The organism is Escherichia sp. KTE31, from assembly GCF_000407925.1.
Taxonomy (GTDB): domain Bacteria; phylum Pseudomonadota; class Gammaproteobacteria; order Enterobacterales; family Enterobacteriaceae; genus Escherichia; species Escherichia ruysiae.
Window position 1 is genome coordinate 742,623 of sequence record NZ_KE136723.1, and the last position, 55,910, is coordinate 798,532.

Sequence of the window (55,910 nt, forward strand, 5' to 3'; positions counted from 1 at the left end):
TTGGAAAATACCAGCACCTGTTCACCAAATTCAGCCATGTACTGATGCCGTGTCTTATCTTCATCATCAACAACGATAAAAATTTTCCCGGTATAGCCAGCACGACGCAACGTCCGGTAAGTCAGAACTTTGTCCGGTCGCCCGTGAGTCAGAATAAAGGCGCAAAAATCATCACGCATATTCCTCCTCCCCGCTATGCATGATCGCCACCATGCGCTGCGTCATTCGGACAAATCCATTTTCAATAGCCTGCTGATAATCAATGATCACCAGCGCCGACTCCTCGAAAAGGCACTGAATTTCAGCGGGGGCATGAGCGTAATAGTCCGCAATTCTGCTGAAATTAAACACCGTGTGACGTTCTGCCGCACACAGGAGGAATTTCTCAATATCAGGATCAAGGGACGCCGAACGTATCCGGCTGATCAGCTCCTGAGTTTTCGTATCGTCGTACAGTTCACTGATATCCGGTTTACCGCCCGACGGCTCATAAACAGGCGTATCAATTTTCGTCGTATACGGCTCCTCCTTATTTCCTGTACCGGGCAAAACATCCGTCAACAGTTCATCAATTTCTGTCGGGCCGAAGCCTGTCAGGGAGACATCAAAATCAGCATTGATTAGGTCCGACAGCTCCATCCGCAATAGATCTTCATCCCAGCCAGCATTCATCGGTAGGCGATTATCTGCCAGGCGGTACGCCTTTTTCTGCTCATCCGTCAGGCCAGACAGAACAATGACCGGAACAGAATCCATTTTGAGCATTTCAGCCGCCATAACACGACCGTGACCCGCAATAATTTCGCCCTTTTCGTCAATCAGCACCGGATTAGTCCAGCCGAATTGCTTAATACTTTCTACCAGTTGTGCCACCTGCTCAGTACTGTGCGTCCTGGCGTTGTGCGCATACGGTGACAATTCTTGTAATGGGCGATAGACTATCTTTAATTTCTCGCTCATACAGCCTTGCTTTATGAATAAAACGCACCCCAGCAGCCAGTGCTACTGGGGGCGGAGGTGTTGCTGGTAAAGTTAGGTATTGGATCAATGAGTGAGTCAATATAATATTAAACTCACAATTATAAATCAGCCATATATTAGGAGCGCCAAAAAAAACCTGAAAACAATATAATAACAGGATAAATTTCAAGGCGACCAAGAATCATAGCTATGCACATTAAATATTTTGCAATGTCATTAAGCACTCCGAATGACGATGCAGTAGCCCCAAAACCTAATCCCATATTATTAATACATGCAGCCACTGTTGCAAATGATGTAAGAAAATCATATCCCATACCATTTAACACCAGTATAAAAAACACCGTGAAGAGAGTATAAAGAAAAAAGAAACTCCATACAGACCTCATTACACGATCTGTAACTATCTTCCCTCCTACATTTACACTCAACAACGCTCTGGGATGAGAAAGCTGATTTATCTCGTGTTTGCTTTGTTTGAAAAGTATAAGAAATCGAAGTGACTTAATTCCACCACAAGTTGAACCTATACATCCCCCAAAGAAACTTGACAACAGCAAAAACACTATCGTGTGCGTGGGCCAGTTTGCATAATCCTGCGTAGCTAAACCATTATCAGTGAGCATGGAGCTGGCAAGAAAAAACGAATGAATAAAACTTCCATGCAAGTCATACATACCTATATGCCAGACCTGGAAAGAGGTAACAATGATCACCCCTAAGGCTATTAACAGAAAGAAACGAAGTTCAATATCTCTGATTAAAGGTTTTATCGTTTTCCTGCTAATAACAATATACCAAAGAGTGAAGTTGAAAGCCGATAGCAGGGAAAAAGAACCAGCCACCAGCTCAACCAAATAGTTATTAAAATATCCGATACTCTCGCTATGAGTTGAGAAACCACCAAGCGAAACTGTGGAAATCCCGTGACAAATAGCATCAAACAAAGGCATTCCTGCAAGTCTATAACAGACAATACAAGCAATACCTAATAAAGAATAAGTTATCCACAGTGTCCGTGACGTATCGGCCAGGCGGGGAGTGAGTTTGTCATCCTTAAATGGCCCCGGCATTTCTGACTGATAAAGCTTTGCACCACCAATACCCAATAATGGCAATACAGCAACCGCCAGAACAATAACTCCTAAACCACCTATAAAATTTAACTGTGACCGATAGTACAAATATGCCCGAGGTAATGAACTAACATCATCAATTACAGTTGCTCCTGTTGTTGTTATTCCAGAAACCCCTTCAAACAGAGCATCAATGAACGTTAAATTAAGTTCTGAGTCAATCCATAAAGGGAATGCACTAATAACAGAAAACAAAATCCAAAACATTACAATTATAATAAACCCATCACGGGTACGTAATTGAATGCCAGATTTCTTAGTTGTATACCACGCTCCGCCACCAATGCAAAAAAATATAACGAAAGTTATAAAGAAAACGAACAGGCTTTTTTCTTTATAAAACAATGCTACAACCATTGGTGGCAACATTGAAAGACTATAGAGCCAAACCAGGAACCCACACATATGAGTAACAACTCTTACATGAGATGTATTCATATCTAAATATTCTTTCAATTATAACCACCTTGCTGCAATATTATGATTATACTGTATAAAATTTAACCCCTCTTAGATCTTACTTCACTGTTCCTTATGAAACAATCATCAAAATGAATCATATTGTAGTTAAGATTTTACTTTAAACACTGTTCGGTTATGTATTGCTGAGCACCTTCAAGTTGGGCCTGCATCATTACCAGTCGTTCCCGGAGGGTGAAATAATCCCGTTCAGCGGTGTCTGCCAGTCGGGGGGAGGCTGCATTATCCACGCCGGAGGCGGTGGTGGCTTCACGCACTGACTGACAGACTGCTTTGATGTGCAACCGACGACGACCAGCGGCAACATCATCACGCAGAGCATCATTTTCAGCTTTCGCATCAGCTAACTCCTTCGTGTATTTTGCATCGAGCGCAGCAACATCACGCTGACGCATCTGCATGTCAGTAATTGCCGCGTTCGCCAGCTTCAGTTCTCTGGCATTTTTGTCGCGCTGGGCTTTGTAGGTAATGGCGTTATCACGGTAATGATTAACAGCCCATGACAGGCAGACGATGATGCAGATAACCAGAGCGGAGATAATCGCGGTTACTCTGTTCATTGCTGACCCCACAAACAGATTTCACGCTCAATCTCACGACGAGTCATGAGACCTTTCCATTGCTTACCGCCAGCATATGTCCAGCGACGTAGCTGATCACATGCGCCTTTGATATCGCCCTGGTTTATTTTGCGAAGAAGCGTCGATGTTCTGAAATTGCCAGCACCCACGTTGTAAACGAATGAGTAAAGAGCGCCGCGCGTTGTTTCCGGTATATCGACTTTGATGTACGGGTTAATTTGTCTGGCGACAGTGGCAAGGTCTTTATTCAAGAGTGCTTTGCATTCTGCTTTGGTATACGTTTTACCGAGCATGATGTCTTTTCCTGTATGCCCGTGACATACAGTCCATACACCAACAATATCTTTGTATGGTATGTAGCTGACACCTTCCAGACCATCGTTACCACTTGGGCCAGTGATTAACACTGATGCTATAGCAATTGCTCCGCCACCAATAGCAGCAGCAACGACTTTTCGTAATGATGGAGGCATTATTCACCTCTCGCAGCCTTGCGCTTATCTTCTTTAATCTTGAAATAAAGGTTTGTCAGGTACGTCAGCAGGCCAAATACCAGACTACCCAGCACACCGATTGCAGCCCACTGTGACGGAGTTACTCTATCGAGCAACTGTAAAAACCAGTAGCCAGCACTGCCTGCGGAGGTGCCATAGGCGACACCTGTTGTTAACTTATCCATGGATTTCATAACCCCCACCTCGCAGATGCGGGCGCTGTGTAATGGAAACAAAAAATGGCCACCAGCGGCCCGTAAAAAACACCCCGTCAAAAGCACCGGCATCCGCAGATGCCCTTTGCGTGGCGTTATTTGATGCGCGCCAGATGTGGCGCAAAGAAATGAAATAAGACTTATCGAAAATTAAGGTTAATTTGATGATTTAAACCACTTCTGAAGCTTAGTAGTATGAACATGTCCCCAGAAGGGGCCAATACTTATTATTCTTCATGGACTTTGTCCCGCGGTCTTAATCCGACGACCGCGCTACTTTTCACCCTCTCGCAAATTGCTATCTAAAGGACGTTGTCCCACGAGTATTCCTGTATGCTCGTGTCTTTTTTTGTCCTGAGAAAGGAATAAAAAAGCCGCCAGATATGGCGGTTGGTCAATGCAAGGGATGAATTATTTAATTGTTATTAAACCGAGGCGTCGGGTGCCTCCCGAAGTATTCCGTGCTGTATGGATACTGTGGTTTCCCGCTAAACCGACTCTTTAAACCACCCTCGCACTGAGGAGCGCCTCTGTGGTGTTTTTATAACACCAAAATGATGCATCACCGACCCTGCCAGGAAATACAAAATCTCCACCGATAATGCACCATTCTGCTGCCGTAAAAAATTAACACTGAGGCTACACCCGGCCTCAAATCATAGCCAGAGAACAGAATGCTTTTTCAAAACAACCTGCTCCCACGTAATAAAAAAATACGCCAGTGCCGTAATACAATAAGGCTTGTTTTAAATGCTGGAGCGGGTAGCGGGAATCGAACCCGCATCATCAGCTTGGAAGGCTGAGGTAATAGCCATTATACGATACCCGCATATGGTGCCGACTACCGGAATCGAACTGGTGACCTACTGATTACAAGTCAGTTGCTCTACCTACTGAACTAAGTCGGCATTGGTTCTTCAGGGGAGCGATATCACCGAGCAAAGAAGAGTTCCCCCTCAGAACCGTTTTCGATGATACGATTTAATATTCCAATCGCAACAACACTTTGCGTCAAGCTATGTAAATTTATTTATGTATTTTTATTTTATGTGAACATTTCACCTTCACTTAAAATATACGCGACAATATATAAACAAATTTATTTTGAACGCAATTATTAAATGTCGTTTCTTATATCACACCACAAAAACAACAAAACCCGCTTGATGGCGGGTTTTATTAAAGTTTAATTGCGCTTGATTCGCCTCGCGATACAGCTTTGCGAAGCGTAGCAAAATTGAAGCAGTTTACGCGTAAAAAATCAAGCCGTTTTTTGAGCGAGTGATTCTCGCATGGGAATGTATAGCGCATACTCAGCAACGGCCAACCAATTAGCAATTCGCTTTTCGCATGTGCTAAAACACCACTCTGGGTGTGCATCATTTAGCAATTCAGCCATTTTGCGTTTGGTCATCCCCCGCCCCTCATACCGTTGCCGAAGGACGCTAATCAATCCTGGATGCTCTGCCAGCACCTCACTTATGACCCGATCAATACATAACGCCTCTGCATCAGTACAATGCGCCAGCCAGCTCTTTTGCTTACCGTTAATCATATCCCGCAAAAAAGCCTCAAGTTCAGACTTGTTCAGACCTGCTTTTTTCATCCTCCGGAGCGCCTCGTTAATTGCCGTTTTTGTCAGCTTTTTAGAGGCCAACAACTGATTGAACATATTTCCTGACCTGCCACCGCCAATATACGACCAGCGCCCCCACATACGCAGTTTGCCCTGAATCCAGACACTTTCCAGCGTTGCGAGACGAAGGTGTTCTCCGCTTTTTCCTGTATTCGTTGGGTAAATCACAAATATCCCTCCTTTCTCCAGATTTCTTGTGTGCGAAAAACACCTTCTGCATGCATCAGGCGTAATTCTTCTTTGGTGTAATCGCTGGTTTTTACCCGCCCGTCGATTAGATCGTGGCATGAGCTACAGGCAATCGCCGCCTGCATATCGTGTGGTTTTGTCGCTGTTCCGCACGTTCCCGCCAGTCGGTAATGCGCCAGCACAGACGTTTCCGGATCGTGATTGCAGTAGCCAGGAATTCTGACGGTGCACATCTGCCCCCGCGCCGCTTTACGTAAATCCACCATTACGCAAACTCCAGCAGCTGCGCGGCCACATTTTCGACTTGTTCCGGAGAGGAAAATTTACGGAACAGAATCCAGTTCCACAGCACATTCAGAACAGATTTATAAACCTGCTGAAACTCGGTTTCGTCCATATTCGCAAAAGCGATGGATTTCGCCCGACGCCCATGGCTACCGTCCGGATAAAAATGTTCGGTGTAAAATCCAGCCTGAATGGTTACCCACTCGCGAAAAGCCTCAAACGACTTTAGCAATGCCGTATCCCGGGTTCTGCGTGTCGCAACTGTATTCAGATATTGCTCTGCGGCATCACTCAGGGCTGGCGTGTGTTCCCGACCAACTGATTCGCACAGGTAATCAACGAAACCAGACAGCAGTTCTCGTTCGCGAGGCGTGATCGCCCCACCGACCGGAGTCCAGTAATCGAATCCCAGTTGCAGGAGTTTGAAAAAACGCTTGTGGAATACGTAGTTACGCACACGCTTAAAGTCTGCGTGTATCCACTCACCTATTTTGATTTGATGCAGAAAATCGCAACTCTCCGGCGTCGCCGGGAGAAGTAAACCAGAAGAGGTTTGTTTGACCAGTTGTATATGCGCCATTTCTCAATCTCTCGATGGCGCAGTGCAACAGATGCCAGTTGTTCAGGCTGACGTATAAAGTATAAATAAACTGGTTCCAGTGTAAAGCCCCCACATTGATGGAATAAAAACCAAACAACAGATTGCTGGGATAAAAACAACGCTTATTATTAAAAGCGGTTAAACAAATTAAATTTTAATGTTATGCAAATCTGCCAGATCACCATAATATCTCATTTGAAAACCGCTGAAATAACAACCCTATCAGGATTAATCATATTAAGGTGAGTAAATATGGAAAACAACAAATCTGCACATTACGTTCCTTTTTTATCTGTAATACTTTTTGTTTTATGCTGTGCGTGGGCATTATTTTTATAAAAATATTCACAGATAAAATATACCCGCCAAAGCAGGTTAAGTGCGGGTGCGTTGAGGATGCCTGACACATCAGAGGTGGCGAGGGATTTATCCCCCGCCAGGTCTCTTACTCCTCAGGTTCGTAAGCTGTGAAGACAGCGACCTCCGTCTGGCCGGTTCGGATTCGTACCTCACAGAGGTCTTTCCTCGTTACCAGTGCCGTCACTATGACGGTTAAACAGATGACGATCAGGGCGATTAACATCGCCTTTTGCTGCTTCATAGCCTGCTTCTCCTTGACCTTTCGGTCCGTAAGAGGCTAATCTCTATGTGTCGCATAGATATGGCCTCAGATTAATGTTAAACGTCTTGCAGGACGCGTAATGTTAACTGGGGCTTTTCTCTATCTACCTTTGGTGTTCATGCCCGAGGCAGATAGCCTCAAGCACCCACAGCAATTCTAACTATCCAATACATCACTGCCAACACTTTAAACTCTTACCCTTTAAAACAAGAACAAAATTCAACCAATCAGCATTGGGCGTATACTCATATCCTAGAGAAAACAACTCTTTCTGTACTATTTATATCCATATGATTTATAAGCATTTGCCACTTGCCATAGCCGCACAATGACAGTTTGCCATTTGATGTCAATAGATAAAAATGATCGTTTTCAATGAGTTACATACTTGCAAGGCGTTGCACATCAGGCCCGATTACGTCAGTATCAAAAGATTACAGATGGTGCATTACTGCCACCTCGCCTTAATGTTCCAGAACTCTCCAACTTGAGGAATTTTCAATGACATCCTTTCAATTATCTTTGATTTCTCGTGAAATTGACGGCGAAATAATACATTTACGTGCCAAAGATGGTTACATAAACGCCACATCAATGTGTAGAACTGCGGGCAAACTGCTCTCTGATTACACTAGACTCAAAACTACTCAAGAGTTTTTTGACGAATTATCACGCGATATGGGAATTCCCATATCGGAGTTAATTCAATCATTTAAAGGTGGAAGACCTGAAAACCAAGGGACATGGGTGCATCCTGACATCGCTATTAATCTAGCGCAGTGGCTATCGCCCAAATTTGCAGTCCAGGTTTCAAGATGGGTTCGTGAATGGATGTCAGGGGAAAGAACTACAGCAGAAATGCCTGTACATTTAAAACGGTACATGGTTAATCGTAGTAGAATTCCTCACACGCACTTTTCTATTCTTAATGAACTGACATTCAACTTGGTTGCACCTCTTGAACAAGCAGGGTACACACTCCCAGAAAAAATGGTTCCTGACATTTCACAAGGAAGAGTATTTTCACAATGGTTAAGAGATAATAGAAACATAGAACCCAAAACATTCCCTACCTATGACCATGAATATCCCGATGGTCGCGTATACCCTGCAAGGCTGTACCCAAATGAATATTTAGCAGATTTCAAAGAACATTTTAACAATATTTGGTTGCCGCAATATGCCCCGAAATACTTCGCTGACCGGGACAAAAAGGCTCTCGCCTTGATTGAAAAAATTATGCTACCTAACCTCGATGGCAATGAACAGTTCTAAATGATTAGCCAGCCCCATAAGGGCTGGTTATTTAGTATTATCAACCCCAGCGGCAAATCGAATACACCACCAGCGCCACCGCCATCGCAATTCCTACCGTTGTGAATGCTTCAGACCAGGTCATCGTAAAACATCCTCCACGCTTATAAGTCCGCTTCGCTCCAGGTAGTCCATCACTTTATCCGGCAATTTGCAGCCGGTTTCGCTTTCTTCAGTTGACTAACCAATTGTTTAACCAGCATTGTCAATTCGCGAACTTGTTTCCCGGGCTCCCCTTTGCCCTGAAGCAGGGCAGCGCGGCAAGCGTTCCATCCCTCAGCATATGTTTCAGTTACACCATCGAGATGGCATGTAAGCAAATCCATTTCTTCCGGCACTACGGGCGCTGGAAAAACGGCATAGGATGGCGTCCATTTTGGCGCTTTATCTCCAGCCGAACGCTGATACCAGTCATCCGGTTTGTATTCATAAAAATCACCAACTGGCTCTGCTTCCAGAGATGCCAGAGCAATTTTGAATAATTCGCCCTCTACCCGTGCCATCCCTGAATTGGGGTGGCATTTCTCAATCGCTATTTTTAATTTAGCTTCTTCGATTAATTGCTTTTTGGTTAATTCAGTCATTTTTCATTACCGCCCTTTCGGGCCGCCTCCTAATATTTTGAGGGTGCAGCCCCCCCCTCCGGTTAAGGATTAAATTTTATTTACAGTGCTAAATTTAATTATTCAGATTTGGATTATGATTTCTCTTTCAGTTCACGCAGTTCCCTGATTGTTAATTTGGCTCACAACAGCACATCCTGAAAATTACCCTGATAGAACGCCAGTACACGCTGTATGACTTCGCTCTTCCGGCACTCGCGACAGATTATATTCAGACGCCTGTCATAGCGGCGTATTTCTCCGTCTGGTAATGACCAGATAAGGTCCGGATCAACTACAGCAGGTTTCTTCACCTTTGCCCTCGATAGTTTTTTGCGGGCGTTTTGCCAGTCCTTACGAGCCTGTTCAGAGGGAAATAGCCCGTAGCCGGAGTTATATACATCGCCACTGGCAACCAGCTCTCTGGCGAGAACGCTCATTAAATATCTTGTCGCACCTGTCTTAGCTTCAAGTTGTCGTAACGTCTCGCGCCCATTCTGGCGCACGAGTTCAACAACCTGCCCCTTAATTTTTTCCCGCTCTTCTTGTGTAAATACTTTTGCCATAAGCGCCTCCGGCAATCACTTTTCCGATACAACACAGCGGGAAGAATCAGTAATCTGGCGAACAATATCCCGGTGCTTGTTCAACTCCCGCAGCGCGGCGCAGACACGCTCCCACTTCTGGACATGGCTTTTCGCCCGACGCAGTTCACGATTTGCTATATGCAGCGATGGTAAAATCAGGTTATCCGCTTGCGTTTCAGTAAACGATGGCAACGACTGCACAATGTCCGCCACAGTTTCTGTTTTAATATCTTCCTGTGTTGCAGCTTCCAGTACTGGTAACGCAACACCGGCTGGCTGAGGAAAGGCTTTACCATCAGTTTCCGCTACCGATGCAGCTTTCGGCTCTGCTGGTAAATTATCGCCCGGCATGCAGTAACGAAATTTACCGTTCTGATTAACGCGAATCAGACGACCTTTACTGATTGCCATTGCCAGCGTTGAAGCCACTTTGCGTGATGTGATGCCGAAAAACGTAGCCAGTTCTTCCGCCGTTTGTGGGCCACGTTGTTCAATCGTCGCAGTTAAATCGCACTCCGAAATTTTTGCGACTGTTGCCGTGGTGGTTTCTTCCGGCAGTTCTGCCTGCTCTGGCTGTTCCTGCTGAACGTTGTTATCAGCCACGCGCCAGGTGTATACGCTTTTATCAACGAAGCCAGCCTTTTTCAGTTCCCACAGCTCGTTCAGCACTTCTTCACGACTGATATCAAGTCGCGCAGCCAGTTCTACCGACGTAGCTTTCCCCATTGCTTTCAGTGCGTCAAAAACAGTCTCCATTAAATTTTTCTCCCGGTAAAAATTACTTCGCAATTCCTGGCTGGACGACATTCGGACGCCAGCTCTCCCAGTTAAAATTCACCCATCGCCCGCCGTTCATGGTCATGCGATCCATAATCCGCTCGCCGAGCAATGTTTTCATGGCCCCATAGTTCAGGTTTGTCAGCATCCCCACGCTGCGCATCGACGCTGTCCGGCGATCAACAATCTGGTGCAGTACCACCTGCTCGTTTTTCGTCTCGCGCTGAATGCCAATTTCATCAAGAACCAGCAGATCCACTTCGCACAGTTCCCGCAAAAATTTTTCGCCTGATTTCCCGTCGTCATAGCTGGCGTGTAGAGCACTCATGACATCAGCCACGGTAACCACAATCACTGTCTGGCCATCTTTCAGCAGGCGATTCCCGATTGCCGCCGCCAGATGGTTTTTTCCGGTACCAGGTTTTCCGCTGAACGCAAAATTTGTACACCCGGTCATCAGTTCATCAGCGATAGATTTCGCCTGGCTCAACGCGTATCGCTGGCCGTCGTTCTGCACCAGGTAATTCGCAAACGAGCATTTGCGGTGCAACGGCTGGATGCCGGAGCGATTCAGGATTTTTTCCACCCGCAACTGACGATTCTGACGGTTGATCTCCTCACAACGTTTCTGGCCTTCTGCAAGTTGCCACTCGCGCCACTCAGCCACCGTCCTGAATGGGGCGGTTACATGTGGCGGGGCCAGTCTGCGGATACGTTCAAGAATGCCGCCTGCCGCAATATTTTTCATGGTCAGTTACCCCCTGAAGCCTGGCGGGATCGCACTATCCGGTAACGAGACGGTGTTAACCTGTCGGAGTAACGTCTCAGGTCGAACACCTTTTGGCGCGAACAAGCCCTGGTATTCATTGGCGATGCTGTGTCGAATCACCTGCTCAGGTGAAAAACCCTGCTGGCGGAATTTTTCCAGCTCCCGTATCGCCCCGTTAGCGCCCTGCTCCGTTCGAATCGGTTTACGCAATGCCTGGCGAAATTCAACCCACTCACGCCAAAGCGAGACAGAAATCCAGTTCGGCAAAGCAATATCCAGAGGGTCAAACTTTTTAACACCTCGATTCCCCCGGGGGGGATTTAGGGGGGGATCTGTTTTTAGATCTTTATCTGTATCTTTATTAGTTGCCTTTGTGTTGACATCGTGTTCAAACACCACTTCAACATCTGTTTGAACACCTGTTAAATTTCTCTCTTGTTTTGTTTGAACATCTGCTTCCTTTCTGCTTCTTCTGGCCTGAACCGATGCTTTTCCTGCGGCTGATTTTTTGGTTAATTTTTCCCTGACTGATGCCAGATCTTCCTCAATCCGAAGATGCACCCATTCCTCGCCGTTATCACAAAAAAACTCCCGCAAGGATGGTTCAACATCAGCCCATCGCTCGTTAGTCAGGCGGGCAATTTTTGCCAGCCTGTTTTTGGGTATTGGCTTTCCTGTTTGCCAGTAATTGAACATCAGCAACAAATACGCACCGTGCTCCTCTGCTGACAAATGCATGGTGTCAGCCAGGTAATCAGCTATGTACAGTTGCATGTATGGTAATGCGGCCATAATTGCCCCGTATGATGCTGCCCGGTTGCTTAGAATAAGCACAAACAGCATGGAAACTTTTGCTTAATGAACAATGACAGAATCGTCGGAAGACCCGCCGCCGCTGAAATGTGCTTTCCGGTAAACGGCTTGGACTGCATCATCATGCGCATCAATTGCCGTACTTAACGCTTCCTGCGCCGCCAGTAATGCACGGCGTTCCAGGGTATCGAAGATGCAGAGTCGGTGACGCAGCTCGCGCGGAAGGATTGCCAGAATTGCTGGGATCAGCTTCTGAATTTTTTCTCTTTGCGTTTTCGTTTCACCTTTCAACCAACGGTGATAGATATTCTGCTGATTGTTCCAGTCCTTGCCTGGAACCAGGGGCAATTCGCCGTCCCCCTGGCGCAGATATTCTTCAGTAATTGCATTGGCTACCCATGCCTGCCCTTTTTCGGCTGCCAGGGCTAACAACACTGATTCGATGTGCTCATGCTTGATTTTCATGAATCAACTCCCATCAGCTTTTTCGTAGTAGTTTTATTTTTGCCAATAGTTAAAATTGCATCGGCAGAAAATAATCCGTTTGATGCATGAGCGATTTTTTCAGCGTAATTTGTTTCGCCGGTATATTCTGTGCGAGGCAGTTTTCCGTTATCCATCCATTTGTAGATTGCTCTTTGGCTGACACCACAAACGTCGGCCACAACAGAAACGCGAACAGTTTTGATTACATCTTCAAGTGTTTTCTGGTTCATATCACCCTCACAATGTGAACTTTGAGTACATGCTATAACAGAACTGACAGTACATTCAAGAGCGAATATCATTGAACTTATGGTTCATGAAGATAAAGCGCGTAAAGAGTTCGCCAGTAGGCTTGCGCTAGCCTGTGAAAACGCTGGTTATGAACAACATGGAAGGCAGGCAGAAATTGCCCGTCGAATGAAATTAACACCAAAAGCGGTTAGCAAATGGTTTAATGGCGAAACAATTCCTCGCCGAGAGAAATTAAGGGAATTAGCAACACTCATTGGAACAACACCAACCTATCTTTTGGGAGAGGATACAGAAGAAAGTGGACAGGTACGTTTCTATCAGGAGTTAAATCCAAGACAAAAAATCATCATTGACCTTCTGGACGAGCTCCCTGACAGTGAGACAGATGAACTTTTAAAAACTCTTGAGGAGAAAAAACAGAAGTACAATGCAATTTACGAAGAGTTAGCACGAAAGAAAAAACAAAAAGCCTCTTAAACCAGCATAAATCCGGTAGCGTCTCCCTCCGGGTTTGTGCTTCACTTTATCCCATCTCATTTTTTTACACACAAAATGTACTTAAAGTACTTTACAACAATGAACACAAAGTACATTATATACCTACCAACCCCCCCCCGCCCCACAGAACGCAGGGCAATACTTCGAGTTACCAGGCAGTGGTCAGGGGTTAAGTAGCCAGCCCGAGGCGTATGAACATGACGGCGGGATTCAAATTTTGCAGTGCAGCAGTTAGTTCCGCCACCCGGCGTTAAGGGGAGAGATAAGATGGTGTATTACGAAGTAGTTCAGTTTTTGATGGATTGTTGCGATATCACTTACAGCCAGGCTGTACAGGCTCTACGCAGCAACGACTGGGATCTCTGGCAGGCAGAAGCCTCTATCCGCAACAACAAAATGTGAGGTGCGAAAAATGCAAAAAATCGACCTCGGCAATAACGAATCCCTGGTGTGCGGCGTGTTCCTCAACCAGGATGGAACGTTCACCGCCATGACTTATACCAAAAGCAAAACATTTAAAACAGAAACAGGCGCACGTCGCTGGCTTGCCAGAAATACTTGCTAATCCATTATTTGGATTAATTCAATATTCTCGCTGTAGGGGTATAGCAGAAACCACCAAAGCCCGGAGGTGGTGAAATAAAACCGGGCACAACACGAAGGCGCATTTCCGATATCCATAAAGAGTCGGTCTTGTCTGTTAAATTTAAATGGTGGGAGTGCGCCTCCGGTTGTGAATAACAACACTGCTGTGTGTAGTCTTGGCGGCATCAGTTTTTTCTTGAAGTTCGACTGATGTCCGCCCTTTTTAAAGTGAATTTTGTGATGCGGTGAATGCGGCTAAGCGCACGCGGCACAGTTAAAAGTCATGTTAGTCCTTATTGGTTTGGGTGGGAAAACCGACTGTAATTGTTAACTGGTTGCAGTCACCTGGAGGCACCAGGCACCGCATCAACAAAGTTCATTTGTAAAAATGGAGATAATTATGATTGCACATCACTTCGGAACTGATGAAATACCACGTCAGTGTGTGACTCCTGGTGATTATGTTCTTCATGAAGGCCGGACATATATCGCCTCGGCAAACAATATTAAAAAGCGAAAACTTTATATTCGTAACCTGACTACAAAAACATGCATTTCTGACTGCATGATTAAAGTCTTCCTCGGTCGTGATGGTTTACCTGTAAAGGCGGAGTCATGGTGATGACTAAGAAAATAAAATGTGCTTACCACCTTTGCAATAAAGGAATTGAAGAAAGCAAAAGCATTAAAAGACCACTTCATTTCATGCGTGGAGTTATCCCAACGACGGAAATGAAAAAATATTGTAGTGAAAATTGTGCCGAAAAAGACCAGATGGCACACGAACTTTAATTAACTGACTATGCGAAACTGAATTTATGCCAGCAATGGCAGGGATTCGCTCAACCTTAATTAAGGAGAAAAAATGATTACCAATTATGAAGTCACTGTTGTAACTACCGATGACATTGTTCACGAGGTTAATCTGGAAGGAAAGCGTATTGGCTACGTCATTAAAACAGAAAATAAAGAAACCCCATTCACTGTGGTTGATATTGACGGCCCATCAGGCAACGTAAAAACACTTGATGAAGGTGTCACAAAAATGAGTCTGGTTCACATCGGAAAGAATCTGCCCGCAGAAAAAAAAGCCGGATTTCTGGCAACTCTGATTGCAATGAAATTAAAAGGTGAAATCTGAAAAAAGAAAGCCTGCACAACGTGCAGGCCTGAGTGAAGAACCTGGGACATTTATTCATCACTCGCAGTAATTTTAATCTGAGTTGAGGTTAAAAAACAATGAGCACAAAACCACTCTTCCTTTTACGGAAAGCGAAAAAATCATCCGGTGAACCTGACGTCGTCCTGTGGGCAAGCGACGATTTTGAATCAACCTGTGCCACTCTGGACTACCTGATCGTTAAGTCAGGTAAAAAACTGAGCAACTATTTTAAAGCTGTTGCCACAAATTTTCCTGTCGTTAATGACCTTCCCCCTGAAGGTGAGATCGATTTTACCTGGAGTGAACGCTATCAACTCAGCAAAGACTCCATGACCTGGGAACTAAAACCGGGAGCAGCGCCAGACGACGTTCACCATCAGGAGGATGCACCGGAAACCGAAGAACCGACGGGAGGCCAGGAAGAAAACGCGCAGGCAGACGCCCACGAGGATTGCCAGGATTGCGAAGTCTCTGTAGCCACTTTGCGGTTCACACAGCGTCTTCTGCACATTTTTACGTATGCAGCCGGGGATCGAAAATACCTGCATCATGCCACCCGTGAACAACGCAAACACATTACTGCTCTTGAGATGGATCAGGAAAACAGCTATGTCCAGAATCTGCTGTTGGCCATACGCAGCATGGCAGAACCGACAACTCTGGATAATGCCGCCCTGCTCCGCCTGACTGATGCAATTAAGGCAGTGTTCTCTATCACGAAAAAACATCAGCCCTATGAATTTAAGAATTTCATTTCAGCCTGGCTGGATACCGAACACATTGATCGCGGTCTTCTGACAAAAGAATGGCGAAAAGGGAATCGTGTTTCACGCATCACTCGCACGGCTTCCGGTGCTAATGCTGGCTGCGGGAACCTCACCGATCGCGGCGAAGGTTTCGTCCACGATCTGACGTCACTGGCGCGCGATGTAGCCACTGGCGTACTGGCCCGTTCAATGGACGTGGACATCTATAACCTTCATCCGGCACACGCTAAACGCATTGAGGAAATTATCGCTGAAAATAAACCACCCTTTTCTGTTTTCCGCGACAAATTCATCACCATGCCTGGCGGGCTGGATTATTCCCGCGCCATCGTGGTTGCGTCCGTGAAAGAAGCACCAATTGGGATCGAGGTCATCCCCGCACACGTCACTGAATATCTGAACAAAGTACTGACTGAAACTGATCATGCCAACCCTGATCCGGAAATCGTGGATATTGCCTGCGGTCGCTCCTCGGCCCCGATGCCGCAGCGAGTAACAGAAGAAGGAAAACAGGATGATGAAGAAAAACCGCAACCATCTGGAACAACGGCAGATGAACAGGGAGAGGCTGAAACAATGGAACCGGACGCAACTGAACATCATCAGGACACGCAGCCACTGGATGCTCAGTCACAGGTAAATTCTGTTGAAGCGAAATATCAGGAACTGCGGGCAGAACTCCATGAAGCCCGGAAAAACATTCCATCAAAAAATCCTGTCGATGCCGATAAATTGCTTGCTGCATCACGTGGTGAATTTGTTGACGGAATTAGCGACCCGAACGATCCGAAATGGGTTAAGGGGATCCAGACTCGCGATTCTGTGTACCAGAACCAGCCAGAAACGGAAAAAATCAGCCCGGATATGAAACAACCTGAGCCAGTAGTGCAACAGGAACCGGAAATAGCCTGCAATGCCTGCGGTCAGACTGGCGGGGATAACTGCCCTGACTGTGGTGCGGTGATGGGCGACGCAACATACCAGGAAACATTCGATGAAGAGAATCAGGTTGAAGCTAAGGAAAATGATCCGGAGAAAATGGAAGGCGCTGAACATCCGCACAATGAGAATGCTGGCAGCGATCCGCATCGCGATTGCAGTGATGAAACTGGCGAAGTCGCAGATCCCGTAATCGTAGAAGACATAGAGCCAGGTATTTATTACGGAATTTCGAATGAGAATTACCACGCGGGTCCCGGTGTCAGTAAGTCTCAGCTCGATGACATTGCTGATACTCCGGCACTGTATTTGTGGCGTAAAAATGCCCCCGTGGACACCACAAAGACAAAAACGCTCGATTTAGGAACCGCTTTCCACTGCCGGGTACTTGAACCGGAAGAATTCAGTAACCGCTTTATCGTAGCACCTGAATTTAACCGCCGTACAAACGCCGGAAAAGAAGAGGAGAAAGCGTTTCTGATGGAATGCGCAAACACAGGAAAAACGGTTATCACTGCGGAAGAAGGCCGGAAAATTGAACTCATGTATCAAAGCGTTATGGCTTTGCCGCTGGGGCAATGGCTTGTTGAAAGCGCCGGACACGCTGAATCATCAATTTACTGGGAAGATCCTGAAACAGGAATTTTGTGTCGGTGCCGTCCGGACAAAATTATCCCTGAATTTCACTGGATCATGGACGTGAAAACTACGGCGGATATTCAACGATTCAAAACGGCTTATTACGACTACCGCTATCACGTTCAGGATGCATTCTACAGTGACGGTTATGAAGCACAGTTTGGAGTGCAGCCAACTTTCGTTTTTCTGGTTGCCAGCACAACTATTGAATGCGGACGTTATCCGGTTGAAATTTTCATGATGGGCGAAGAAGCAAAACTGGCAGGTCAGCTGGAATATCACCGCAATCTGCGAACCCTGGCTGACTGCCTCAATACCGATGAATGGCCAGCTATTAAGACGTTATCACTGCCCCGCTGGGCTAAGGAATATGCAAATGACTAAGCAACCACCTATCGCAAAAGCCGATCTGCAAAAAACTCAGGGAAACCGTGCACCAGCAGCAATTAAAAATAACGACGTGATTAGTTTTATTAACCAGCCATCAATGAAAGAGCAACTGGCAGCAGCTCTTCCACGCCATATGACGGCTGAACGTATGATCCGTATCGCCACCACAGAAATTCGTAAAGTTCCGGCGTTAGGAAACTGTGACACTATGAGTTTTGTCAGTGCAATCGTACAGTGTTCACAGCTCGGACTTGAGCCAGGTAGCGCCCTCGGTCATGCATATTTACTGCCTTTTGGTAATAAAAACGAAAAGAGCGGTAAAAAAAACGTTCAGCTAATCATTGGCTATCGCGGCATGATTGATCTGGCTCGCCGTTCAGGTCAAATCGCCAGCCTGTCAGCCCGTGTTGTCCGTGAAGGTGACGAATTTAATTTCGAATTTGGCCTTGATGAAAAGTTAATACACCGCCCAGGAGAAAACGAAGATGCCCCGGTTACCCACGTCTATGCTGTCGCAAGACTGAAAGACGGAGGTACTCAGTTTGAAGTTATGACGCGCAGACAGATTGAGCTGGTGCGCAGCCAGAGTAAAGCTGGTAATAACGGGCCGTGGGTAACTCACTGGGAAGAAATGGCAAAGAAAACAGCTATTCGTCGCCTGTTCAAATATCTGCCCGTATCAATTGAGATCCAGCGTGCAGTATCAATGGATGAAAAGGAACCACTGACAATCGATCCTGCAGATTCCTCTGTATTAACCGGGGAATACAGTGTAATCGATAATTCAGAGGAATAATTCAGTCTGGCGGTGTAATGCACCGCCAACTTGAAATATTTTTTATGAGAAAAATTATGAGATATGACAATGTTAAACCATGTCCATTTTGTGGTTGTCCATCAGTAACGGTGAAAGCCATTTCAGGATATTACCGAGCGAAGTGTAACGGATGCGAATCCCGAACCGGTTATGGTGGAAGTGAAAAAGAAGCACTCGAAAGATGGAATAAACGAACCACTGGAAATAATAATGGAGGTGTTCATGTATAAAATTACCGCCACTATTGAAAAGGAAGGTGGCACTCCTACTAACTGGACAAGATATTCAAAATCTAAACTAACGAAATCAGAATGCGAAAAAATGCTCTCAGGTAAAAAAGAAGCAGCCGTTTCCAGAGAGCAGAAAGTAAAACTGATAAATTTTAATTGCGAGAGACTTCAGTCCTCGTGAATTGCATTGTATTCAAATTAAAACTTCATAGCTGATTATTAATAATCAACATCGGGCGTCAATTTCAGTCTAACATTGGCGCCTGCCAGAGGTGATGCGATGGCACAAGTAATCTTTAATGAAGAGTGGATGGTTGAATACGGCCTGATGCTTCGCACTGGTCTGGGGGCCAGACAAATTGAAGCATACCGCCAGAACTGTTGGGTGGAAGGCTTCCACTTCAAACGAGTATCTCCTTTAGGGAAGCCAGACAGTAAGCGAGGGATTATCTGGTACAACTATCCAAAGATAAATCAGTTTATCAAAGACTCATGATATGTCTAAATTACCAACAGGTGTCGAGATTAGAGGTAGATACATTCGCATCTGGTTCATGTTTCGAGGAAAACGATGTCGGGAAACATTAAAAGGCTGGGAGATTACAAATAGTAATATTAAAAAGGCCGGAAATTTAAGATCGCTGATAGTTCATGAAATAAACTCCGGTGAATTTGAGTATTTAAGACGTTTTCCCCAGTCCAGCACTGGGGCAAAAATGGTGACAACGAGAGTCATAAAAACGTTCGGAGAACTTTGTGATATCTGGACAAAAATTAAAGAGACAGAGTTAACAACAAACACAATGAAGAAAACGAAATCACAATTAAAAACACTCAGAATAATAATTTGTGAAAGTACCCCGATATCACATATTCGTTATAGCGATATCTTAAACTACCGGAATGAACTGCTGCATGGAGAAACGCTTTACCTGGATAATCCAAGATCCAACAAAAAAGGAAGAACCGTGCGCACAGTTGATAACTATATCGCCCTGCTCTGTTCGCTGTTGCGTTTTGCGTATCAGTCGGGATTTATATCAACCAAACCATTTGAAGGAGTAAAAAAATTACAGCGAAACAGAATAAAGCCTGATCCGTTATCTAAAACAGAATTCAATGCATTAATGGAAAGTGAAAAAGGACAGAGCCAGAACTTGTGGAAATTTGCCGTTTACTCAGGACTTCGTCACGGGGAACTGGCAGCTCTGGCGTGGGAGGATGTGGATCTCGAAAAGGGAATAGTGAATGTCAGAAGAAACCTGACGATACTTGATATGTTCGGTCCCCCAAAAACAAATGCCGGGATCCGGACAGTAACACTACTGCAGCCTGCTCTTGAAGCACTGAAGGAGCAATACAAACTGACCGGGCATCATCGCAAAAGCGAAATCACTTTTTATCATCGGGAGTACGGCAGAACCGAAAAGCAAAAACTGCATTTTGTTTTCATGCCCAGAGTGTGTAACGGAAAACAGAAACCTTATTACTCGGTAAGCAGTTTGGGTGCGAGATGGAATGCAGCAGTAAAACGTGCTGGTATTCGCCGCCGTAATCCGTACCATACGCGGCATACTTTTGCCTGCTGGCTGTTGACGGCAGGAGCGAACCCGGCGTTTATAGCCAGCCAGATGGGGCATGAAACTGCGCAGATGGTGTATGAAATTTACGGTATGTGGATTGATGACATGAACGACGAACAGGTAGCCATGTTGAATGCGCGGTTATCGTAGTTGCAAAGTTTGCCCCCAATTTGCCCCATTTAGTACCAGAGAACTGAAATAATGAAAGAAAATCAACAAATTACAAAGAAAGAACAATACAACCTGAACAAATTGCAAAAACGTCTGCGTCGTAACGTAGGCGAAGCTATTGCTGACTTCAATATGATTGAAGATGGCGATCGCATTATGGTTTGCCTCTCCGGGGGTAAAGACAGCTATACCATGCTGGAGATTCTGCGTAATTTGCAGCAAAGTGCGCCAATCAGTTTTTCGCTGGTTGCCGTTAACCTCGACCAGAAACAACCTGGCTTCCCGGAACATGTGCTGCCGGAGTATCTCGAAAAACTGGGCGTTGAGTACAAGATTGTTGAAGAGAACACTTACGGTATCGTGAAAGAGAAGATTCCTGAGGGCAAAACCACCTGCTCACTGTGCTCTCGTCTGCGTCGCGGTATCCTTTACCGCACCGCAACGGAACTGGGTGCGACGAAGATCGCGCTGGGTCACCATCGTGACGATATCCTGCAAACGTTGTTCCTGAATATGTTCTACGGCGGCAAGATGAAAGGTATGCCGCCGAAGCTGATGAGCGATGATGGCAAGCACATCGTTATTCGCCCGTTGGCCTACTGCCGCGAAAAAGATATTCAACGCTTTGCCGATGCGAAAGCATTCCCGATTATTCCGTGCAACCTGTGTGGTTCACAGCCTAACCTGCAACGTCAGGTGATTGCTGATATGCTGCGTGACTGGGATAAGCGTTATCCGGGGCGAATTGAGACGATGTTCAGCGCGATGCAGAATGTGGTGCCGTCTCATTTGTGCGATACCAGTCTTTTCGATTTCAAAGGCATTACCCACGGTTCCGAAGTGGTTAACGGCGGTGATCTGGCGTTCGATCGCGAAGAGATCCCACTACAGCCTGCGGGCTGGCAGCCTGAAGAAGATGAGAATCAGCTGGATGAATTACGGCTGAATGTGGTTGAAGTGAAATAACCAGGATAACGCCCGATGCGCAAACTTATCGGGCTACTCTTGCATAGGCCGGATAAGACGCAACCAGCGTCGCATCCGGCAATTCAACATTTCGTTATTTTAATAATCGCACCCGGCACGTTTTCCCTTTAACCTTCCCGCCCTGTAACTGCTTCCATGCCTTATGGGCGACACTCTGACGCACTGCGACATAGACATGCGCCGGATGCACAGCAATTTTGCCAATATCTGCGCCATCAAGGCCGATATCGCCCGTCAACGCACCTAACACATCGCCCGGTCGCATTTTGGCTTTTTTCCCGCCATCAATGCACAACGTCGCCATCTCTGCTTCCAGCGGCACAATGGAACTACTGGCTGGCGGCGTTTGCCAGTTAAGTTTTATCTGCAACATGTCAGAAATGATATTGGCGCGCTGTGCTTCTTCCGGGGCACAGAAACTGATCGCCAGTCCGCTATTTCCTGCACGCGCTGTACGCCCGATGCGATGTACATGAACTTCAGGATCCCACGCCAGTTCAAAGTTCACTACCAGCTCAAGAGATTTGATATCCAGACCGCGCGCTGCGACATCGGTCGCTACCAGCACGCGGGCGCTACCGTTAGCAAAACGTACCAGGGTCTGATCGCGGTCACGTTGCTCCAGATCGCCATGTAACGACAATGCACTTTGCCCTACTTCATTCAGCGCGTCACACACAGCCTGACAATCTTTTTTAGTATTACAAAACACCACACAAGACGAGGGTTGATGCAAACTTAATAACCGTTGTAATAACGGAATTTTAGCCTTGCTGGATGTTTCATAAAATTGTTGTTCAATAGGCGGTAAAGCATCTGTCGAATCAATTTCAATCGCCAAAGGATCGCGTTGTACACGACCGCTAATCGCAGCAATTGCGTCTGGCCAGGTCGCCGAAAACAAAAGCGTCTGACGAGAAGCAGGAGCAAAACGGATCACATCATCAATGGCATCACTAAATCCCATATCCAACATGCGGTCAGCTTCATCCATCACCAGCGTATTCAACGCATCCAGCGATACCGTGCCTTTTTGCAGGTGATCGAGCAAACGACCCGGCGTTGCCACGATAATATGCGGCGCATGTTGCAGCGAATCACGCTGCATACCGAACGGTTGACCACCGCATAAGGTCAAAATTTTGGTATTTGGCAGAAAACGCGCCAACCGACGCAATTCCCCGGCAACCTGATCCGCCAGCTCACGCGTAGGACACAGTACCAAAGCCTGGGTCTGAAACAGCGACGCATCAATTTGCTGTAACAACCCGAGGCCAAATGCCGCCGTTTTGCCGCTGCCGGTTTTCGCCTGCACGCGAACGTCTTTTCCGGCAAGGATCGCCGGAAGCGCGGCGGCCTGTACAGGCGTCATGGTTAAATAACCCAACTCATTAAGGTTAGTGAGCTGGGCGGGAGGCAAAACGTTCAGGGTAGAAAAAGCGGTCACAATCTATTCTCGTGGTCATCGACGCAAAATTAGCAGGCGCGTATCCTCGCAGATCTACGCTCACGATGCGACAATTTAATCGGTTCTTCATCTGGCGGCGGGTCGGGCATAGGTTGCGGACGAGGAATCGGATCAGGCACTGGAACAGGATCGCCAGGAATCGGTTCAGGGACAGGAATTTGCAAATAAATGAGTGTCGTCATATTTCCCTCCGGTCATTGGGTAGACTCTTAAAGGGTAGACGCTGACAAATAACAGGCAAAAAAAAGCCGACTCATCTAAGTCGGCGTCGTACGAATCAATTGTGCTATGCAGTAATTCAAAAAAGGAAGTAAGACAATATGGAGCGCAACGCCCATCGCTTGACGTTGCATTCACCTGCGAGGAAGATATTGCCCTGAATGGGTAGAGAGTTTATTGACTTCGCTCAAACTTTAAGGCGTTTTTGTATACAGTAAGTAGACAAATTTTCTTTTGTTACAACCATTTACTACGATGCAACCATAAAGCAACACCACCAATAAGAACAACTAACAGAATACAAAAAAGCGAAAAGCCGAATTGCCATCCCCCGCCAGGAATACCACCAAGGTTGACGCCAAATAACCCCGTTAAAAACGTACTGGGTAAAAAGACCATTGCCATCAAGGACATTGTATACGTGCGACGCGCTAAATTTTCCTGCATGACCTGAGCGATTTCATCCGCCATCACGCCAGTTCGGGCAATACAGGCGTCAATCTCATCCAGACCACGTCCGAGGCGGTCGGCAATATCCTGCATTCGACGGCGTTGGTCGTCATTCATCCACGGCAATCGCTCGCTGGCAAGACGAGCATAAACATCACGTTGCGGCGCCATATAGCGACGCATAACAATTAATTGTTTACGCAGTAGCGCCAGGAAACCGCGCGGAGGAATTTGTTGATCGAGTAGATTATCTTCCAGGTCGATAATTTTATCGTGCAGTTGTTCTATAAACTCACTGGAATGATCGGTCAACGCATCACACACATCCACCAACCAGCCGCCGCAATCGGTCGGACCAGTGCCCTCTTCCAGATCGCTAACCACATCATCCAACGCCAACACTTTACGTTGTCGGGTCGAGACAATTAACCGTCCGTCCATATAAACACGCATGGCCACCAGCTGGTCGGGACGTTCATCAGTACTGCCATTAATGCAGCGCAAAGTAATCAGCGTCCCTTCGCCAAGACGACTGACTCTGGGCCGTGTACTTTCTCCCGCCAGCGCATCGCGCACATTATTTGGCAGCAGTGGTGTCGTCGCCAGCCACTGGGCGCTGTCATGGTGCACATAATTGAGGTGGAGCCAGCAAGGATGCGCTTCATCTATCTCATCTGTATTTTCCAGCGGTTTAACGCCACCTTTGCCATCCAGAATCCAGGCAAATACTGCATCCGGGACATTTACGTCCGCTCCCTTAATCACTTCCACAGTGCCTCCCATCATCAACGGATTATTTTGTAGTCTAGTCTTCTGGTCATGTTACGCAAAATCTCATCACCCCATTACCCTGAAATGATTAATAAAATCCTGTCAAAATTAAATACAGAAAGCAAAATACTTTTCCTGATTCGAAAACGTGTGAAGCGTTAAATAGCGTCTATCATTATCAGAATTATCTGATCATTTGTCGTGGCATTTTTGCGATCAGGTAGCAACAAAAGATTGATAAAAATAACGGGATTTCAATGACTACGCACAACTTCAATACCCTGGACTTATTAACCAGTCCTGTCTGGATCGTTTCACCCTTCGAGGAACAATTAATTTATGCCAATAGTGCTGCGCGACTGTTGATGCAAGAACTCACTTTTAGTCAGCTACGTACCGGCCTCTATTCCATCTCCTCGCAAAACGAACTGCCTAAATACCTTACGGACCTGCATAACCAGCTTGATATTGTAGAAATCCTCACTGTCCAGCGTAATGGTGAAGATACAGCATTAAGCTGTCGGTTGACCCTCAAAGAGATTAATGACATAGAGAAAGTAATTATATTTGAAGGAATGGAAACACCCGCAACTCTGGGTTTAAAAGCCAGCCGCTCTGCGAATTATCAACGTAAAAAACAAGGGTTTTATGCGCGTTTTTTTCTGACTAACTCCGCGCCAATGTTGTTGATAGATCCCTCGCGTGATGGCCAAATCGTCGATGCCAATCTGGCCGCGCTTAATTTCTATGGCTATAACCATGAAACAATGTGTCAGAAACACACCTGGGAAATTAATATGCTTGGGCGTCGCGTTATGCCTGTCATGCATGAAATTTCACGTTTACCCGGCGGGCATAAGCCCCTCAATTTTGTCCATAAACTGGCAGATGGTTCCGTTCGACACGTACAAACTTATGCTGGACCAATTGAGATTTACGGTGACAGGTTAATGTTATGCATCGTACATGATATTACTGAGCAAAAAAGGCTCGAGGAACAGCTGGAACATGCGGCCCACCATGATGCGCTAACGGGATTACTTAACCGTCGACAGTTTTACTACATAACTGAACCAGGACAGATGCAGCACCTGGCAATCGCTCAGGACTACAGTTTGCTACTCATCGACACCGATCGTTTTAAACATATCAATGACTTATACGGTCATCAGAAAGGGGATGAAGTGTTATACGCACTTGCCCGTACACTCGAAAGCTGCGCCCGCAAAGGTGATTTGGTGTTTCGCTGGGGTGGTGAAGAGTTCGTCTTATTATTGCCCAGAACCCCTCTGGATACTGCACTTTCGTTGGCTGAAACTATCCGCTTGAGCGTGGCAAAAGTGAGCATTTCGGGCTTGCCGCGCTTCACCGTCAGTATTGGCGTGGCGCATAACGAAGGAAATGAAAGTATTGATGAACTGTTTAAACGGGTCGATGATGCGTTGTATCGGGCAAAAAATGATGGACGCAACCGCGTGCTGGCAGCATAAGCCACGGAAGCGTCCCGTGATCAACGGCTGCGTTTAGCGTGGCGCTCCCAGTTTTCCTGCTTCGCCTGCGCCGTTTTACGGAGTGCGACGTAACACGCCCCGCTGCCGCCATGATGCGGTAGCGCGGTACAATATGCCTGAACATCATCAAACTCGGTCAGCCAGCGCGCCACATAGCTGCGAACAATGTTGGCGTGCGATTTATCGTCCCGCCCCTTGCCATGAATAATCAGCACGTTACGCAAACCATCCGCCAATGCCTGTTGAATAAAACTGAACACTATTTTGCGGCACTCTTCCACCGGCTGACGTAGAAGATTCAGGCTGGCCTGCTGCGGATATTTACCGCTGCGTAACTTATCCAGCACCCCATGTTGCAGCCCTTCCCGCCGAAACTCCAGCGGCTGGCTTAGCGGGATGATGTCGAGAAATCCAGTGGTAAGGAAATTATCAAGTTGCAGCGTGTCGATACGCTGCGGCGCACGTTGGTTACGCGTTGGATGCCAGTGGACATCTGTAGCGCGCTTCAGTGGCTGGACATCTTCCATGGCGTCAAGAAACAGCGATTTGTCGTCAAGGTTCATGTAACCTCCTATGCACCTTCACACATCTGATATTTGCTGCATCGTTCACTTCGCAGATTGAAACAATACTTTGCTCCATACCTGCTGGTGTCTGCACAGGCGGGGCATTTTATACTAGCCTGGTGACAGTATCGAACAGTTTAGGCCGGGTTTAATTCAGCACAGGCATCCGATCAGGGTGATTTATTCATAGCAGGAACTAACAAAAATGCGATGAAGAGCAGAACGCAGATTAGCGATGCATGATTATGCAATCACGAGACGAATGATTTAACTTATATTTTCGTGAAATCTGTCACTGAAGAAAATTGGCAACGGATGGGCAAAACCGTTATAACACTGTCACCGGTCACGAGGAACCCAGGCCGGATTTAAGACGCGGATGCACTGCTGTGTGTACTGTAGAGTCTGGCGGATGTCGACAGGCTCTATTTTTTTATTCATTTTTTAGCTCTGTAAATAACTACATTCTCGCCGGGATTGGGTGATGAATGGCGAGTTCAGTGGTGCCAGGCGGCTATCACGCTGCTGAATCAAATAACAGGTCGCCTTCGGTAAAATTTCGCTGACTGGAATTATTCCAGCCTCGATCCAGGTGATGGAACACCCCCATTTATTCAGGCAGAAAAATCAAAAAATCGCTTTATGCGACCAGATCGCGACAAACCAGACGCGAAACCAGGTACTTACTCTTTGTTAGTCTTAATCTTTTTGGTGGTATGGCTGCTAATGTTGCTGGCGTGGTATCTTATCGGTCAGCCTATTGGTTCGGGGATTTACCCACGTTTGTCTTAAGAGAGAACGGATGCTGAGATTACTTGAAGAAAAAATTGCCACGCCACTGGGACCTCTGTGGGTAATTTGCGATGAACAATTTCGTCTGCGGGCGGTTGAATGGGAAGAGTACAGCGAACGCATGGTGCAGCTGCTGGACATCCATTATCGCAAAGAAGGTTATGAGCGCATTTCTGCCACCAACCCAGGGGGCTTAAGCGACAAACTTCGTGACTATTTTGCCGGGAATCTTAGCATTATTGATACCCTTCCTACCGCCACAGGAGGCACGCCATTTCAGCGCGAAGTCTGGAAAACACTGCGCACTATCCCCTGCGGGCAGGTAATGCATTACGGTCAACTTGCTGAACATCTGGGTCGACCAGGCGCAGCGCGTGCCGTTGGCGCAGCAAATGGCTCTAATCCGATCAGCATTGTCGTCCCTTGCCACCGGGTTATTGGACGAAACGGCACGATGACAGGATATGCAGGCGGAGTGCAGCGAAAAGAGTGGTTATTGCGCCATGAAGGCTATCTGCTGCTATAAACCTTAAACAATTTGTGCCGATTTGTTCACAGTTTTATGTAAAGTTACCCTTAACAATTTAAAGGTTTTCAACGGGATAGACATAAATTTACATCTATTATCGGAATTCTCCGCTGTTAAGGTTTGCTTAGACTTACTTGCTCCCTAAAAAGATGTTAAAATTGACAAATATCAATTACGGCTTGAGCAGACCTATGATCCCGGAAAAGCGAATTATACGGCGCATTCAGTCTGGCGGTTGTGCTATCCATTGCCAGGATTGCAGCATCAGTCAGCTTTGCATCCCGTTCACACTCAACGAACATGAGCTTGATCAGCTTGATAATATCATCGAGCGAAAGAAGCCTATTCAGAAAGGCCAGACGCTGTTTAAGGCTGGTGATGAACTTAAATCGCTTTATGCCATCCGCTCCGGTACGATTAAAAGTTATACCATCACAGAGCAAGGCGACGAGCAAATCACTGGCTTCCATTTAGCAGGCGATCTGGTAGGTTTTGACGCTATTGGTAGCGGTCATCACCCGAGTTTCGCCCAGGCGCTGGAAACCTCAATGGTATGTGAAATCCCGTTCGAAACCCTGGACGATCTGTCTGGTAAAATGCCGAATCTGCGTCAGCAGATGATGCGTCTGATGAGCGGTGAAATCAAAGGCGATCAGGACATGATCCTGCTGTTGTCGAAGAAAAATGCAGAAGAACGCCTGGCTGCTTTTATCTACAACCTGTCCCGTCGTTTTGCCCAACGCGGCTTCTCCCCTCGTGAATTCCGCCTGACGATGACTCGTGGCGATATCGGTAACTATCTTGGCCTGACGGTAGAAACCATCAGTCGTCTGCTGGGTCGTTTCCAGAAAAGCGGCATGTTGGCAGTCAAAGGTAAATACATCACCATCGAAAATAACGATGCGCTGGCCTTGCTTGCTGGTCATACGCGTAACGTTGCCTGATTTTTCCGCATAATCAACTATCCTTCTGTCATATCATTAAATTTTTCTGATTTATTGATCTGGCAGAAGGTTCATCACTGTTTCATTCACCAGATATGGGTTAATCTTTTAATTACAAACTGCGTTGACAGTTGTTGTAAGGAGACCCTGTATGGCTATGTATCAGAACATGCTCGTTGTTATCGACCCTAACCAGGACGATCAACCGGCATTACGGCGAGCTGTTTATTTACATCAACGGATTGGTGGCAAAATTAAAGCCTTTTTGCCGATTTATGACTTCTCATACGAAATGACTACCCTGCTCTCTCCCGACGAGCGTACCGCTATGCGTCAGGGGGTTATCAGCCAGCGTACTGCCTGGATCCATGAGCAGGCAAAGTATTATCTCAACGCTGGCGTCCCGATTGAAATTAAAGTGGTATGGCATAACCGTCCTTTCGAAGCCATCATTCAGGAAGTGGTTAGCAGTGGGCACGATCTGGTGCTAAAAATGGCGCACCAACATGACCGTCTGGAAGCGGTTATTTTCACCCCTACCGACTGGCACCTGTTACGCAAATGCCCAAGCCCGGTGTGGATGGTGAAAGACCAGCCGTGGCCGGAAGGTGGTAAGGCGCTGGTGGCGGTGAATCTCGCCAGTGAAGAGCCGTATCATAATGCGCTCAATGAAAAACTGGTGAAAGAAACGATCGAGCTGGCGGAACAGGTAAATCACACCGAAGTCCATCTGGTTGGCGCCTACCCCGTAACACCTATCAATATTGCCATTGAACTGCCGGAATTTGATCCAAGCGTTTATAACGATGCCATTCGTGGACAACATTTGCTGGCGATGAAAGCCCTGCGGCAGAAATTCGGCATTAATGAAAACATGACGCACGTTGAAAAAGGTTTGCCTGAAGAAGTGATTCCAGATCTGGCCGAACATTTGCAGGCAGGGATTGTCGTTCTTGGCACTGTGGGACGCACCGGTATCTCTGCGGCATTCCTTGGTAATACGGCAGAACAGGTGATTGATCATCTCCGCTGCGATTTGCTGGTGATTAAACCTGACCAGTACCAGACGCCTGTCGAACTGGATGACGAAGAAGACGATTAATTGTTTATCAATTACTTGCAAGGCCCGATATCTCGGGCCTTTCTTTTATTTACTTCTCATCACCACCGAGGAAATAAATTCCCAGCGGGATTGCCAGCAATACAGTAAAGACCAGACTATAAACAAGAATCATCGATGACTGAATCACATACATTGATGTCGTCCAGTCAGAAAGCGGAATATTATATTGTTCGATAACACCGCCGATAGTCGCGCGAGTCACAACTGACGCCGCAATAATGAAAACCGCCAACAGACCAAAGAGAAACTTCTTCCCCTTTGCTGACTTCAGCTTCGTCATGATCATGATGTAATCCTTATGCAGATAAACTCTTTGTTACTTGTGCGTAACAATATCATGACATTTCCTCGTTGTCTGCCCCGAAAGCATGAGATTGTTGCCGTTCAAATCATCAACCCATTGATAAATTCGCTAATGTTGCTACTTCCTTCCCTGTCTATTGATGATATGAATGAATTATCGCGATAAAATACCCCCGCCAGGGGTTTCCGGCATGACATCAATTATCTGGAGGAGCCTGATAAAACAATGATCGCTGAACTGTTTACAAATAATGCGCTTAATCTGGTCATTATTTTCGGTAGCTGCGCAGCATTGATTCTGATGAGCTTTTGGTTTCGTCGTGGAAATCGTAAAAGAAAAGGATTCTTATTCCATGCGGTTCAATTTTTGATCTACACCATAATTATCAGTGCTGTCGGCAGCATCATTAATTATGTTATTGAAAATTACAAACTCAAATTTATCACCCCAGGCGTTATCGATTTTATCTGTACGTCACTGATTGCGCTTATTCTGACGGTTAAGTTATTTCTCCTGATTAATCAGTTTGAAAGGCAACAGATAAAAAAAGGTCGAGATATCACCAGCGCGCGGATTATGTCGCGCATCATCAAAATCAGCATTATCGTAGTGATTGTTCTGCTTTATGGCGAACATTTCGGCATGAGCCTTTCTGGCTTGTTGACCTTTGGTGGTATTGGTGGTCTGGCTGTCGGTATGGCCGGTAAAGATATTCTGAGTAACTTCTTTTCCGGGATTATGCTCTATTTCGATCGCCCCTTTAGTATTGGCGACTGGATCCGTTCACCGGACAGGAATATCGAAGGCACAGTAGCAGAAATTGGCTGGCGTATCACAAAAATCACCACCTTTGATAATCGCCCACTGTACGTACCAAACTCGCTTTTTTCGTCCATTAGCGTAGAAAACCCAGGGCGGATGACCAACCGGCGTATTACCACTACCATTGGTTTACGTTATGAAGATGCCGCAAAAGTTGGGGCTATTGTCGAAGCCGTACGTGAGATGCTGAAAAATCACCCTGCTATCGACCAGCGACAAACCTTACTGGTTTATTTCAACCAGTTTGCAGATTCGTCATTAAATATTATGGTCTATTGCTTTACTAAGACCACGGTCTGGGCCGAATGGCTGGCCGCCCAGCAGGATGTTTATTTGAAGATTATTGATATTGTGCAGTCACACGGCGCGGACTTTGCCTTCCCCAGCCAGACGCTGTATATGGATAATATTACACCTCCCGAACAGCTTAAATAACACTCAACAAAACCGGATGACGATAATAATATTCGACATCCGGTTTTATTTATTTCCTCAATTTACCGCAGCCAGAGCGACATTATTCTCACCCGCTTTAAACTGGGCATACTGTTCTTCAGTACCAAAGAAAACTTCTGACTCTGTGCTGTGACCAATGCCCGGCACCTTTTCGTTTCCTGAATATTGCCAAAGCGTCCAGGGATTACGCCCCTCGAGCTTCACACCAGCTTGTCCCCAATACCCCATCCACACCATATACTGGTCGAACCGACTGTCCATGAAATGGGACAAATTATTATGATTGCCATAAAATATTGGTATTTTATGGTAATTTTTATATATCAGGGCAGCAAAACGTAAAATATCATTCCGTGCATTCACCATTCCCGATTTTTTAAAACAAGCCAGTTGGGTTGTATCTTCACCTTCTGGATTCACCAGTAAAATACCGGGAGGCAACATTTTCGGGTCTTCAGGCAGCAGGCTTTTTGCTGTTTCCAGTTGCGCCTCAGGAGTGAGGCAAAAATCAAATTTAAAATAGCCTCCGCGATCAAATTTTGAATCTGCTAATTGCTTCCAGTGAGCCTTAAACGACGAGTCTGGCCCTCTCCAGCCAACCACTCTCACGTAGACAAAACGCGCAGGTGATTTCTCCTGAAACAATTTCCAGTCGATTTCGCCATCGTTAGACGAGATATCATGGCCACTGATTGGGTAAATATCCGGTGTTTTGAAGATACGGATGTCAGGTCGGTTGGGAATTGCACTCACGGGGCCATAAGGAATTTCAATAGGTGTTATATCTTTGTTCTTTGGTTCATCTGGCGCAGTAGGCGGTTCTTTAATAGAATATGCGGTCTTATCAATATTCGTAAATTCATCTGCATTCCCGGCTGATAATTGTGTTTTTTTATCCAGACGACTGACCGCAGGATCGTTAATAAAGAAGAATCCCCCCGGTCCGGCTGGGTTTTCTGTTGCTCCTATCCAGGCATCACTAAGATGTATTCCTTTCCCTTCCTCGTCCAGTTTTTCATTGATTTTTATATATTGGTCGTTCACATAGATAAACAAACTTAATGTTCGGGTAATTCCCGCGTAGTATTCCTTTTTACCATCAATTTTTACCATATACGATTTCCCGAAGCGTTCGTCGGCAACGCCATCAGCAACGCCTTTTATAAGGGTATCAAAAAATACACTGCCTTTATCTTTTTCCAGGGAATAAACTTCTGTTTTATCATCACCAGCGGCTATCGCATACGCACCTGGTTTACTATACGCGTTTGAATTCCCTGCGCCATCTGTCATGCCAAAAAGACCTGAACCAAAACAAGCATTAACTAAAGTCAAAACATGGAAATAACGCTTTGCCAGAATGTTGAGTTGAGCATTCAAAGCTGGCATTTCATACATGCCTTTTGAACCATCAATATCTGTAGCATTACTCAAAACAAATGCCGGTGCCTTATCAGAATTACCATTTTGAGTGCCAAAACGCCCATGACCTGAATAAGCAATTAACAAGCGAGCTTTCTTATCAAACATCATCCCTCTGGCAGGTAGATATTCTTTCAGAAAATAATTAATGTTATCCAGTGACGCATCCTGATCTTTCAGTAAAATAACCTCATCAAACTTTTGCCCATTAATAAGAAAATCAGCCATTCTTTGACCGTCTACTGCAGCTGCTGGAATATCTGCATGTAACAGTGGATATTTTGAAATTGAAATAATCAGCCCAATCGCGCGAGTTTTCGCTGCATCCTGATCTGGTATTTTTAACGCATCACTGATTCGGATATCCAGTTTACCAGGAGCCTCAGGTCCATAATGGATAAAAAAACGACAATACTCATCAGGAACCATTGCACCATTTTTACAAATATCATCTGCACGTGCATCTGATATTCCCTGCGATATTCCGGCAACGAATAGCCCCAGAACCGATATACATAAAGTAAGCCATCGTCTGTTCATAAGTTAAAATTCCTGCACGCCCAACGTGGTATAAAATTCAGCAATTGGACCTTTATAAATACTGGCATCAAACTTCTTACTCGATCCTAAATTAAGCTGTGCTGCGTCGGTGAACTGCCAGATCGCCCATTTTGTCTGGTTGATTGAGCGCGGGGTTTCACTGGCCTGAGCCTGATTAGAGTAATCAGCCAGCCACAGTTTGTGATCTGCAACCTGGGCAAAACTATTTTCCCCACCACCGGCATCTTTCCACCAGGCTCGCGCAGTGTAGATAACCGGTTTACGCCCTAAATCGGCTTCGACCTGTGCGGTAAACGCCTTGATCATCGTTATAATTTCAGCAGGTTTACGCTTTTGCCAACGATCCTTACCCGTTGATGAGTCCACATCCCACTCCACATCCACCGCCGGTGGCATATCCGTTGCGCGTAATCCCCCGTTAGCTTTAATAATTTTAACAAACGTCATCGCCTGCTTACGTCCCCATGTTTCAGCGTCGTCTGCCGGAGTGCCGCTGGAAAGAAAATGATATGCTCCACGGTGTAATTTTACTCCCCGTTCCGTAGCCCCGGCCCGTTGCCAGAAACCGGCAAATTCGGGATCGACATAACGCGTTCCTTGACTGGACTTCATATACAGAAACACAGATTTATTTTTTGCCAACAGTTCGATTGGAAAATCCTTATCGTTATGATGGCTGATATCCACTCCAAATAAAGAACTTGGTCGAGGTTGATTTAATACCGAGTCATAAGAGACATCAGTCGGAAATTTAAAGTATTTTTTTACTGCGAACGTGTCATATTCCATTTTACGGGAAAGATCTGATCCCAGGATTTTTACAAATAACTGCTGTCGTGAGAGATCATTAGTTAAGTTTTCCAGTCCCAGTGATGCGGCATCGGGAAGCGGCTCTGCGGCCAGACTAAAAGAAGAATAATAAGAGAAAAATAGCGAGATAACTAACGGAATAGCGGAGGCTTTTTTCATTTTACCACCCCATGTTTAGCTGTGTGTTTATTTTCATATGAAGATGTTTTACAAGTGATGAAATACACTTCACGTTATAAAAAAAAGTAAAGCACAGCTTATATTTGGAGTATGTAATACAGCAGATAAATAAAATTTATGATTAGAGTTTGTACTTAATATAGTCTGAAAATTTCACAGTCTCATCTTGAGAGTAATCTTTTATAGGGTGAATTTAAAAAAGAGAGGAATTTTATCGGGGTTGTAAAATCTGGCGCAATTTTTGCGCCAGATGACATCATAATCAATGTTTTACAATATACATAGTCCGGCTATAAGCCACATCTTCCGGGTTATTAATGGGATAACCTTTCAGCCACGGTTTGATTAACCGTCCATTTGTATATTGATAAATTGGCGCAATCGGTGCTTGCTCCATGAGGATTTTCTCTGCCGTGTTGTAATCGGCGTTGCGTGCTTTAACGGTGTTTTCAGTCGATGCCTGAGCCAGCACTTTGTCGTATGCCGGATTGTTAAAGCGGGAAATATTTCCTGAGTGTGTTGACGTTAACAGCGTCAGGAAGGTTGATGGTTCATTATAATCCCCAACCCACGAGGCGCGGATAACATCAAAATTGCCGGTATTACGGCTATCGATATAGGTTTTCCATTCCTGATTTTGCAGTTTGACATCTACGCCAAGATTCTTTTTCCACATCGACGCCACAGCGATAGCAATTTTCTGGTGATTTTCCGACGTGTTATATAATAGTGTAAGTTTCAACGGTTTCTGTGGGCCATACCCGGCGGCGCTCAACAATGTTTTCGCCTGAGCATTCAGTTCTTCCTGACTCATTTGTTCAAACGGCGAAGGTTCTGGCGTAAATCCGGCAGTAACATCTGGCGTGAAATGCCATGCTGGTTTTTCACCCGTGCCCAGCACTTTTTCCGTCATCAGACGGCGATCAATCGTCATACTTAATGCCAGACGCACCCGTTGATCTGCCGTCGGGTCTTTTTGCGTGTTAAACGCATAATAATACGTCCCCAACTGTGGCGGCGTGTAAACCTGCCCTGGAATATCCTTCAACAGCTTTTGATACATATTTTTCGGGAAGGATTCAGTGATATCAATATCACCTGCGAGATAGCGTTTAGTGGCAGCAGATTCCTGGTTAATCGGCAAGAAAGTGACTTTTTGCAGCACCGTTTTGGCGTTATCCCAATAATGAGTATTCGGCACAACGACCAGCTTTTCATTAACCACGCGCTCTTTAAGTACATAAGCGCCATTGCCGATCAGATTCCCTGGTTTCGTCCACTCTTTACCACTTTCAACGTTGGCTTTTTGCACCGGGAAGAAAGCAAAGTTAGCCGTTAAATTCACAAACCAGGGCAATGGTTTATCAAGCTGAATTTTCAGGGTATGAGCATCAACAGCGGTGACGCCTAGTTGGTCAGGCGTAGCCTTACCATCAATAATCGCCTGAGCGTTATTGATCCCTGCCAGCGCGGCAAACCAGGCAAACGGAGACAACGTTTTCGGGTTCACCAGACGCTGCCAGCTATAGACAAAATCCTGCGCCGTTACCGGCGTACCATCGGCCCATTTGGCGTTCTCGCGCAGGGTAAAAGTCCAGATACGATTGTCATTACTTTTCCACTGCGTGGCGACACCAGGCACAATCTCCCCTTTCTCGTTTTGATTCACCAGACCTTCAAACAAATCGCGAATGACCTGAATCTCTGGCAAACCCACGGCTTTCGCGGGATCTAACGAAGCTGGCTCATCTTTAATGTGGCGTACCAGCTCTTGCTTCTCTGCCAGTACTGTGCCGCCCGGAACTTCTGCAGCATACGACAGGGAAATGCTGCTGACTAACAGCGCACAACAAGTAACTGAAACAGAGTGCTGCATAAGATACCCTCAAAATGATGTTAAGATTGATGCGTAATTATTTGTTTCTCCTTGAAGAAATGCAAATAACTTCCGGCAAAAAAGTGATAAAGGATCGATAACATATCGTTGTCGAAAAGGATTTGATAATCCGCAAAATTTGCACAACACTGCCTGTAATACTTCTTATATTCGAGACGATTATGACCGTGACCCGCCCGCGCGCCGAACGGGGCGCTTTTCCGCCAGGAACCGAACATTACGGACGTTCTTTATTAGGTGCGCCGTTGATCTGGTTTCCGGCTTCTGCCGCCAGCAGCGAAAGTGGTTTAATCCTGGCTGGCACCCACGGCGACGAAAATTCTTCCGTCGTCACCCTCTCCTGCGCATTACGCACGTTAACACCGTCTCTGCGCCGCCATCATGTCGTGCTCTGTGTGAATCCTGACGGTTGCCAGCTTGGTCTGCGGGCTAATGCCAATGGTGTGGATCTAAACAGAAACTTTCCGGCGGCGAACTGGAAGGAAGGTGAAACGGTGTACCGCTGGAACAGTGCCGCCGAAGAGCGCGACGTGGTCTTGCTGACCGGCGATAAACCCGGCTCCGAACCTGAAACCCAGGCGTTGTGCCAGCTCATTCATCGTATCCACCCCGCCTGGATTGTCTCTTTTCACGATCCTCTGGCTTGTATTGAAGATCCCCGACATAGTGAATTAGGTGAGTGGCTGGCTCAGGCATTTGAATTGCCGCTGGTGACCAGCGTCGGATACGAAACCCCCGGCTCCTTCGGCAGTTGGTGTGCAGACCTGAACCTGCACTGTATTACCGCTGAGTTCCCGCCCATCTCCTCCGATGAAGCCAGTGAAAAGTATCTCTTTGCAATGGCGAATTTACTGCGCTGGCATCCTAAAGATGCAATTCGCCGGTCGTAAACTGTAGCGCCGGCTCCACATCCACCGCCAGCCAGGTCGGTCCATCAAGATCGGCAAAACTGACCTGTGGCACCAATGGTAAAGCGGCGCTAATGGCGCGCGAGGTGCACAACATGCAGCCCAACATCAGTCTGAACCCCTGGGCGCGCGCTTCGGTCGCCAATGCCAGGGCTTCGGTCAGCCCCCCCGTTTTATCGAGTTTGATATTAACCATCTCATAGCGCCCTTTCAGCGCCTTCAGATTGCTACGGGTATGACAACTTTCATCAGCGCAAATGGGTAACGGATGAATAAAATTCTCCAGCGCCGCATCGTCCTGTGCGGGAAGCGGTTGTTCCAGCATCGCAACGTCTAAATCAGCCAGCAACTGACATCGCGCTGCCAATCCCTCTGCGCGCCAGGATTCATTCGCATCAACAATCAACGTTGCATCGGGTACAGCCGAGCGAATTGCCACCATCCGCTCGCTAATAAGATGGTTATCCAGTTTCACTTTCAGCAATTTCGCCCCTGCTTGCCATAGTGCCACAGCACTGCTGGCCATTTGATCAGGCGTACCGATGACAACCGTCTGTGCAGTGGTAATGGTGTCGGGAAGCGTTATACCGATACATTCAGCCAGAGTCTGCTGCTGTTTACGTGCACTGAGATCCCACAATGCGCAATCCAGCGCATTACGCGCCGCGCCCGCAGGCAGAATTTTTTGTAATTCTTCACGTGTCAGCCCTTTTTCCAGTTGCGGCACAACACTCATAATTTGCGCCATTACTGAAGCGTCACTTTCACCATAGCGCGGATAGGGAGTGCATTCCCCGGCACCTTTAACGCCATCTTCTTCCAGTTCAACAACTACCACACGCGCTTCACTGCGGCTGCCACGAGCAATTACAAATGGGGTATGTAACGGCCAGGCTTCCTCAAATACCTTTACGGTTCTCATCTTTACTCCTTGTTGCCGCGATGGACTGCGGATTAAGCGCAAATAGCGATTGCTGTGTTATTGACAGTTAGCATAAACTAGGTGTGACGTTAACTATATGTAAACAGGAAAGATAATCATGTCACAAATCGTTCATTTCCAGGGCAACCCGGTTACAGTCGCCAATTCCATCCCGCAAGTGGGTAGCAAAGCGCAGACTTTTACTCTCGTGGCAAAAGATCTGTCTGACGTCACCCTCGGTCAGTTTGCGGGTAAACGCAAAGTGCTGAACATTTTCCCGAGTATTGATACCGGTGTTTGCGCCGCATCAGTACGTAAGTTTAACCAACTGGCGACAGAAATCGACAACACCGTTGTACTGTGTATTTCCGCCGATCTGCCGTTCGCCCAGTCTCGTTTCTGCGGTGCAGAAGGTCTGAACAACGTCATCACCCTTTCCACTTTCCGTAATAGCGAATTTCTGCAAGCTTACGGCGTTGAGATCGCTGAAGGCCCACTGAAAGGTCTGGCTGCGCGCGCAGTTGTCGTAATTGATGAAAATGACAATGTGATTTTCAGCCAGCTGGTGAATGAAATCACCACTGAGCCGGATTACGAAGCAGCTCTGGCGGTACTGAAGGCGTAATTTATTATGCCTGATGGTATTGTGCCATCAGGCATTTTACGTGTTTACTCTTCGCTCTTCTTCTGGCTCAGGCCGTATTCACGCAATTTGTTGGCAATCGCGGTATGTGAAACGCCCAGACGTTTTGCCAGTTTGCGCGTGCTGGGATAATTGCGATAAAGCTGGGTTAACACCGAACGCTCAAATCGACTGGTGATTTCATCCAGCGAACCTTCCATCGCATCTTCACCCACGGCAACGGTTGTCGCGTCATAATCTGGCAGCAAAATGTCTTGTGGACGCAGTTCGTAGCCGTCCAGTTGCGTGAGTGCACGATAGATAGCATTTTTCAACTGCCTCACGTTACCCGGCCAGCCATAACGCGTCAGCACAGTATTCAGATCGGCAGCCAATTTCGGCCGGGGTACTCCCTGCTCGTCAGCAAAGCGGGCGACGAACAATTCGGTTAACGGCATGATATCCTGCGGACAGTCGCGCAGCGGTGGCAGATTTAGCGTCAACACGTTCAGACGATAATAGAGATCTTCCCGAAATACGCCTTTTTGCACCAGCTCAACCAGATTCTTTTGCGTCGCGCAAATCACCCGCACATCGACATGCACTTCGTGATCTTCGCCAACCCGACGGAAAGTGCCGTCATTAAGGAAACGCAGCAATTTAGCCTGCATCCGTGGAGACATCTCACCAATCTCATCCAGCAGCACCGAGCCGCCGTTCGCCTGCTCAAAGAACCCTTTCTTCCCTTCCGGGGCATGTCCAAACAGTTCGCTCTCAACGGCATCTTCCGGTATAGACGCGCAGTTCAGCGCCAGATAAGGTTTACCGGCGCGAGGGCTGGCCTGATGACAGGCATAAGCAAAGAGATCTTTACCTGTACCAGTGTCACCCGTGATCAGCAGTGGCGCGCTTAACATCGCCAGTTTCTGCGCCTGCTCGACAACGTGTTTCATTTTCGGGCTAACGGCGACAATCTGACTAAAGGCGCTGACATCCTGCGCAGCCACATTTTGCAACTGACGCCCCATACGAATCGTTGAGCGCAGCATCACTACCGCACCGGTCAGGACGTGTTGGTCGTGTTCATCCTGCAAATAAACCGGTGTTATCTCCATCAAGAAATTTTGCCCGTTAATCACCACATGTTCGTTATGCGAATCCTGCGGGTCACTCTCCAGCCAGCGTAAAAAATTAAATCCGTTAATCAATTGCGCAGCGGTATGATTGCGTAAACGATCAAGTTTTTGACCAAATAGCTGACAGCTCGCCGGATTCGCCATATCCACTTTGCTTTTCATATCGACAGAAAGCACGGGTTCAGGCAACGCCTCAAGCAATGCGCTCAACGCCAGATGTTCGCGCTCGGAAGGCATCCATGACACAGTGCGCACATCGGTAACACCTGCAATACGGCGAATTTCCGCCATCAGGCTGCTGAAACTGTCAAAATCCAGTTCGGCAAAATTGAGGTAAATCCGCCCGATTGGGTCAATCTCAATACCGCGTAAATCGATGCCTCTTAGAACCAGTAGATCGAGTAATTCGCGGGTCAGACCGAGTCGGTCTTCACAAAAGACTTCCAGACGCATGGGAACCTTCACCTGAGAAAAGAACAATTAATATGATGATATGACACTATTCGAGTGGCAGGAAGATTTCTGTCAACAAAGATTGACACAAAGACGGATTATCGGGCACTTCGGCGTAAAGATATCCGATCAGCACCCGATATTGCGTTATTATTCGCTGGTCGTTTTGCCTTTTTGCAGCGTCTCCTTTACCTGACCGATAAGCTGGCGACGAAAATCCCCCAGGCGAGGTTTGTCATCGTCGATCCACGGCAACGGACGGCAAAGTTCCATAGCTTTTATTCCCAGTCGCGCGGTCAGGAGTCCGGCGCCAATCCCTTGGGCAGCACGTGTCGACAAACGAGCGGCGAGATCTTGTGACATCCAGTCCATCCCCACTTCGCGCACCAGTTCGCTGGCACCGGCAAAAGCGATATTCAGCAATACCAGTTTGAACAGGCGCAAACGGCTGTAATAACCCAATTCAATGCCATAGAGCGTGGCGATACGATTAATCAACCGCAGATTGCGCCAGGCAATAAATGCCATATCCACCAGCGCCAGCGGGCTGACGGCAATCATCAGGGTAGATTCTGCCGCCGAACGGCTGATTTCTCTACGCGCCTGCGCATCCAGCACTGGCTGAACCAGATGTGCGTACAGACTGACGACTTCACGATCGTTCTGCGTTTCATGGATTGAGGCATACCAGCGTTGCAGCGCCGGATGCGACTGATCGATGCCGGCCTGCTGCGCCAGTTTCTCGCAAAATGCGCGCCCCTTACCCGTGCCGTGACTATGCAACAAATCGCGCGCTTCATCGCGTTCGTGCGCACGCTGGCGCAAGCGCCATAAGCGCCGCCACTCTGTTACCACAGAGCCAACGCCAGCCCCGATAATCAATGCACCAGCCGCACAACCGCCCAGCGCCACCCAGTCCTGAGTTTGCCAGGCATTCATCGTCCACTGCACACCCTGACCAACAACGCTCACACCAAACAGCGCCAGCCCGCCTATGACCATTTTGCGCCACAAACTGCGCTTCGGACGCAGCGCCGCATCCATTACCGCTTCGACTTGCCCCTCTTCTTCCGGCGCTTCGTCGAGCGTCGCCGGGGCAAAATTTTGCGCCTGATTTTCATCAAAGGTCTGCTGCGCCTTAAATTTAGGGTTCTGATCGACCTCCAGCGGACCGTCGAAATCAATACGTGGTTTTAACGGTTCGGTCATCGCAATTTATCTCCTATTAAAAATTCCAGCGCGGCATCAAGGCGAATATGCGGCAGTGGTTTATCGACATCCATCACCTGCGGGCGAAACGCTTCAAACTGGAAGCCTTGTTTATCCCAGAACGCCTGACTGGGCAAACGCGCGGGAACTTCACCAGGGTAAACGGTGAGCGGTGCGCCATCGCTGAGTCGATTACCGCGCAGCGCCGGGATTTTCTCGCCGTTGACGTCGATGATGCCGCTGGTGGTCGCCTGAACGGAAGCCAGCCCCAGGCAGTCCATGCTGATCCCTTCAAATGCCGCATTTTGCCAGGCATCCTGAATTAGTTGTTGCAGTAATGAAACCATATTGGCGTGCTGATCGATGGTCACATGATCCGCTTTCGTCGCGGCAAACAGCAATTTGTCGATAACCGGCGAGAACAAGCGCCGGAAAAGCGTACGTTGCCCGTAGTGGAAACTTTGCATCAACTGCGTCAGCGCCAGACGCATGTCATTAAACGCCTGCGGCCCACTGTTCAGCGGTTGCAGGCAATCCACCAGCACAATCTGGCGGTCAAAACGCAAAAAGTGGTTTTTATAGAACCCCTTCACCACTTTCTCGCAGTAATAATTAAACCTCTCGCGCAGCATTCCGGCGTTGGTATGCTTATCGGCCTGTGCCAGTTTAGACTCGCCCCAGGCATCGACATCCGGCCACGGGAAGAATTGCAGCGCGGGCGCGCCTGCCATATCCCCCGGCAGAACAAAGCGGCCTGGCTGGATAAAGTGCAGCCCCTGCTGTTTGCAGTGGTGAAGATAATCGGTCCACGCGGCGGCGATATCAGCAAGACGGTTTTCGTCGGCAGGCGCTAACGGATCAAGCCCTTCGCACATCATCCGCCATTTTGCCGACCACTCGCCGCGCTGACCATTAAGCAGGCTCGTCATCTGCCGTGACCAGCTTAAATAGTCCTGCGCCAGCATTGGCAGATCGAGTAGCCACTCGCCGGGATAATCCACAATCTCCAGATACAGCGTGGAGGTGTCTTTGAAGTGACGCAGTAGCGAATCGTTCGATTTATAACGCAATGCCAGGCGGATTTCACTGACGCCACGCGTTGGCGTCGGCCAGGCGGGAGGGTCGCCGTACAGCTGCGCTACCCCTTCGTCGTAAGTAAAACGCGGAATGCCAAAATCGCGCTGTGGAATACGCTTCACACCCAGCAGGCGCTCTTCACGCACCGCGCTTAACAGCGGCAAGCGTGCTCCTGCATGAATATTGAGCAACTGATTGACCATCGCGGTGATAAACGCCGTTTTGCCGCTGCGGCTAAGTCCGGTTACCGCCAGTCGCAGGTGCCTGTCGACGCCACGATTCACCAGCGCGTTAAGTTCATTTTTGAGTCGCTTCATTGCTGTCCTGTGCCAGAAAGCTGTAGAAAGGATGAGATGCTGGAGATAATAATGTGGGTTAATTTTGATTTATCAAATGAATAAGCGGCGTTATTTACACCGCTCAATACGTAATTTGTTAACCTTTGACCTTCGGCATCGCAATGTCTTTAAGACCACCGGCGTTCTCAACGTGGGTATATCCCATTTCGTTGAGGATCTCTTTTGCCTGCCCGGACTGGCGTCCGGCGTTGCAATACACTTTAACGGTGTCGTTTTTATCCGGAACGGCGGTGGCAATGCGCTCTTTCACTTCCTTCAGGGGAATATTGATGGCCCCCTGAACGTGCTCTTGCTGATACTGTTCTGGAATGCGAACATCGATCCAGTGTTCAGCGGCGAAAACGGGCAGTGAAAACACCAGTGTCAGAGCAAGTAAGCCTTTTTTAAACATGTAAGCGTCCTTCTATGGATGAAAATTGCCATCCATTATACGCCTGAGATTTAACAATTTTTGCGAAACTCCCCTCACCTTTTATAACGCTGTGCCAGTTTATTGGCAGCCCGACTTAACAGCGGTTCCAGCGCCACGGCCAGCAACATTTTCAGTGGTCGGCGAGCAACTGATTTTATCGCCCAGCCAGCTACACCCGCCGGGCCATAGCGCAGCGCGGTAAGAAGTACCAGCTTGCCTGCTAATTTGAAACCAGGCTTCACCTTTTGCCCGGCCTGTTGCCAGCGAGTATTCATAACTTTCCTCACAGTTGACGGAAACGGCTACGTAACGTGAAAGTATCGGAAGTGACATAACGTTCCATCTCGCGTAAACGCGTTTCACTGGCCGCCAGTTCACGGTCGACTTCATCCAGCAATTCGCTGCTGGAAGGTAGCTGCTCACCAAAGGCCATGTTGTCCGGCATTGGATCAAGCGCAAATGACAAAATGATGTAAGCAACCAGGGTAAACAGCGCCAGACCGAAGAAAATCGACAGCACCACCAGGATACGCACCAGTTTTACCGGTACATCAAAATAATTAGCAATCCCCGCGCAGACGCCGCGCACCATGCCCTGTTGTGGAATACGCCATAATTTTTTATTGAGATTAATGCCCGCCATTAGCGATCCCTCCAGTTCGGATGTTCTGCATCAAGAATGGATTCCAGCGCCTGAATACGCTCGCGCATCCGTTTTGCTTCATCAGCCAGTTGCGCTAATCGCTGCTGTTCGCTTTGCGACAATTCACCGCGACTGGAGCGGTTGCTGTAATGCAGCCATAACCAGATAGGTAAAACAAACAGCACAAAAATGGTTAACGGAATAGCCAGGAATAGCGCGCTCATAAGTACTCCTTAAAGAATGAGCGGCGGCGCGTTCAGACGCCGCCTGGGTGTTATTATTGATTATCTTGCTTCATTTTGGCTTTTAATTGTGCCAGTTGCTCGCTGATTGCATCATCGGCTTTCAGTTCGGCAAACTGATCGTCCAGCGATTTTTGTTTGCCGAAGCTGTGGCTTTCTGCTTCCGCTTCCATCTGGTCGATACGACGCTCGAAAGATTCGAAACGCGCCATCGCCTCATCCAGTTTGCCACTGTCCAGTTGACGACGCACGTCACGCGACGAGTTTGCAGCCTGATGACGCAACATCAATGCCTGCTGGCGAGCGCGAGTTTCGCTCAATTTGTTTTCCAGCTCGCCAATCTCTTTCTTCATACGCTCCAGCGTATCGTCCACCAGCGTCACTTCATGTTCCAGGCTCTTAATCAGATCGGTCAGTTTCTGTTTTTCAATTAGTGCCGCACGCGCCAGATCTTCTCTCTCTTTCAGCAGCGCCAGTTCGGCTTTTTCCTGCCACTCAACTTCACGCGCCGACGCTTGTTCAATACGGCGAGTCAGCTGTTTCTTTTCTGCCAGCGCACGCGCCGAGGTAGAACGCACTTCAACTAATGTATCTTCCATTTCCTGGATCATCAGACGCACCAGTTTCTGCGGATCTTCCGCTTTCTCTAACAGAGCGTTGATGTTGGCATTCACGATGTCGGCAAAGCGAGAAAAAATACCCATAATGTTGTCCTCTTGATTTCTTCGTTCAGGATTGTCCTGCTGAACTGTTAATACAATTTGCGTGCCAATTTTTTATCTTTTTGATTTATAAAGATCTGATTGAAGATTCAACAGCAACATGCCAGGATAAATTAGCGAATTACACTAACAAGTGGCGAATTTCATCATGGCAGAATACAAAGATAACTTACTCGGTGAGGCGAACAGCTTTCTTGAAGTGCTGGAACAGGTTTCGCATCTCGCGCCGCTGGACAAACCGGTTTTGATTATTGGCGAGCGCGGCACCGGTAAAGAGCTGATCGCCAGCCGTTTGCATTATCTCTCCTCCCGCTGGCAAGGGCCGTTTATTTCCCTTAACTGCGCGGCGTTAAATGAAAATCTGCTGGATTCCGAGTTGTTCGGGCACGAGGCGGGCGCGTTTACCGGAGCGCAAAAACGCCATCCGGGACGATTTGAACGTGCCGACGGCGGAACGCTGTTTCTTGATGAACTCGCTACGGCACCAATGATGGTGCAGGAAAAATTATTACGCGTAATTGAGTACGGTGAACTGGAACGCGTTGGCGGTAGCCAGCCATTGCAGGTCAATGTGCGGCTGGTATGTGCGACAAATGCCGATCTTCCGGCGATGGTCAATGAAGGTACTTTTCGCGCCGACCTGCTGGACCGCCTGGCTTTCGATGTAGTGCAACTGCCGCCCCTGCGCGAGCGCGAAAGCGACATTATGCTGATGGCAGAACACTTTGCCATTCAGATGTGTCGGGAAATCAAGCTGCCTCTGTTCCCGGGGTTTACCGAGCGCGCCAGAGAAACGTTACTGAGCTATCGCTGGCCGGGAAATATCCGTGAATTGAAAAACGTGGTGGAACGTTCGGTGTATCGCCACGGCAACAGCGATTATCCGCTTGATGAGATCATTATTGATCCCTTTAAACGGCGTCCGCCTGAAGACGCTATCGCCGTTTCAGAAACCACCTCTCTTCCGGCATTGCCGCTGGATTTACGTGAGTTTCAGATGCAGCAGGAAAAAGAGTTGCTGCAACTCAGTTTGCAACAGGGGAAATATAACCAGAAGCGCGCGGCTGAGTTGCTGGGGTTAACCTATCATCAGTTCCGCGCATTGCTTAAAAAGCACCAGATTTAGCGGAGTTGGGCAATGTAGCTTGCCGGATGAGGCGATCAAACCTACAAAATCAAGACGCCGTTTGCAGGCCTGATAAACGCAGCGCATCAGGCATTATTGCGTTGGCCTCCGCTTCTGCGTATTAATCCCTCAGCGCATCCTGCAAAATTTTCATGGCCGCATCGAACTGCGTATCCGGGATGGTCAGCGGATACAAGAAACGAATCACGTTACCGTAGGTGCCGCAGGTCAGCAGTAACAATCCCTGTGCCAGCGCGCGTTGCTGGATTTTCTGCGCAATCGCCGCCGACGGCTCACCCGTTTGCGGGTCGTTAAACTCTGCCGCAATCATTGACCCCAGACCGCGTACCGCAGCAATTGCCGGAACGCTTTCTTTAGCCTCAATCAGCGTTTGCGTCAGGCGCTGACCAAGTTGATTCGCACGGTCGCAAAGGGATTCTTTGTCGATAATGTTGAGCACTGCGTGCGCGGCGGCAACTGCCAGCGGGTTACCGGCATAGGTGCCGCCAAGCCCGCCCGGCGCGGGTGCGTCCATAATGTTGGCATTACCGACCACGCCCGAAAGTGGCATCCCACCCGCGAGGCTTTTCGCCATCGTCATTAAATCGGGCTTGTCAGCATAATGATCCATGGCAAACAGTTTGCCGGTACGCGCGAAACCGCTTTGCACTTCATCGGCAATCATCACGATGCCGTGCTCGTCGCACAGGCGACGAATCGCAGAAACCAACTCTTTTGGCGCCACGTTGAAACCGCCCTCGCCCTGCACCGGTTCGAAAATAATCGCCGCGACTTGTTTCGCTTCGATGTCTGATTTAAACAAGCGTTCGATGGCGTCGAGGGAATCTTGCGTCGAAACGCTATGCAAATCTGACGGATACGGCACGTGATAAACCGAACCGGGGAACGGGCCAAAGCCAATTTTGTACGGTGCGACTTTTCCGGTTAACGCCATGGTCATATACGTGCGACCGTGGAAGCCGCCGCTAAACGCAATCACGCCAGGGCGTCCGGTATGGGCGCGAGCAATTTTCACCGCGTTTTCCACCGCTTCCGCGCCGGTAGTGAAGAACGCGGTTTTGGCCTGCCCGCTCACCGGGGCAAGGGCGTTGATTTTCTCCGCCAGGGTGACGTAGCTTTCATACGGCACAATCTGATACGCCGTGTGGGTAAACTGTTGCAGTTGCTGCTCCACCGCCGCGACCAGATCAGGGTGGCGATGCCCGGTATTCAGCACCGCAATGCCTGCGGCAAAATCGATGTACTCGTTGCCCTCAACATCCTTCAGCGTGGCATTTTCAGCCGACTGGGCGAAGAAGTTACACATCACGCCAACCCCGCGCGGGGTGGCAGAAAGACGACGCTGATGGAATTCATTGTTGCTCATGTTTCACACCTTTTGACTCTTCACTGTTAATCGGAAATTAAACGCCCAGACGATCGCGCAGGCTGTAATAGGCTGCGCCCATCGCGGTAAACGGCACGCGCAGCGTGCGCCCGCCGGGGAACGGGTAATGCGGCAGATTGGCGAACGCGTCGAAACGCTCGGCATCTCCGCGAAGCAGTTCAGCAATTAAACGCCCGGCGAGATGGGTACAGGTCACGCCGTGGCCGCTGTAGCCCTGCATGTAGTAAATGTTTTTATCGAGGCGGCCAAACTGTGGCATACGCGACAGGGTCAGCAGGAAGTTGCCCGTCCAGCGGTAATCAATTTTCACTCCCTGCAACTGCGGGAAGGTTTTCAGCAGTTTCGGCACCACAAGACGCTCGACATCATCCGGGTCGCGCGCACCGTACACCACGCCGCCGCCGTACAACAGGCGGTTATCGGCGGTAAGACGGTAGTAATCAAGCAGATAGTTACAGTCTTCGACACAGTAGTTTTTCGGGATCAGCGAACGGGCTAAATCATCGGAAAGCCGCTCGGTGGTAATTACCTGCGTGCCGCACGGCATACTGCGCTTCGCCAGTTCCGGCTCCACTTTATCGCCCAGATACGCATTCCCGGCGACAATCACATACTTCGCCGTCACCTGGCCTTTAGCAGTGCGCACAACGGCTGGCGTGGTGTGCTGGATCTGCGTCACCGCAGAAAGCTCATACACGCGTCCGCCGTTCAGACGAATTGCGTCCGCTTCGCCAATGGCGAGGTTCAGCGGGTGAATATGCCCACCGCTGTGATCCAGCAGCGCACCGGTGTAGCGATCGCTGGCAACTTCGCGGCGAATGGCACTGGCGTCCAGCAGTTCCAGTTGTTTATTACCGTAGCGTTCCCAGTTCTCTTTCTGCTCTTCGAGCGTGGCGAGCTGTTTATCATTCATCGCCACAAACAGGCCGCCGGGGCGGTAATCGCAGTCAATCTGATAACGTTTGATACGTTCGCGGATGATCTCTCCGCCTTCGAACATCATGCTGCCGAGCATACGGGCGGTGTCCATGCCGTAGCTTTTTTCAATAACGTCGATGTCACGGCTGTAGGAGTTCACAAGCTGGCCGCCGTTGCGCCCGCTGGCGCCAAAGCCGATGCGTGAGGCTTCGAGTACCACCACGTCAAAGCCCGCTTCCGCCAGATGCAGCGCAGAGGAAAGCCCGGTGTAGCCGCCGCCAACCACGCAAACATCACATGTGATTGACTCATTCAGCGTGTCGAAAGGCGCATATTTATTCGCACTGGCGGCGTAATAACTGCTGGTATGTTCGGTCATTTCAGGCCTCCAGGCTTATCCAGATGGTTTTCAGTTCGGTGAATTTTTCAAGGGCGTGCAGGGATTTGTCGCGACCGTTGCCGCTCTGCTTATAACCGCCAAACGGTACGGTCATATCGCCATCGTTGTAGTTGTTGACGAAGACGGAACCAGCTTTCAAACGGCGGCTCATGCGGTGCGCGCGGGAGAGATCGCGCGTCCATACCGCCGCACCGAGGCCGTACTGGCTGTCGTTGGCAAGCTGTAGCGCCTGATCTTCTGATGTGAAACGGGTGACCACCAGCACAGGGCCGAAAATCTCTTCGCGACTTAAGGACGCATTCGGATCCACATCCACAAAGATGGTCGGGCCGATGGCCGCAGCCAGTTCAGCGTTGCGGCCATCCAGCAGCAGTTGCCCTTTGCCTTCGCCTTCACGGATAAAGGTGTGTACCGAGTCGGCGTGAGCGCAGTCGATTAACGTGCCCATCGAGGTTGCAGGATCAAGTGGATGCCCTGGCTGCCAGTTTTGCGCCTGCTGTTTTAACAGGGCTAAGAATTCATCGGCGATACTCTCTTCCAGCAATAAACGGGTTCCGGCGATGCACACCTGGCCCTGGTTGTAGAAGATGCCTGCGGCGGTGGCGCTTGCAGCCTGTTGCAAATCCGGGCAGTCGGCGAAAACGATGTTGGCGCTTTTACCACCTGCTTCCAGCCAGACGCGTTTCATGTTGCTGTCGCCTGCGTCTTTCAGCAGCTGTTTCCCGGTGCGGGTTGAACCAGTAAAGGCGATGGCATCGATATCGTTATGACGCGACAGCGCCTGCCCGGCTTCATGACCAAAACCAGTTACCACGTTCAACACACCATCCGGCAGACCGGCTTCTTTCGCCAGCCCGGCAAGGCGAATCGCACTGAGCGGCGATTTTTCGGACGGTTTCAGGACAACGCTGTTCCCCGCCGCCAGCGCCGGGCCGAGTTTCCAGCAGGTCAGCAGCAGCGGGAAGTTCCACGGTACAATGGCGGCAATTACGCCGACCGGTTCGCGCACAATCATCGCCAGCTCATGGCAACTGGTGGTAGCGACTTCGCCGTAAACTTTATCGATAGCTTCGGCGTACCAGCGAATGGCGCGCGCAGCGCCGGGAATATCATCACGCAGGCTGTGACGAATCGGTTTACCGGTGTCGAGGGTTTCCAGCAGCGCCAGTTCTTCCGCGTTGGCTTCCATTAAATCGGCGAGTTTATTCAGTACCACTTTGCGTTTAGCCGGAGAAGAGAGCGACCAGTCGCCGCGTTCAAATACGTTGCGTGCCGCGCTCACCGCGCGGTCAATATCGGCGCTTTTACCGCGCGCAATATTCGCCAGCGGTGCCTGGGTGACCGGATCAATAGTTTCAAAGGTTTCGTTTTCCGCCGCAGCGGTATATTCACCGTTAATAAATAAGCGGGTTTCAATGGCGAGACTTAACGCTTTATCCTGCCAGTAAGCCAGATGATGAAAATTCATTATGACTCCTGTTTCACGTCTATCAGATATATGCAGTTTGTGAACGTCAGTGCGCAGAGATCCCCGGGCGATGAGCCCGTTTATTTCCGGCGACATTCCTTATGGATTGCCGGGCGCATTGCGCTTACCCGGCTTACAGAACAAAAAGATTAAAACGTGGTGGGGGTATGGGCGCTGATAATCCGGCAAATACCTGCCGACGTATTGCTGAAACTGTGCGGGATGCCGGTATTAATGGCATAACTTTGCCCCGCGACGAGGTGATAATCCTGTCCATTAATGGTCAGAACAATTTCACCTTCCAGTACAGTGCCTATTTCCTCACCCTGATGCTTAATTCTTTCCCCAGTGGTTGTGCCCGGCTGGTACGTTTCAAAGATCATCGCCAACGTGCGATTCGGGTTACCGTTATGCACCAGCTTCATTGACACACCCTGACTACCCATTTCAATTAAGTCGTCCTGATTAATGACGACCTGCGGCTCATCAGGTTTCTCCGGCTCGGAAAAGAATTCCGAGAGTGACAGTCCATACACCTTCAGCAGCTTTTGCAGCGTACTGATGGCAGGGCTGACTTTATCCTGTTCTATCGTACTGATAGCACTGTGAGTCAGCCCGGAGAGTTCGGCGGCACGACGTTGTGAAAGCCCCTGCTGCTGGCGGATTTCCGACAAGCGTTTTCCTGGCGCCAGTCCCTCATCACTCATATTTGCATTTCCTTAACTGTAGTGGTCAGAGTCGCTGTTTTTCAGCGATATGGTTCTGACAAGCGGTGATAAAGCCCTCGAACAATATACGCGAAAGCGCATACTCGCTACTGTTCCATTCCGGGTGCCACTGTACGCCCAGCGCGAAAGGATGATTGATGACGCTAACCGCCTCAACTAAGCCATCCGGCGAGCGAGCTTCCACACGTAACCGTGGGCTAACAACCTTCGCCCCTTGTCCATGCAGAGAGTTTACCCAAAAGTTGCTACATTCAGGTAACAGCGCAGACAGTAATCCCCCCTCTTCAACCTGAACCTCGTGTGACGGTGCATATTGCTGCTCCACCGGCAGTTCGGGATCTTCACGATGTTCCAGTAGCTCAGTCTGTTCGCACAACTTGCGATGCAACGAACCACCTGTTGCCACCACCATTTCCTGTAAACCCCGGCAGATGGCGAAAATGGGGATGCGCCTTTCGAGTGCGGCGTTAATTAACGCCATGCTCAGAAGATCACGCCCGGGATCGGCGTCAGGCTCATCGCCGTTTTCACCATATAGGTGCGGCTGCACATTGCTGGGACTACCAGGAAGATAAATACCGTCAAGTTTCGGCAGAAGTTGTTCAAGTAATGACGGCTCCGCCAGCGCATGGGGCAGCGCAATCGGCAAACCACCTGCGTGAATGATGGCATTCAGGTACTTTTCTTGCAGAGTCTGGGTCTCATGACCCTTAAGCCTGTTCCTGCACATTACGACACCGATAACAGGATTGTTCATTATATTTTCCATGCTCAATCTCACAAAGTGGACTAAATTATCGCCATTACTGCGGTTTAAATGACCTTTCTGTTCAATATTTTTTCAATCTAGCAGTGAGTTTTCTTTTTTGCAAACTCAATTTAACATTTGACAAACATTTAGTTTGCATACAGATTCGAAGAGTGGTCATTATATTTTACGCTCTGATAACGAGTGGAAAACAAAACCAAAGGCGAAGAATCATGGAAACCAATATCGTTGAAGTAGAGAACTTTGTTCAGCAGTCAGAAGAGAGGCGGGGTAGCGCCTTTACGCAGGAAGTGAAACGCTACCTGGAACGCTACCCTAATACGCAATATGTTGATGTTTTACTTACCGATCTTAATGGCTGTTTTCGTGGAAAACGCGTCCCCTTCTCCAGCCTGAAAAAACTGGAGAAAGGATGCTACTTCCCGGCTTCGGTGTTTGCGATGGATATTCTGGGCAATGTGGTAGAAGAAGCTGGGCTAGGACAAGAAATGGGCGAACCCGATCGTACCTGTGTCCCCATTCTCGGTTCTTTGACCCCTTCCGCTGCCGATCCTGAGTTTATTGGTCAAATGCTTCTGACCATGGTCGATGAAGATGGCGCTCCCTTTGACGTTGAGCCGAGGAATGTACTCAACCGCCTGTGGCAGCAGCTACGCCAGCGCGGATTGTTCCCGGTCGTAGCGGTAGAGCTGGAGTTCTATTTACTGGATCGCCAGCGCGACGCCGAAGGGTATCTGCAACCGCCCTGCGCGCCAGGCACCGATGACCGCAATACCCAAAGCCAGGTCTACTCTGTCGATAACCTCAACCACTTCGCCGATGTGCTCAATGATATTGATGAACTGGCGCAATTACAGTTGATTCCGGCAGATGGTGCGGTCGCCGAGGCTTCGCCAGGTCAGTTTGAAATCAACCTCTACCATACCGATAACGTGCTGGAAGCCTGCGATGATGCATTAGCCCTTAAACGCCTGGTGCGCTTGATGGCGGAAAAGCATAAGATGCACGCCACTTTTATGGCGAAGCCGTATGAAGAGCACGCGGGCAGCGGGATGCATATCCATATCAGTATGCAAAATAATCGTGGCGAGAACGTGCTGTCTGACGCGGAAGGCGAAGATTCGCCGCTGCTGAAAAAGATGCTCGCCGGGATGATCGACCTGATGCCGTCATCAATGGCATTGCTGGCGCCGAACGTAAACTCATATCGCCGCTTCCAGCCAGGCATGTATGTGCCGACGCAGGCATCGTGGGGTCATAACAACCGTACCGTTGCCCTGCGAATTCCGTGCGGCGATCGTCATAACCACCGCGTGGAGTATCGCGTGGCGGGTGCCGATGCCAACCCGTATCTGGTGATGGCGGCGATTTTCGCCGGTATTCTGCACGGTCTTGATAACGAGCTGCCGTTACAGGAAGAAGTCGAAGGCAACGGTCTGGAACAGGAAGGCTTACCCTTCCCGATTCGCCAGAGCGATGCCCTAGGTGAGTTTATCGAGAATGATCACCTGCGCCACTATTTAGGCGAACGTTTCTGTCATGTGTATCACGCCTGTAAAAATGATGAGCTGTTGCAGTTTGAGCGCCTCATCACAGAAACAGAAATTGAGTGGATGTTGAAAAACGCGTAGTGCCCCCTTGCGGGGGTTGTCTCATCGGCCTGAGCGGAGCCAGGCCTGACATTTGCTGGTAATCCAGACATTTCCCGGATGTCGCGTTATGGAGCGCAGGCGGCAACGGGCTTCCGTTAACGATTAAGACTGTGACGAGGAAATGAGATGATGCCGATGATGAAATTCCCGCATGGCGAGGGAGGCTGCGTATGCGCTCCCCCTGCGACTGACCGGACTCCGCCCCCTTTGCTTCCCCTGCTAAACAGGTTTGATTTCAGGTCGACGCGACCGCAAACCCGATTGCGCAGTGGAGGCAGCGATTATGGCTATTAATTCATCGCTGGACATTACTACACAACCGGGCAAAACCCGCCTGCGAAAATCACTGAAATTGTGGCAGGTGGTGATGATGGGTCTGGCCTATCTCACACCGATGACCGTGTTCGATACTTTTGGCATTGTATCTGGCATTAGCGACGGTCACGTTCCGGCATCCTACCTGCTGGCGCTGGCAGGCGTGCTGTTTACCGCGATCAGCTACGGCAAACTGGTTCGCCAGTTCCCGGAAGCTGGCTCGGCCTATACCTACGCGCAAAAGTCGATTAACCCGCACGTCGGCTTTATGGTCGGCTGGTCATCGCTGCTGGATTATCTCTTTTTGCCGATGATCAACGTCTTGTTGGCGAAAATCTATCTCTCCGCCCTCTTCCCGGAAGTGCCGCCGTGGGTGTGGGTGGTAACCTTCGTCGCCATTTTAACCGCCGCGAATCTGAAGAGCGTCAACCTGGTCGCCAACTTCAATACCCTGTTTGTACTGGTACAAATCTCCATCATGGTGGTATTCATCTTCCTGGTGGTTCAGGGGCTACATAAAGGTGAAGGCGTCGGCACCGTCTGGTCGCTACAACCGTTTATTAGCGAGAACGCGCATCTGATTCCGATTATTACCGGGGCGACGATAGTCTGCTTCTCGTTCCTCGGTTTTGATGCAGTGACTACGCTTTCGGAAGAGACGCCAGACGCCGCACGCGTGATCCCGAAAGCCATCTTCCTGACGGCGGTATACGGCGGCGTTATCTTTATCGCTGCGTCGTTCTTTATGCAACTGTTCTTCCCGGATATCAGCCGCTTTAAAGACCCGGATGCCGCACTGCCGGAGATTGCACTGTACGTCGGCGGCAAGCTGTTCCAGTCGATTTTCCTTTGCACCACGTTTGTGAACACGTTAGCGTCTGGCCTCGCGTCGCACGCCAGCGTCTCGCGTCTGCTGTATGTGATGGGCCGCGACAATGTGTTCCCGGAACGCGTGTTTGGCTATGTGCACCCGAAATGGCGCACGCCTGCGTTGAACGTCATTATGGTAGGAATTGTGGCACTGTCGGCGCTGTTCTTTGATTTAGTCACCGCCACGGCGTTGATTAATTTCGGCGCACTGGTGGCGTTTACCTTCGTTAATTTGTCTGTGTTTAATCACTTCTGGCGACGCAAAGGGATGAATAAAAGCTGGAAGGAACACTTCCACTATTTATTAATGCCGCTGGTTGGCGCTCTAACGGTGGGCGTGTTGTGGGTTAACCTTGAGTCGACCTCATTGACGCTCGGTCTGGTGTGGGCCTCGTTAGGCGGCGCATATTTGTGGTATCTGATCCGCCGTTATCGCAAAGTGCCGCTGTACGAGGGCGACAGAACGCCGGTGAGCGAAACGTAATACGTAGGATGCGCGGCGCATTGTCCTGCCGGGGGCAATGCGCCGCGCCATTATCTATAAAAAGATGTATGACCCGGATCACGAGTGCTATCATCCGCCCTTATGCTTAACGCATTAACCCCAGGGCAAAAAATGAACCACGATATCCCACTGAAATATTTTGATATTGCCGATGAGTACGCGACTGAATGCGCAGAACCTGTCGCAGAAACTGAACGCACGCCACTGGCTCACTACTTCCAGTTACTGCTCACCCGGTTGATGAATAATGAAGAGATCAGCGAAGCAGCCCAGCATGAAATGGCCGCTGAAGCGGGGATTAATCCCGCACGCATTGATGAGATCGCAGAGTTTTTGAATCAATGGGGTAATGAGTAATCATTTAATTGCGGATGCCCGGTCAGTATCGCAGACCGGATAAGGCGTTCATGCCGCATCCGGCTAAAAATGACATGAACCCAGCTTTAATGGGTTTCTCACGATCGCGCCACGCTGTTCCTCGCTAAGTAGTTCTGTGAGTTATAGTTATAGAGAAATCACGGGTACGAATGTTGAACAGATGGCGACGCCACATGTGCAACAACCAACCATACTGCCCTCATTGCGACCCCTGAACACAAACGGTAATGGCAAATGTCATTAAATATTAGTAAG

65 protein-coding genes, 2 tRNA genes and 2 pseudogenes (1 of these 69 only partly in view) are annotated in these 55,910 nt (G+C 48.4%); 27 read left to right on the forward strand and 42 right to left on the reverse strand.

The genetic code is table 11. From position 1 onward, the window contains the following. From WES_RS09890 to hokD, 12 genes are all read right to left on the reverse strand, one after another. A protein-coding gene (locus WES_RS09890) for a GREB1-related protein (RefSeq protein ID WP_016158359.1) crosses the window boundary here: on the reverse strand, positions 1–179 show its beginning. 754 nt of this gene lie to the left of the window's left edge; 179 of the gene's 933 nt are visible here — the first part of the coding sequence; the start codon lies at positions 177–179; its stop codon lies off the left edge, out of view. Next, a complete protein-coding gene (locus WES_RS09885; protein ID WP_001291102.1) occupies positions 172–960 on the reverse strand; it encodes a ParB/Srx family N-terminal domain-containing protein in 789 nt (262 codons plus the stop codon). Before WES_RS09885 ends, WES_RS09890 begins: the two co-directional genes overlap by 8 nt. A 137-nt stretch (positions 961–1,097) precedes the next feature. Further along, positions 1,098–2,555, reverse strand: a complete 1,458-nt coding sequence (gene trkG / locus WES_RS09880) for a Trk system potassium transporter TrkG (protein ID WP_001097893.1) — start codon at positions 2,553–2,555, stop codon at positions 1,098–1,100. Positions 2,556–2,692: 137 nt separating this feature from the next. Further along, complete coding sequence (locus WES_RS24745; RefSeq protein ID WP_001082741.1) at positions 2,693–3,157, reverse strand: lysis protein; 465 nt, start codon at positions 3,155–3,157, stop codon at positions 2,693–2,695. Further along, on the reverse strand, positions 3,154–3,651 hold the full coding sequence (gene rrrD, locus WES_RS09870) for a lysozyme RrrD (protein WP_001351713.1): 498 nt from the start codon (positions 3,649–3,651) through the stop codon (positions 3,154–3,156). Before rrrD ends, WES_RS24745 begins: the two co-directional genes overlap by 4 nt. After that, a complete protein-coding gene (gene essD, locus WES_RS09865; protein ID WP_000839599.1) occupies positions 3,651–3,866 on the reverse strand; it encodes a phage lysis protein EssD in 216 nt (71 codons plus the stop codon). The genes rrrD and essD overlap by 1 nt, the downstream gene beginning before the upstream one ends. Positions 3,867–4,641: 775 nt before the next feature. Next, positions 4,642–4,716 (reverse strand) — tRNA-Gly (locus tag WES_RS0121445). Positions 4,717–4,719: 3 nt separating this feature from the next. Beyond that, positions 4,720–4,795: transfer RNA gene (locus WES_RS09860), tRNA-Thr, on the reverse strand. A gap of 353 nt (positions 4,796–5,148) precedes the next feature. After that, positions 5,149–5,691 carry a DUF1133 family protein gene (locus WES_RS09855; protein ID WP_016158360.1) on the reverse strand — a complete coding sequence of 181 codons (543 nt, stop codon included), beginning with the start codon at positions 5,689–5,691 and terminating at the stop codon, positions 5,149–5,151. Continuing rightward, positions 5,688–5,978, reverse strand: a complete 291-nt coding sequence (locus WES_RS09850) for a DUF1364 domain-containing protein (RefSeq protein ID WP_000228032.1) — start codon at positions 5,976–5,978, stop codon at positions 5,688–5,690. The genes WES_RS09855 and WES_RS09850 overlap by 4 nt, the downstream gene beginning before the upstream one ends. Next, a complete protein-coding gene (locus WES_RS09845; RefSeq protein WP_016158361.1) occupies positions 5,978–6,577 on the reverse strand; it encodes a DUF1367 family protein in 600 nt (199 codons plus the stop codon). The genes WES_RS09850 and WES_RS09845 overlap by 1 nt, the downstream gene beginning before the upstream one ends. A gap of 466 nt (positions 6,578–7,043) precedes the next feature. Next, positions 7,044–7,199 carry a type I toxin-antitoxin system toxin HokD gene (hokD, locus tag WES_RS09840; RefSeq protein ID WP_000813254.1) on the reverse strand — a complete coding sequence of 52 codons (156 nt, stop codon included), beginning with the start codon at positions 7,197–7,199 and terminating at the stop codon, positions 7,044–7,046. A gap of 522 nt (positions 7,200–7,721) precedes the next feature. Between hokD and WES_RS09835 the strand changes: the two genes are divergently transcribed. Further along, positions 7,722–8,495, forward strand: a complete 774-nt coding sequence (locus WES_RS09835) for a KilA-N domain-containing protein (protein WP_016158362.1) — start codon at positions 7,722–7,724, stop codon at positions 8,493–8,495. Positions 8,496–8,668: 173 nt separating this feature from the next. Here the strand turns inward: WES_RS09835 and WES_RS24750 are convergent, their stop codons facing one another. From WES_RS24750 to WES_RS09805, 7 genes are all read right to left on the reverse strand, one after another. Next, the gene (locus WES_RS24750; protein ID WP_016158363.1) at positions 8,669–9,118 is read right to left on the reverse strand and encodes a hypothetical protein; all 450 of its coding nucleotides are present in this window, start codon (positions 9,116–9,118) and stop codon (positions 8,669–8,671) included. Positions 9,119–9,279: 161 nt separating this feature from the next. Next, positions 9,280–9,702, reverse strand: a complete 423-nt coding sequence (locus WES_RS09830) for a DUF977 family protein (RefSeq protein WP_016158364.1) — start codon at positions 9,700–9,702, stop codon at positions 9,280–9,282. A 15-nt stretch (positions 9,703–9,717) separates the two neighbouring features. Then, on the reverse strand, positions 9,718–10,479 hold the full coding sequence (locus WES_RS09825) for a DUF1627 domain-containing protein (RefSeq protein ID WP_016158365.1): 762 nt from the start codon (positions 10,477–10,479) through the stop codon (positions 9,718–9,720). Between the two features lie 22 nt (positions 10,480–10,501). Continuing rightward, positions 10,502–11,248, reverse strand: coding sequence for an ATP-binding protein (locus WES_RS09820; protein ID WP_016158366.1), 747 nt, complete (start codon positions 11,246–11,248; stop codon positions 10,502–10,504). Positions 11,249–11,254: 6 nt separating this feature from the next. Continuing rightward, positions 11,255–12,112: a YdaU family protein gene (locus WES_RS09815; protein WP_000899755.1), complete on the reverse strand. Its 858-nt coding sequence runs from the start codon at positions 12,110–12,112 to the stop codon at positions 11,255–11,257. Positions 12,113–12,124: 12 nt separating this feature from the next. Beyond that, entirely contained in the window at positions 12,125–12,547 is a 423-nt protein-coding gene (locus tag WES_RS09810; protein ID WP_016158367.1) for a toxin YdaT family protein, read from the reverse strand. After that, positions 12,544–12,798: a helix-turn-helix transcriptional regulator gene (locus WES_RS09805; RefSeq protein ID WP_001072340.1), complete on the reverse strand. Its 255-nt coding sequence runs from the start codon at positions 12,796–12,798 to the stop codon at positions 12,544–12,546. Before WES_RS09805 ends, WES_RS09810 begins: the two co-directional genes overlap by 4 nt. A gap of 79 nt (positions 12,799–12,877) precedes the next feature. Here WES_RS09805 and WES_RS21995 point away from each other — a divergent pair, with 79 nt between their 5' ends. The 13 genes from WES_RS21995 to ttcA all read left to right on the forward strand — a co-directional run bounded on the left by WES_RS21995 (position 12,878) and on the right by ttcA (position 21,567). Then, positions 12,878–13,297, forward strand: a complete 420-nt coding sequence (locus WES_RS21995) for a helix-turn-helix domain-containing protein (RefSeq protein WP_000233320.1) — start codon at positions 12,878–12,880, stop codon at positions 13,295–13,297. 288 nt (positions 13,298–13,585) lie between these two features. Then, positions 13,586–13,720, forward strand: coding sequence for a hypothetical protein (locus tag WES_RS24525; protein ID WP_001594004.1), 135 nt, complete (start codon positions 13,586–13,588; stop codon positions 13,718–13,720). Between the two features lie 10 nt (positions 13,721–13,730). After that, on the forward strand, positions 13,731–13,883 hold the full coding sequence (locus WES_RS22000) for a DUF1391 family protein (RefSeq protein WP_016158368.1): 153 nt from the start codon (positions 13,731–13,733) through the stop codon (positions 13,881–13,883). A gap of 420 nt (positions 13,884–14,303) precedes the next feature. Next, positions 14,304–14,525 carry a killing protein KilR gene (gene kilR, locus WES_RS09800; RefSeq protein WP_000560218.1) on the forward strand — a complete coding sequence of 74 codons (222 nt, stop codon included), beginning with the start codon at positions 14,304–14,306 and terminating at the stop codon, positions 14,523–14,525. After that, positions 14,525–14,695, forward strand: coding sequence for a YdaE family protein (locus tag WES_RS09795; protein WP_001427414.1), 171 nt, complete (start codon positions 14,525–14,527; stop codon positions 14,693–14,695). Before kilR ends, WES_RS09795 begins: the two co-directional genes overlap by 1 nt. Positions 14,696–14,768: 73 nt before the next feature. Beyond that, a complete protein-coding gene (locus WES_RS09790) occupies positions 14,769–15,044 on the forward strand; it encodes a hypothetical protein (protein ID WP_001307773.1) in 276 nt (91 codons plus the stop codon). 98 nt (positions 15,045–15,142) lie between these two features. Beyond that, positions 15,143–17,794, forward strand: coding sequence for an exodeoxyribonuclease VIII (gene recE, locus WES_RS09785; RefSeq protein ID WP_016158369.1), 2,652 nt, complete (start codon positions 15,143–15,145; stop codon positions 17,792–17,794). Further along, positions 17,787–18,596, forward strand: coding sequence for a recombination protein RecT (recT, locus tag WES_RS09780; protein WP_016158370.1), 810 nt, complete (start codon positions 17,787–17,789; stop codon positions 18,594–18,596). The genes recE and recT overlap by 8 nt, the downstream gene beginning before the upstream one ends. A 56-nt stretch (positions 18,597–18,652) precedes the next feature. Then, positions 18,653–18,847, forward strand: coding sequence for a type I toxin-antitoxin system endodeoxyribonuclease toxin RalR (gene ralR, locus WES_RS0121465; RefSeq protein ID WP_001317028.1), 195 nt, complete (start codon positions 18,653–18,655; stop codon positions 18,845–18,847). Next, positions 18,840–19,028, forward strand: a complete 189-nt coding sequence (locus WES_RS09775; RefSeq protein ID WP_001551036.1) for a DUF1187 family protein — start codon at positions 18,840–18,842, stop codon at positions 19,026–19,028. Before ralR ends, WES_RS09775 begins: the two co-directional genes overlap by 8 nt. A gap of 99 nt (positions 19,029–19,127) precedes the next feature. Further along, a complete protein-coding gene (gene xisR / locus WES_RS09770; protein ID WP_000079604.1) occupies positions 19,128–19,343 on the forward strand; it encodes an excisionase XisR in 216 nt (71 codons plus the stop codon). 1 nt (position 19,344) lies between these two features. Continuing rightward, entirely contained in the window at positions 19,345–20,580 is a 1,236-nt protein-coding gene (locus tag WES_RS22725; RefSeq protein ID WP_000040859.1) for a site-specific integrase, read from the forward strand. Positions 20,581–20,631: 51 nt separating this feature from the next. Beyond that, positions 20,632–21,567 (forward strand): tRNA 2-thiocytidine(32) synthetase TtcA, encoded by a 936-nt coding sequence (ttcA, locus tag WES_RS09765; RefSeq protein WP_016158372.1) that lies wholly within the window; start codon positions 20,632–20,634, stop codon positions 21,565–21,567. Positions 21,568–21,661: 94 nt separating this feature from the next. On the opposite strand, the gene dbpA is transcribed toward ttcA, so the two are convergent. The 3 genes from dbpA to zntB all read right to left on the reverse strand — a co-directional run bounded on the left by dbpA (position 21,662) and on the right by zntB (position 24,496). Beyond that, on the reverse strand, positions 21,662–23,035 hold the full coding sequence (dbpA, locus tag WES_RS09760; protein ID WP_000123724.1) for an ATP-dependent RNA helicase DbpA: 1,374 nt from the start codon (positions 23,033–23,035) through the stop codon (positions 21,662–21,664). Positions 23,036–23,064: 29 nt separating this feature from the next. Further along, on the reverse strand, positions 23,065–23,238 hold the full coding sequence (gene ynaL / locus WES_RS24670; protein WP_001296046.1) for a proline-rich small protein YnaL: 174 nt from the start codon (positions 23,236–23,238) through the stop codon (positions 23,065–23,067). Between the two features lie 274 nt (positions 23,239–23,512). After that, a complete protein-coding gene (gene zntB, locus WES_RS09750; protein WP_016158374.1) occupies positions 23,513–24,496 on the reverse strand; it encodes a zinc transporter ZntB in 984 nt (327 codons plus the stop codon). Between the two features lie 257 nt (positions 24,497–24,753). Between zntB and WES_RS09745 the strand changes: the two genes are divergently transcribed. Beyond that, on the forward strand, positions 24,754–25,986 hold the full coding sequence (locus tag WES_RS09745; RefSeq protein ID WP_000207189.1) for a sensor domain-containing diguanylate cyclase: 1,233 nt from the start codon (positions 24,754–24,756) through the stop codon (positions 25,984–25,986). A gap of 20 nt (positions 25,987–26,006) precedes the next feature. Here the strand turns inward: WES_RS09745 and smrA are convergent, their stop codons facing one another. Then, positions 26,007–26,570 carry a DNA endonuclease SmrA gene (smrA, locus tag WES_RS09740; protein ID WP_001046817.1) on the reverse strand — a complete coding sequence of 188 codons (564 nt, stop codon included), beginning with the start codon at positions 26,568–26,570 and terminating at the stop codon, positions 26,007–26,009. Positions 26,571–27,017: 447 nt separating this feature from the next. Then, positions 27,018–27,213, reverse strand: a pseudogene (locus tag WES_RS24755) (LysR family transcriptional regulator); the annotation flags it as partial. Positions 27,214–27,227: 14 nt separating this feature from the next. Between WES_RS24755 and WES_RS0121480 the strand changes: the two are divergent. From WES_RS0121480 to uspE, 4 genes and pseudogenes are all read left to right on the forward strand, one after another. After that, positions 27,228–27,365, forward strand: a pseudogene (locus WES_RS0121480) (hypothetical protein); the annotation flags it as partial. 10 nt (positions 27,366–27,375) lie between these two features. After that, positions 27,376–27,891 (forward strand): methylated-DNA--[protein]-cysteine S-methyltransferase, encoded by a 516-nt coding sequence (gene ogt, locus WES_RS09735; protein WP_000945003.1) that lies wholly within the window; start codon positions 27,376–27,378, stop codon positions 27,889–27,891. Between the two features lie 194 nt (positions 27,892–28,085). Next, complete coding sequence (fnr, locus tag WES_RS09730; protein ID WP_000611910.1) at positions 28,086–28,838, forward strand: fumarate/nitrate reduction transcriptional regulator Fnr; 753 nt, start codon at positions 28,086–28,088, stop codon at positions 28,836–28,838. A 151-nt stretch (positions 28,839–28,989) separates the two neighbouring features. Then, complete coding sequence (gene uspE, locus WES_RS09725) at positions 28,990–29,940, forward strand: universal stress protein UspE (RefSeq protein WP_001262134.1); 951 nt, start codon at positions 28,990–28,992, stop codon at positions 29,938–29,940. A 49-nt stretch (positions 29,941–29,989) separates the two neighbouring features. Here uspE and WES_RS09720 read toward each other — a convergent pair whose 3' ends face one another. Then, on the reverse strand, positions 29,990–30,247 hold the full coding sequence (locus WES_RS09720; protein WP_000606103.1) for a DUF2534 family protein: 258 nt from the start codon (positions 30,245–30,247) through the stop codon (positions 29,990–29,992). 243 nt (positions 30,248–30,490) lie between these two features. Here WES_RS09720 and ynaI point away from each other — a divergent pair, with 243 nt between their 5' ends. Beyond that, the gene (gene ynaI / locus WES_RS09715) at positions 30,491–31,522 is read left to right on the forward strand and encodes a low conductance mechanosensitive channel YnaI (RefSeq protein ID WP_000559884.1); all 1,032 of its coding nucleotides are present in this window, start codon (positions 30,491–30,493) and stop codon (positions 31,520–31,522) included. Positions 31,523–31,579: 57 nt separating this feature from the next. Here ynaI and WES_RS09710 read toward each other — a convergent pair whose 3' ends face one another. The 3 genes from WES_RS09710 to mppA all read right to left on the reverse strand — a co-directional run bounded on the left by WES_RS09710 (position 31,580) and on the right by mppA (position 36,392). Next, positions 31,580–33,505 (reverse strand): GH25 family lysozyme, encoded by a 1,926-nt coding sequence (locus WES_RS09710; protein WP_016158375.1) that lies wholly within the window; start codon positions 33,503–33,505, stop codon positions 31,580–31,582. Between the two features lie 3 nt (positions 33,506–33,508). Next, entirely contained in the window at positions 33,509–34,495 is a 987-nt protein-coding gene (locus WES_RS09705) for a glycoside hydrolase family 25 protein (protein ID WP_016158376.1), read from the reverse strand. A 283-nt stretch (positions 34,496–34,778) separates the two neighbouring features. Continuing rightward, positions 34,779–36,392 carry a murein tripeptide ABC transporter substrate-binding protein MppA gene (gene mppA, locus WES_RS09700; protein ID WP_016158377.1) on the reverse strand — a complete coding sequence of 538 codons (1,614 nt, stop codon included), beginning with the start codon at positions 36,390–36,392 and terminating at the stop codon, positions 34,779–34,781. A gap of 182 nt (positions 36,393–36,574) precedes the next feature. On the opposite strand from mppA, the gene mpaA reads away from it, so the two are divergent. Further along, positions 36,575–37,303 carry a murein tripeptide amidase MpaA gene (mpaA, locus tag WES_RS09695; protein ID WP_010344731.1) on the forward strand — a complete coding sequence of 243 codons (729 nt, stop codon included), beginning with the start codon at positions 36,575–36,577 and terminating at the stop codon, positions 37,301–37,303. Here mpaA and ycjG read toward each other — a convergent pair. Then, positions 37,278–38,243 (reverse strand): L-Ala-D/L-Glu epimerase, encoded by a 966-nt coding sequence (ycjG, locus tag WES_RS09690; protein ID WP_010357011.1) that lies wholly within the window; start codon positions 38,241–38,243, stop codon positions 37,278–37,280. The genes mpaA and ycjG overlap by 26 nt on opposite strands. Positions 38,244–38,361: 118 nt before the next feature. Between ycjG and tpx the strand changes: the two genes are divergently transcribed. Next, positions 38,362–38,868 carry a thiol peroxidase gene (gene tpx / locus WES_RS09685; RefSeq protein ID WP_000078459.1) on the forward strand — a complete coding sequence of 169 codons (507 nt, stop codon included), beginning with the start codon at positions 38,362–38,364 and terminating at the stop codon, positions 38,866–38,868. 44 nt (positions 38,869–38,912) lie between these two features. Here tpx and tyrR read toward each other — a convergent pair whose 3' ends face one another. The 8 genes from tyrR to pspA form a co-directional block, all read right to left on the reverse strand. Further along, positions 38,913–40,454 carry a transcriptional regulator TyrR gene (tyrR, locus tag WES_RS09680; protein ID WP_010357009.1) on the reverse strand — a complete coding sequence of 514 codons (1,542 nt, stop codon included), beginning with the start codon at positions 40,452–40,454 and terminating at the stop codon, positions 38,913–38,915. Between the two features lie 150 nt (positions 40,455–40,604). Continuing rightward, a complete protein-coding gene (locus tag WES_RS09675; RefSeq protein ID WP_000138701.1) occupies positions 40,605–41,663 on the reverse strand; it encodes a YcjF family protein in 1,059 nt (352 codons plus the stop codon). Beyond that, positions 41,660–43,057, reverse strand: a complete 1,398-nt coding sequence (locus WES_RS09670; RefSeq protein WP_016158378.1) for a YcjX family GTP-binding protein — start codon at positions 43,055–43,057, stop codon at positions 41,660–41,662. The genes WES_RS09675 and WES_RS09670 overlap by 4 nt, the downstream gene beginning before the upstream one ends. 118 nt (positions 43,058–43,175) lie before the next feature. Beyond that, positions 43,176–43,490 carry a thiosulfate sulfurtransferase PspE gene (gene pspE, locus WES_RS09665; RefSeq protein WP_000473120.1) on the reverse strand — a complete coding sequence of 105 codons (315 nt, stop codon included), beginning with the start codon at positions 43,488–43,490 and terminating at the stop codon, positions 43,176–43,178. 74 nt (positions 43,491–43,564) lie between these two features. Further along, positions 43,565–43,786 (reverse strand): phage shock protein PspD, encoded by a 222-nt coding sequence (gene pspD / locus WES_RS09660; RefSeq protein ID WP_001295585.1) that lies wholly within the window; start codon positions 43,784–43,786, stop codon positions 43,565–43,567. A gap of 8 nt (positions 43,787–43,794) precedes the next feature. Next, positions 43,795–44,154, reverse strand: a complete 360-nt coding sequence (gene pspC / locus WES_RS09655) for an envelope stress response membrane protein PspC (RefSeq protein ID WP_000907387.1) — start codon at positions 44,152–44,154, stop codon at positions 43,795–43,797. Further along, positions 44,154–44,378: an envelope stress response membrane protein PspB gene (pspB, locus tag WES_RS09650; RefSeq protein WP_001274965.1), complete on the reverse strand. Its 225-nt coding sequence runs from the start codon at positions 44,376–44,378 to the stop codon at positions 44,154–44,156. Before pspB ends, pspC begins: the two co-directional genes overlap by 1 nt. Before the next feature lie 53 nt (positions 44,379–44,431). Then, positions 44,432–45,100, reverse strand: coding sequence for a phage shock protein PspA (pspA, locus tag WES_RS09645; protein ID WP_000511032.1), 669 nt, complete (start codon positions 45,098–45,100; stop codon positions 44,432–44,434). Positions 45,101–45,266: 166 nt separating this feature from the next. On the opposite strand from pspA, the gene pspF reads away from it, so the two are divergent. Next, positions 45,267–46,244, forward strand: coding sequence for a phage shock protein operon transcriptional activator (pspF, locus tag WES_RS09640; RefSeq protein WP_016158379.1), 978 nt, complete (start codon positions 45,267–45,269; stop codon positions 46,242–46,244). Between the two features lie 121 nt (positions 46,245–46,365). Here the strand turns inward: pspF and puuE are convergent, their stop codons facing one another. The 5 genes from puuE to puuD all read right to left on the reverse strand — a co-directional run bounded on the left by puuE (position 46,366) and on the right by puuD (position 51,935). Next, positions 46,366–47,631, reverse strand: coding sequence for a 4-aminobutyrate transaminase (puuE, locus tag WES_RS09635; protein ID WP_016158380.1), 1,266 nt, complete (start codon positions 47,629–47,631; stop codon positions 46,366–46,368). 37 nt (positions 47,632–47,668) lie between these two features. Continuing rightward, positions 47,669–48,949 (reverse strand): gamma-glutamylputrescine oxidase, encoded by a 1,281-nt coding sequence (puuB, locus tag WES_RS09630; RefSeq protein ID WP_000134879.1) that lies wholly within the window; start codon positions 48,947–48,949, stop codon positions 47,669–47,671. Position 48,950: 1 nt separating this feature from the next. Beyond that, entirely contained in the window at positions 48,951–50,438 is a 1,488-nt protein-coding gene (gene puuC, locus WES_RS09625) for an aldehyde dehydrogenase PuuC (RefSeq protein ID WP_016158381.1), read from the reverse strand. A 149-nt stretch (positions 50,439–50,587) separates the two neighbouring features. After that, entirely contained in the window at positions 50,588–51,145 is a 558-nt protein-coding gene (puuR, locus tag WES_RS09620) for an HTH-type transcriptional regulator PuuR (RefSeq protein WP_001278727.1), read from the reverse strand. A 25-nt stretch (positions 51,146–51,170) separates the two neighbouring features. Beyond that, complete coding sequence (gene puuD, locus WES_RS09615; RefSeq protein ID WP_010357809.1) at positions 51,171–51,935, reverse strand: gamma-glutamyl-gamma-aminobutyrate hydrolase; 765 nt, start codon at positions 51,933–51,935, stop codon at positions 51,171–51,173. A gap of 212 nt (positions 51,936–52,147) precedes the next feature. On the opposite strand from puuD, the gene puuA reads away from it, so the two are divergent. The 4 genes from puuA to WES_RS09600 all read left to right on the forward strand — a co-directional run bounded on the left by puuA (position 52,148) and on the right by WES_RS09600 (position 55,634). Then, positions 52,148–53,566 (forward strand): glutamate-putrescine ligase, encoded by a 1,419-nt coding sequence (gene puuA, locus WES_RS09610; RefSeq protein WP_000449633.1) that lies wholly within the window; start codon positions 52,148–52,150, stop codon positions 53,564–53,566. 150 nt (positions 53,567–53,716) lie between these two features. Beyond that, the gene (locus WES_RS24070) at positions 53,717–53,881 is read left to right on the forward strand and encodes a YmjE family protein (protein WP_123058196.1); all 165 of its coding nucleotides are present in this window, start codon (positions 53,717–53,719) and stop codon (positions 53,879–53,881) included. Further along, complete coding sequence (puuP, locus tag WES_RS09605; RefSeq protein WP_010350589.1) at positions 53,871–55,256, forward strand: putrescine/proton symporter PuuP; 1,386 nt, start codon at positions 53,871–53,873, stop codon at positions 55,254–55,256. Before WES_RS24070 ends, puuP begins: the two co-directional genes overlap by 11 nt. Before the next feature lie 132 nt (positions 55,257–55,388). Then, positions 55,389–55,634, forward strand: coding sequence for a YmjA family protein (locus WES_RS09600; protein WP_016158382.1), 246 nt, complete (start codon positions 55,389–55,391; stop codon positions 55,632–55,634). Positions 55,635–55,910 lie beyond the last annotated feature (276 nt).

Bases quoted from the DNA above. Each gene is read 5' to 3' on its own strand.
- WES_RS09885 (WP_001291102.1), bottom strand. From the start codon at position 960: ATGAGCGAGAAATTAAAGATAGTCTATCGCCCATTACAAGAATTGTCA.
- trkG (WP_001097893.1), bottom strand. From the start codon at position 2,555: ATGAATACATCTCATGTAAGAGTTGTTACTCATATGTGTGGGTTCCTG.
- WES_RS24745 (WP_001082741.1), bottom strand. From the start codon at position 3,157: ATGAACAGAGTAACCGCGATTATCTCCGCTCTGGTTATCTGCATCATC.
- rrrD (WP_001351713.1), bottom strand. From the start codon at position 3,651: ATGCCTCCATCATTACGAAAAGTCGTTGCTGCTGCTATTGGTGGCGGA.
- essD (WP_000839599.1), bottom strand. From the start codon at position 3,866: ATGAAATCCATGGATAAGTTAACAACAGGTGTCGCCTATGGCACCTCC.
- WES_RS09850 (WP_000228032.1), bottom strand. From the start codon at position 5,978: ATGGTGGATTTACGTAAAGCGGCGCGGGGGCAGATGTGCACCGTCAGA.
- WES_RS09845 (WP_016158361.1), bottom strand. From the start codon at position 6,577: ATGGCGCATATACAACTGGTCAAACAAACCTCTTCTGGTTTACTTCTC.
- hokD (WP_000813254.1), bottom strand. From the start codon at position 7,199: ATGAAGCAGCAAAAGGCGATGTTAATCGCCCTGATCGTCATCTGTTTA.
- WES_RS09835 (WP_016158362.1), top strand. From the start codon at position 7,722: ATGACATCCTTTCAATTATCTTTGATTTCTCGTGAAATTGACGGCGAA.
- WES_RS24750 (WP_016158363.1), bottom strand. From the start codon at position 9,118: ATGACTGAATTAACCAAAAAGCAATTAATCGAAGAAGCTAAATTAAAA.
- WES_RS09830 (WP_016158364.1), bottom strand. From the start codon at position 9,702: ATGGCAAAAGTATTTACACAAGAAGAGCGGGAAAAAATTAAGGGGCAG.
- WES_RS09825 (WP_016158365.1), bottom strand. From the start codon at position 10,479: ATGGAGACTGTTTTTGACGCACTGAAAGCAATGGGGAAAGCTACGTCG.
- WES_RS09820 (WP_016158366.1), bottom strand. From the start codon at position 11,248: ATGAAAAATATTGCGGCAGGCGGCATTCTTGAACGTATCCGCAGACTG.
- WES_RS09815 (WP_000899755.1), bottom strand. From the start codon at position 12,112: ATGCTGTTTGTGCTTATTCTAAGCAACCGGGCAGCATCATACGGGGCA.
- WES_RS09810 (WP_016158367.1), bottom strand. From the start codon at position 12,547: ATGAAAATCAAGCATGAGCACATCGAATCAGTGTTGTTAGCCCTGGCA.
- WES_RS09805 (WP_001072340.1), bottom strand. From the start codon at position 12,798: ATGAACCAGAAAACACTTGAAGATGTAATCAAAACTGTTCGCGTTTCT.
- WES_RS21995 (WP_000233320.1), top strand. From the start codon at position 12,878: ATGGTTCATGAAGATAAAGCGCGTAAAGAGTTCGCCAGTAGGCTTGCG.
- WES_RS24525 (WP_001594004.1), top strand. From the start codon at position 13,586: ATGGTGTATTACGAAGTAGTTCAGTTTTTGATGGATTGTTGCGATATC.
- WES_RS22000 (WP_016158368.1), top strand. From the start codon at position 13,731: ATGCAAAAAATCGACCTCGGCAATAACGAATCCCTGGTGTGCGGCGTG.
- kilR (WP_000560218.1), top strand. From the start codon at position 14,304: ATGATTGCACATCACTTCGGAACTGATGAAATACCACGTCAGTGTGTG.
- WES_RS09795 (WP_001427414.1), top strand. From the start codon at position 14,525: ATGACTAAGAAAATAAAATGTGCTTACCACCTTTGCAATAAAGGAATT.
- WES_RS09790 (WP_001307773.1), top strand. From the start codon at position 14,769: ATGATTACCAATTATGAAGTCACTGTTGTAACTACCGATGACATTGTT.
- recE (WP_016158369.1), top strand. From the start codon at position 15,143: ATGAGCACAAAACCACTCTTCCTTTTACGGAAAGCGAAAAAATCATCC.
- recT (WP_016158370.1), top strand. From the start codon at position 17,787: ATGACTAAGCAACCACCTATCGCAAAAGCCGATCTGCAAAAAACTCAG.
- ralR (WP_001317028.1), top strand. From the start codon at position 18,653: ATGAGATATGACAATGTTAAACCATGTCCATTTTGTGGTTGTCCATCA.
- WES_RS09775 (WP_001551036.1), top strand. From the start codon at position 18,840: ATGTATAAAATTACCGCCACTATTGAAAAGGAAGGTGGCACTCCTACT.
- xisR (WP_000079604.1), top strand. From the start codon at position 19,128: ATGGCACAAGTAATCTTTAATGAAGAGTGGATGGTTGAATACGGCCTG.
- WES_RS22725 (WP_000040859.1), top strand. From the start codon at position 19,345: ATGTCTAAATTACCAACAGGTGTCGAGATTAGAGGTAGATACATTCGC.
- ttcA (WP_016158372.1), top strand. From the start codon at position 20,632: ATGAAAGAAAATCAACAAATTACAAAGAAAGAACAATACAACCTGAAC.
- ynaL (WP_001296046.1), bottom strand. From the start codon at position 23,238: ATGACGACACTCATTTATTTGCAAATTCCTGTCCCTGAACCGATTCCT.
- WES_RS09745 (WP_000207189.1), top strand. From the start codon at position 24,754: ATGACTACGCACAACTTCAATACCCTGGACTTATTAACCAGTCCTGTC.
- smrA (WP_001046817.1), bottom strand. From the start codon at position 26,570: ATGAACCTTGACGACAAATCGCTGTTTCTTGACGCCATGGAAGATGTC.
- ogt (WP_000945003.1), top strand. From the start codon at position 27,376: ATGCTGAGATTACTTGAAGAAAAAATTGCCACGCCACTGGGACCTCTG.
- fnr (WP_000611910.1), top strand. From the start codon at position 28,086: ATGATCCCGGAAAAGCGAATTATACGGCGCATTCAGTCTGGCGGTTGT.
- uspE (WP_001262134.1), top strand. From the start codon at position 28,990: ATGGCTATGTATCAGAACATGCTCGTTGTTATCGACCCTAACCAGGAC.
- WES_RS09720 (WP_000606103.1), bottom strand. From the start codon at position 30,247: ATGATCATGACGAAGCTGAAGTCAGCAAAGGGGAAGAAGTTTCTCTTT.
- ynaI (WP_000559884.1), top strand. From the start codon at position 30,491: ATGATCGCTGAACTGTTTACAAATAATGCGCTTAATCTGGTCATTATT.
- WES_RS09710 (WP_016158375.1), bottom strand. From the start codon at position 33,505: ATGAACAGACGATGGCTTACTTTATGTATATCGGTTCTGGGGCTATTC.
- WES_RS09705 (WP_016158376.1), bottom strand. From the start codon at position 34,495: ATGAAAAAAGCCTCCGCTATTCCGTTAGTTATCTCGCTATTTTTCTCT.
- mppA (WP_016158377.1), bottom strand. From the start codon at position 36,392: ATGCAGCACTCTGTTTCAGTTACTTGTTGTGCGCTGTTAGTCAGCAGC.
- mpaA (WP_010344731.1), top strand. From the start codon at position 36,575: ATGACCGTGACCCGCCCGCGCGCCGAACGGGGCGCTTTTCCGCCAGGA.
- ycjG (WP_010357011.1), bottom strand. From the start codon at position 38,243: ATGAGAACCGTAAAGGTATTTGAGGAAGCCTGGCCGTTACATACCCCA.
- tpx (WP_000078459.1), top strand. From the start codon at position 38,362: ATGTCACAAATCGTTCATTTCCAGGGCAACCCGGTTACAGTCGCCAAT.
- tyrR (WP_010357009.1), bottom strand. From the start codon at position 40,454: ATGCGTCTGGAAGTCTTTTGTGAAGACCGACTCGGTCTGACCCGCGAA.
- WES_RS09675 (WP_000138701.1), bottom strand. From the start codon at position 41,663: ATGACCGAACCGTTAAAACCACGTATTGATTTCGACGGTCCGCTGGAG.
- WES_RS09670 (WP_016158378.1), bottom strand. From the start codon at position 43,057: ATGAAGCGACTCAAAAATGAACTTAACGCGCTGGTGAATCGTGGCGTC.
- pspE (WP_000473120.1), bottom strand. From the start codon at position 43,490: ATGTTTAAAAAAGGCTTACTTGCTCTGACACTGGTGTTTTCACTGCCC.
- pspD (WP_001295585.1), bottom strand. From the start codon at position 43,786: ATGAATACTCGCTGGCAACAGGCCGGGCAAAAGGTGAAGCCTGGTTTC.
- pspC (WP_000907387.1), bottom strand. From the start codon at position 44,154: ATGGCGGGCATTAATCTCAATAAAAAATTATGGCGTATTCCACAACAG.
- pspB (WP_001274965.1), bottom strand. From the start codon at position 44,378: ATGAGCGCGCTATTCCTGGCTATTCCGTTAACCATTTTTGTGCTGTTT.
- pspA (WP_000511032.1), bottom strand. From the start codon at position 45,100: ATGGGTATTTTTTCTCGCTTTGCCGACATCGTGAATGCCAACATCAAC.
- pspF (WP_016158379.1), top strand. From the start codon at position 45,267: ATGGCAGAATACAAAGATAACTTACTCGGTGAGGCGAACAGCTTTCTT.
- puuE (WP_016158380.1), bottom strand. From the start codon at position 47,631: ATGAGCAACAATGAATTCCATCAGCGTCGTCTTTCTGCCACCCCGCGC.
- puuB (WP_000134879.1), bottom strand. From the start codon at position 48,949: ATGACCGAACATACCAGCAGTTATTACGCCGCCAGTGCGAATAAATAT.
- puuC (WP_016158381.1), bottom strand. From the start codon at position 50,438: ATGAATTTTCATCATCTGGCTTACTGGCAGGATAAAGCGTTAAGTCTC.
- puuR (WP_001278727.1), bottom strand. From the start codon at position 51,145: ATGAGTGATGAGGGACTGGCGCCAGGAAAACGCTTGTCGGAAATCCGC.
- puuD (WP_010357809.1), bottom strand. From the start codon at position 51,935: ATGGAAAATATAATGAACAATCCTGTTATCGGTGTCGTAATGTGCAGG.
- puuA (WP_000449633.1), top strand. From the start codon at position 52,148: ATGGAAACCAATATCGTTGAAGTAGAGAACTTTGTTCAGCAGTCAGAA.
- WES_RS24070 (WP_123058196.1), top strand. From the start codon at position 53,717: ATGCCGATGATGAAATTCCCGCATGGCGAGGGAGGCTGCGTATGCGCT.
- puuP (WP_010350589.1), top strand. From the start codon at position 53,871: ATGGCTATTAATTCATCGCTGGACATTACTACACAACCGGGCAAAACC.
- WES_RS09600 (WP_016158382.1), top strand. From the start codon at position 55,389: ATGAACCACGATATCCCACTGAAATATTTTGATATTGCCGATGAGTAC.